This is a genomic window from Bacillus sp. SD088 (assembly GCF_017355205.1).
GTDB lineage: Bacteria > Bacillota > Bacilli > Bacillales > Bacillaceae_C > Lederbergia.
In genome coordinates this window covers 1-57294 of sequence record NZ_JADIJK010000031.1, presented here as the reverse complement: position 1 = coordinate 57294, position 57294 = coordinate 1, and the positions used below count along the sequence as shown (strand labels likewise).

The 57294-nt window shown below is 39.5% G+C and carries 51 protein-coding genes, 1 tRNA gene, 1 other RNA gene and 1 other annotated feature; of the genes, 50 read left to right on the top strand and 3 right to left on the bottom strand.

Annotation, left to right across the window (positions count from 1 at the left end):
* Positions 1 to 45: 45 nt before the first annotated feature.
* On the bottom strand, positions 46 to 1011 hold the full coding sequence (locus IPU53_RS21295; protein WP_207453014.1) for a YaaC family protein: 966 nt from the start codon (positions 1009 to 1011) through the stop codon (positions 46 to 48).
* A gap of 110 nt (positions 1012 to 1121) precedes the next feature.
* Between IPU53_RS21295 and guaB the strand changes: the two genes are divergently transcribed.
* The 6 genes from guaB (at position 1122) to IPU53_RS21265 (ending at position 7689) form a co-directional block, all read left to right on the top strand.
* On the top strand, positions 1122 to 2588 hold the full coding sequence (gene guaB / locus IPU53_RS21290; RefSeq protein ID WP_207453013.1) for an IMP dehydrogenase: 1467 nt from the start codon (positions 1122 to 1124) through the stop codon (positions 2586 to 2588).
* 410 nt (positions 2589 to 2998) lie between these two features.
* Positions 2999 to 4288, top strand: coding sequence for a serine hydrolase (locus IPU53_RS21285; protein WP_242698483.1), 1290 nt, complete (start codon positions 2999 to 3001; stop codon positions 4286 to 4288).
* 110 nt (positions 4289 to 4398) lie between these two features.
* Positions 4399 to 5280, top strand: coding sequence for a pyridoxal 5'-phosphate synthase lyase subunit PdxS (gene pdxS, locus IPU53_RS21280; protein ID WP_207453011.1), 882 nt, complete (start codon positions 4399 to 4401; stop codon positions 5278 to 5280).
* 1 nt (position 5281) lies between these two features.
* Positions 5282 to 5884, top strand: a complete 603-nt coding sequence (gene pdxT, locus IPU53_RS21275) for a pyridoxal 5'-phosphate synthase glutaminase subunit PdxT (protein ID WP_207453010.1) — start codon at positions 5282 to 5284, stop codon at positions 5882 to 5884.
* 36 nt (positions 5885 to 5920) lie between these two features.
* Positions 5921 to 6136 (top strand) — a binding site (T-box leader).
* A 44-nt stretch (positions 6137 to 6180) separates the two neighbouring features.
* Positions 6181 to 7455 carry a serine--tRNA ligase gene (serS, locus tag IPU53_RS21270; RefSeq protein WP_207453009.1) on the top strand — a complete coding sequence of 425 codons (1275 nt, stop codon included), beginning with the start codon at positions 6181 to 6183 and terminating at the stop codon, positions 7453 to 7455.
* Between the two features lie 141 nt (positions 7456 to 7596).
* Positions 7597 to 7689, top strand: a tRNA-Ser gene (locus tag IPU53_RS21265).
* Between the two features lie 79 nt (positions 7690 to 7768).
* On the opposite strand, the gene IPU53_RS21260 is transcribed toward IPU53_RS21265, so the two are convergent.
* Entirely contained in the window at positions 7769 to 9052 is a 1284-nt protein-coding gene (locus tag IPU53_RS21260; protein WP_207453008.1) for a glycoside hydrolase family 18 protein, read from the bottom strand.
* A 192-nt stretch (positions 9053 to 9244) separates the two neighbouring features.
* Here IPU53_RS21260 and tadA point away from each other — a divergent pair, with 192 nt between their 5' ends.
* The 18 genes from tadA to rsmI all read left to right on the top strand — a co-directional run bounded on the left by tadA (position 9245) and on the right by rsmI (position 24582).
* Positions 9245 to 9778 carry a tRNA adenosine(34) deaminase TadA gene (tadA, locus tag IPU53_RS21255; protein ID WP_207453007.1) on the top strand — a complete coding sequence of 178 codons (534 nt, stop codon included), beginning with the start codon at positions 9245 to 9247 and terminating at the stop codon, positions 9776 to 9778.
* Between the two features lie 75 nt (positions 9779 to 9853).
* An RNA gene (gene ffs / locus IPU53_RS21250) (signal recognition particle sRNA large type) lies at positions 9854 to 10120 on the top strand.
* A gap of 139 nt (positions 10121 to 10259) precedes the next feature.
* Entirely contained in the window at positions 10260 to 11942 is a 1683-nt protein-coding gene (locus tag IPU53_RS21245) for a DUF2207 domain-containing protein (protein WP_207453006.1), read from the top strand.
* A 280-nt stretch (positions 11943 to 12222) separates the two neighbouring features.
* Positions 12223 to 13905 carry a DNA polymerase III subunit gamma/tau gene (gene dnaX / locus IPU53_RS21240; protein WP_207453005.1) on the top strand — a complete coding sequence of 561 codons (1683 nt, stop codon included), beginning with the start codon at positions 12223 to 12225 and terminating at the stop codon, positions 13903 to 13905.
* A 20-nt stretch (positions 13906 to 13925) separates the two neighbouring features.
* On the top strand, positions 13926 to 14243 hold the full coding sequence (locus IPU53_RS21235) for a YbaB/EbfC family nucleoid-associated protein (protein WP_207453004.1): 318 nt from the start codon (positions 13926 to 13928) through the stop codon (positions 14241 to 14243).
* A gap of 14 nt (positions 14244 to 14257) precedes the next feature.
* On the top strand, positions 14258 to 14854 hold the full coding sequence (gene recR / locus IPU53_RS21230; RefSeq protein ID WP_207453003.1) for a recombination mediator RecR: 597 nt from the start codon (positions 14258 to 14260) through the stop codon (positions 14852 to 14854).
* Between the two features lie 418 nt (positions 14855 to 15272).
* Positions 15273 to 15482, top strand: coding sequence for a YaaL family protein (locus IPU53_RS21225; protein WP_207453002.1), 210 nt, complete (start codon positions 15273 to 15275; stop codon positions 15480 to 15482).
* Between the two features lie 131 nt (positions 15483 to 15613).
* The gene (locus tag IPU53_RS21220; protein ID WP_207453001.1) at positions 15614 to 15877 is read left to right on the top strand and encodes a pro-sigmaK processing inhibitor BofA family protein; all 264 of its coding nucleotides are present in this window, start codon (positions 15614 to 15616) and stop codon (positions 15875 to 15877) included.
* A 261-nt stretch (positions 15878 to 16138) separates the two neighbouring features.
* The gene (locus tag IPU53_RS21215) at positions 16139 to 16312 is read left to right on the top strand and encodes a sigma factor G inhibitor Gin (protein WP_158323735.1); all 174 of its coding nucleotides are present in this window, start codon (positions 16139 to 16141) and stop codon (positions 16310 to 16312) included.
* Positions 16313 to 16390: 78 nt separating this feature from the next.
* Entirely contained in the window at positions 16391 to 17809 is a 1419-nt protein-coding gene (locus tag IPU53_RS21210) for an aminotransferase class I/II-fold pyridoxal phosphate-dependent enzyme (RefSeq protein WP_207453000.1), read from the top strand.
* A 96-nt stretch (positions 17810 to 17905) separates the two neighbouring features.
* Positions 17906 to 18541 (top strand): dTMP kinase, encoded by a 636-nt coding sequence (tmk, locus tag IPU53_RS21205; protein ID WP_207452999.1) that lies wholly within the window; start codon positions 17906 to 17908, stop codon positions 18539 to 18541.
* A 351-nt stretch (positions 18542 to 18892) separates the two neighbouring features.
* Positions 18893 to 19222 (top strand): cyclic-di-AMP receptor, encoded by a 330-nt coding sequence (locus tag IPU53_RS21200; protein WP_057987735.1) that lies wholly within the window; start codon positions 18893 to 18895, stop codon positions 19220 to 19222.
* Positions 19223 to 20114: 892 nt separating this feature from the next.
* A complete protein-coding gene (gene holB, locus IPU53_RS21195) occupies positions 20115 to 21116 on the top strand; it encodes a DNA polymerase III subunit delta' (protein WP_207452998.1) in 1002 nt (333 codons plus the stop codon).
* Positions 21109 to 21933 carry a PSP1 domain-containing protein gene (locus IPU53_RS21190; RefSeq protein ID WP_207452997.1) on the top strand — a complete coding sequence of 275 codons (825 nt, stop codon included), beginning with the start codon at positions 21109 to 21111 and terminating at the stop codon, positions 21931 to 21933. Before holB ends, IPU53_RS21190 begins: the two co-directional genes overlap by 8 nt.
* A 15-nt stretch (positions 21934 to 21948) precedes the next feature.
* Positions 21949 to 22314: a DNA replication initiation control protein YabA gene (gene yabA, locus IPU53_RS21185; protein ID WP_207452996.1), complete on the top strand. Its 366-nt coding sequence runs from the start codon at positions 21949 to 21951 to the stop codon at positions 22312 to 22314.
* Positions 22315 to 22708: 394 nt separating this feature from the next.
* Positions 22709 to 23452 (top strand): tRNA1(Val) (adenine(37)-N6)-methyltransferase, encoded by a 744-nt coding sequence (locus IPU53_RS21180; protein WP_207452995.1) that lies wholly within the window; start codon positions 22709 to 22711, stop codon positions 23450 to 23452.
* Positions 23439 to 23741: a GIY-YIG nuclease family protein gene (locus tag IPU53_RS21175; RefSeq protein ID WP_207452994.1), complete on the top strand. Its 303-nt coding sequence runs from the start codon at positions 23439 to 23441 to the stop codon at positions 23739 to 23741. The genes IPU53_RS21180 and IPU53_RS21175 overlap by 14 nt, the downstream gene beginning before the upstream one ends.
* Complete coding sequence (gene rsmI / locus IPU53_RS21170; protein ID WP_396019970.1) at positions 23695 to 24582, top strand: 16S rRNA (cytidine(1402)-2'-O)-methyltransferase; 888 nt, start codon at positions 23695 to 23697, stop codon at positions 24580 to 24582. Before IPU53_RS21175 ends, rsmI begins: the two co-directional genes overlap by 47 nt.
* A 78-nt stretch (positions 24583 to 24660) precedes the next feature.
* Here rsmI and IPU53_RS21165 read toward each other — a convergent pair whose 3' ends face one another.
* Positions 24661 to 24939: an AbrB/MazE/SpoVT family DNA-binding domain-containing protein gene (locus IPU53_RS21165; RefSeq protein WP_278253320.1), complete on the bottom strand. Its 279-nt coding sequence runs from the start codon at positions 24937 to 24939 to the stop codon at positions 24661 to 24663.
* A gap of 331 nt (positions 24940 to 25270) precedes the next feature.
* On the opposite strand from IPU53_RS21165, the gene metG reads away from it, so the two are divergent.
* The 26 genes from metG to IPU53_RS21035 all read left to right on the top strand — a co-directional run bounded on the left by metG (position 25271) and on the right by IPU53_RS21035 (position 56884).
* Positions 25271 to 27298, top strand: a complete 2028-nt coding sequence (metG, locus tag IPU53_RS21160) for a methionine--tRNA ligase (RefSeq protein WP_207453017.1) — start codon at positions 25271 to 25273, stop codon at positions 27296 to 27298.
* Positions 27299 to 27473: 175 nt separating this feature from the next.
* Positions 27474 to 28241: a TatD family hydrolase gene (locus IPU53_RS21155; RefSeq protein WP_207452991.1), complete on the top strand. Its 768-nt coding sequence runs from the start codon at positions 27474 to 27476 to the stop codon at positions 28239 to 28241.
* 344 nt (positions 28242 to 28585) lie between these two features.
* Positions 28586 to 29881, top strand: coding sequence for a G5 and 3D domain-containing protein (locus IPU53_RS21150; protein WP_207452990.1), 1296 nt, complete (start codon positions 28586 to 28588; stop codon positions 29879 to 29881).
* Positions 29882 to 30123: 242 nt separating this feature from the next.
* Positions 30124 to 30681 (top strand): ribonuclease M5, encoded by a 558-nt coding sequence (rnmV, locus tag IPU53_RS21145; RefSeq protein WP_207452989.1) that lies wholly within the window; start codon positions 30124 to 30126, stop codon positions 30679 to 30681.
* On the top strand, positions 30681 to 31562 hold the full coding sequence (gene rsmA, locus IPU53_RS21140; protein WP_207452988.1) for a 16S rRNA (adenine(1518)-N(6)/adenine(1519)-N(6))-dimethyltransferase RsmA: 882 nt from the start codon (positions 30681 to 30683) through the stop codon (positions 31560 to 31562). Before rnmV ends, rsmA begins: the two co-directional genes overlap by 1 nt.
* 92 nt (positions 31563 to 31654) lie before the next feature.
* Complete coding sequence (gene yabG / locus IPU53_RS21135; RefSeq protein WP_207453016.1) at positions 31655 to 32515, top strand: sporulation peptidase YabG; 861 nt, start codon at positions 31655 to 31657, stop codon at positions 32513 to 32515.
* Positions 32516 to 32929: 414 nt separating this feature from the next.
* Positions 32930 to 33199, top strand: coding sequence for a biofilm formation stimulator Veg (veg, locus tag IPU53_RS21130; protein WP_207452987.1), 270 nt, complete (start codon positions 32930 to 32932; stop codon positions 33197 to 33199).
* Positions 33200 to 33453: 254 nt separating this feature from the next.
* Complete coding sequence (locus IPU53_RS21125) at positions 33454 to 33639, top strand: small, acid-soluble spore protein, alpha/beta type (protein WP_207452986.1); 186 nt, start codon at positions 33454 to 33456, stop codon at positions 33637 to 33639.
* A gap of 335 nt (positions 33640 to 33974) precedes the next feature.
* Positions 33975 to 34826 (top strand): 4-(cytidine 5'-diphospho)-2-C-methyl-D-erythritol kinase, encoded by an 852-nt coding sequence (gene ispE / locus IPU53_RS21120; RefSeq protein WP_207452985.1) that lies wholly within the window; start codon positions 33975 to 33977, stop codon positions 34824 to 34826.
* Between the two features lie 322 nt (positions 34827 to 35148).
* Positions 35149 to 35982 carry a pur operon repressor gene (gene purR / locus IPU53_RS21115; protein WP_207452984.1) on the top strand — a complete coding sequence of 278 codons (834 nt, stop codon included), beginning with the start codon at positions 35149 to 35151 and terminating at the stop codon, positions 35980 to 35982.
* 48 nt (positions 35983 to 36030) lie between these two features.
* Positions 36031 to 36405, top strand: coding sequence for a RidA family protein (locus IPU53_RS21110; RefSeq protein ID WP_207452983.1), 375 nt, complete (start codon positions 36031 to 36033; stop codon positions 36403 to 36405).
* Positions 36406 to 36545: 140 nt separating this feature from the next.
* Positions 36546 to 36839, top strand: coding sequence for a septation regulator SpoVG (spoVG, locus tag IPU53_RS21105; protein WP_207453015.1), 294 nt, complete (start codon positions 36546 to 36548; stop codon positions 36837 to 36839).
* A gap of 407 nt (positions 36840 to 37246) precedes the next feature.
* Positions 37247 to 38620, top strand: coding sequence for a bifunctional UDP-N-acetylglucosamine diphosphorylase/glucosamine-1-phosphate N-acetyltransferase GlmU (gene glmU / locus IPU53_RS21100; protein WP_207452982.1), 1374 nt, complete (start codon positions 37247 to 37249; stop codon positions 38618 to 38620).
* 13 nt (positions 38621 to 38633) lie between these two features.
* Positions 38634 to 39593 (top strand): ribose-phosphate diphosphokinase, encoded by a 960-nt coding sequence (locus IPU53_RS21095; protein WP_207452981.1) that lies wholly within the window; start codon positions 38634 to 38636, stop codon positions 39591 to 39593.
* 632 nt (positions 39594 to 40225) lie between these two features.
* On the top strand, positions 40226 to 40765 hold the full coding sequence (locus tag IPU53_RS21090; RefSeq protein WP_207452980.1) for a glycerol-3-phosphate responsive antiterminator: 540 nt from the start codon (positions 40226 to 40228) through the stop codon (positions 40763 to 40765).
* Between the two features lie 228 nt (positions 40766 to 40993).
* A complete protein-coding gene (locus tag IPU53_RS21085) occupies positions 40994 to 42328 on the top strand; it encodes an ABC transporter substrate-binding protein (protein ID WP_207452979.1) in 1335 nt (444 codons plus the stop codon).
* 251 nt (positions 42329 to 42579) lie between these two features.
* The gene (locus IPU53_RS21080; protein WP_207452978.1) at positions 42580 to 43896 is read left to right on the top strand and encodes an ABC transporter substrate-binding protein; all 1317 of its coding nucleotides are present in this window, start codon (positions 42580 to 42582) and stop codon (positions 43894 to 43896) included.
* Between the two features lie 188 nt (positions 43897 to 44084).
* Positions 44085 to 44711, top strand: coding sequence for a 50S ribosomal protein L25/general stress protein Ctc (locus tag IPU53_RS21075; RefSeq protein WP_207452977.1), 627 nt, complete (start codon positions 44085 to 44087; stop codon positions 44709 to 44711).
* 628 nt (positions 44712 to 45339) lie between these two features.
* Entirely contained in the window at positions 45340 to 45900 is a 561-nt protein-coding gene (gene pth, locus IPU53_RS21070) for an aminoacyl-tRNA hydrolase (protein WP_207452976.1), read from the top strand.
* Between the two features lie 70 nt (positions 45901 to 45970).
* The gene (locus tag IPU53_RS21065; RefSeq protein WP_207452975.1) at positions 45971 to 46201 is read left to right on the top strand and encodes an anti-sigma-F factor Fin family protein; all 231 of its coding nucleotides are present in this window, start codon (positions 45971 to 45973) and stop codon (positions 46199 to 46201) included.
* Between the two features lie 239 nt (positions 46202 to 46440).
* Positions 46441 to 49956: a transcription-repair coupling factor gene (gene mfd, locus IPU53_RS21060; RefSeq protein WP_207452974.1), complete on the top strand. Its 3516-nt coding sequence runs from the start codon at positions 46441 to 46443 to the stop codon at positions 49954 to 49956.
* A 210-nt stretch (positions 49957 to 50166) separates the two neighbouring features.
* Positions 50167 to 50703, top strand: coding sequence for a stage V sporulation protein T (gene spoVT / locus IPU53_RS21055; protein ID WP_207452973.1), 537 nt, complete (start codon positions 50167 to 50169; stop codon positions 50701 to 50703).
* Between the two features lie 120 nt (positions 50704 to 50823).
* Positions 50824 to 51654, top strand: a complete 831-nt coding sequence (locus IPU53_RS21050) for an AraC family transcriptional regulator (protein WP_207452972.1) — start codon at positions 50824 to 50826, stop codon at positions 51652 to 51654.
* Positions 51655 to 51765: 111 nt separating this feature from the next.
* Positions 51766 to 53172, top strand: a complete 1407-nt coding sequence (locus IPU53_RS21045) for a sucrose-specific PTS transporter subunit IIBC (RefSeq protein ID WP_207452971.1) — start codon at positions 51766 to 51768, stop codon at positions 53170 to 53172.
* Positions 53173 to 53191: 19 nt separating this feature from the next.
* Entirely contained in the window at positions 53192 to 55429 is a 2238-nt protein-coding gene (gene bglX / locus IPU53_RS21040; RefSeq protein ID WP_207452970.1) for a beta-glucosidase BglX, read from the top strand.
* A 3-nt stretch (positions 55430 to 55432) separates the two neighbouring features.
* Complete coding sequence (locus tag IPU53_RS21035) at positions 55433 to 56884, top strand: glycoside hydrolase family 32 protein (RefSeq protein ID WP_207452969.1); 1452 nt, start codon at positions 55433 to 55435, stop codon at positions 56882 to 56884.
* The last annotated feature ends 410 nt before the right edge of the window (positions 56885 to 57294 follow it).

The following is a 57294-nucleotide window of genomic DNA, read 5'->3' as shown; positions in this document are numbered from 1 at the left end:
GACACCCTCGTGAAGAGGGTGTCTTTTTTGATTTAGGCTTAGTCATTAACCCATTATTGAATCGCTGCCTTCCCTAAGGTAACGTTCAATCAGAAAAGGTCCTTTTGTTTCCGTTATATCTAAGAAATCCCTAATAAAGGGGAAATCATCATTTGGAGTCGTCTTAATCAGTTCCATCCACCATTCTGTTTCATAACGAGAGATCATACTTAAATTATATAAAATTAAGTAGTGAATAAGCAGATCAGGCAAAAAGGTAAGTTCATGAATCGTGCTAGGCAACCAAAGTGATTCTTTCTCAATATGGTAGCGGAAAGGTGGGGTATTACCTATGCATTGATTAAATGTCATATGTCCTTCCGCATCATTTCCCCACTGTATATGTTTCTTACATTTATAAGTTAAGTACTCCTTCATACGCTGTCCATCCATATGATAAGAGTTCAATAACTCGGTTGGTAAAAGATAGGAATGATTATTTTCTTTAGGTAATTCAAACATATTAGCCTCTCCTTTGAAGAAGGAAAAACTCTCTTCCAATTCCACTATAAGCTTTAGCAGCTCTCCCATTTTAAATTTATCCCCTTCAAGGTGTTTCACGTGAAACATCCGTTCTGAAAAATAGGTGCATAAACCATTTTTTTGAACTTTCACTTCATCATCAAAAAACTTGTAATCCTTCTTTTTCCTCTTTCTGGTAGAAACTCCATGTGCAAGAACTGCCGTTGTATGGGGATAATAAGGATCAATGCTCAACAAACAAGCTTTTATTAAATGGATAAGACCATAATAAAGGAGAATCGGCCGGATTGATAATGTTGTTATTGATGCTTGCTCGTAAAAGGCTTCCCCTTGTTCAAGATAATAAATGAACGAGTAACAATTATCATATGCTTTTGCGGAGGCTTCCTCTATCTTTAGCATTTTGTATCGTTCGGATAAATAACTTCTTGCCTGAGTAGCAGAATGAAATTGTTGAATACGTTTCCATGTTAACTGTTTGCTATTCAAAGTATCATCTCCAAATAATTTGAAAAATGGAACATCTGGTGTATTTCTTGACAGTCATATAAGCAATTGATAACCTACTAATAATATTTTGGGGCAGGAGGCAGGAAAATATGTGGGAATCTAAATTTTCTAAACAAGGTTTAACTTTTGATGATGTCCTATTAGTACCAGCAAAATCTGAGGTTTTACCGAAAGAGGTCAATTTATCGGTTGAATTAACGAGTACTTTAAAATTAAATATTCCTGTAATTAGTGCAGGAATGGATACGGTCACTGAATCGAAAATGGCAATTTCAATGGCACGTCAAGGCGGATTAGGCATCATTCATAAAAATATGAGCATTGAGGCCCAAGCCGAGAGGGTTGATAAGGTAAAGCGTTCTGAGAGTGGTGTTATTAAAGATCCCTTTTTTTTAACGCCGGATCACCAAGTCTTTGATGCTGAGCATTTAATGGCAAAATATCGTATTTCAGGTGTTCCAATCGTAAATGACGAAAAGGAAAGAGTGTTGGTAGGAATCATTACCAATCGTGATATGCGCTTTATTCAAGACTTCTCTGTTCCAATTATCGATGTGATGACGAAAGATAACCTTGTAACTGCTCCAGTTGGGACATCACTTGAAGAAGCAGAAAATATATTACAGCAACATCGAATTGAAAAATTACCATTAGTAGATGATAAAGGTGTTTTGCAAGGGCTAATTACGATAAAAGATATCGAAAAAGTCATTGAATTCCCTAACTCAGCAAAAGATAGTCAAGGTCGTTTATTAGTTGGTGCAGCCGTTGGGGTTACGACCGATACAATAAAACGAGTTGAGATGCTTGTCCAGTCTCAAGTCGATGTAATTGTTATTGATACGGCACATGGTCATTCAGAGGGTGTTTTAAGAACGATTAAAGAGATTAGAGAGGAATACCCTGACTTAAACATCATCGCAGGTAATGTGGCCACAGCTGAAGCCACAGCGGCCTTATTTGATGCAGGTGCAGATGTCGTCAAGGTTGGAATTGGGCCAGGTTCAATTTGTACAACTAGAGTTGTTGCTGGTGTCGGAGTTCCACAAATTACGGCTGTTTATGATTGTGCTACAGAAGCAAGAAAAAGAGGAAAGGCCATTATCGCGGATGGTGGTATTAAATATTCAGGAGATATTGCAAAAGCTCTAGCTGCAGGAGGACATGCAGTTATGTTAGGAAGTATGCTGGCTGGAACTTCTGAAAGCCCTGGAGAGACTGAAATTTTCCAAGGGCGTCGCTTTAAAGTATATCGTGGCATGGGATCTGAAGGAGCAATGGAAAAAGGATCAAGTGATCGCTATTTCCAAGAAGATGCGAAGAAATTTGTACCTGAAGGAATTGAAGGCCGCGTTCCTTATAAAGGACCACTTGCAGATACAATTTATCAACTAGTAGGTGGTTTACGTTCTGGAATGGGATATTGTGGTGCACCAGACCTTCAACATTTCAGGGAAAATGCTCAATTTATTCGAATGACAGGTGCTGGTTTACGTGAAAGCCATCCACATGATGTTCAAATAACGAAAGAGTCATCTAATTATTCTCTTTCTTAATAATAAAAGGGCAGGACATTCCATTTTTATAGGAGTCCTGTCTTTTTTATTATTAAGGAACTATAAAATTCTTGGCATATGGATAACTAGCTTATCTTGCAGTTGGTGTCTAGCTCCAGCGCCCAGCGACTAGCAAACTTTCAGCTTCTGTTTGCGTAAGTCAACATCGGCTCATGCTTCGCCGTGTATCCTTTATCTCGTCAGAAGCTTAAAAAGTTTGTACGTCGCTAAACGGGCGCTTGCGCTTTTGTTCTTTGCTAAAATATCACAGTTTTGTAGGCGTCATAATTTTCCTACTAAATTATGTTCAAATATGATAAAATGACAAAGGTGTACATAAAAGGTTGGAGGGCTTACATGTGAAAAGAAAACGGACCAAAAGAACGATTATTTTTTCTTTGATTCTTGCTATGATGTTTAGTTTATTACAATTACCAGGTCAGGCATATGCAAAAGATGAATTAGATATCCATGCAGATGCGGCCATTATTATAGAACCAACCACTGGAAAAATACTATATGCAAAAAATGAAGATGAGTCGCTAGGAATTGCCTCTATGACAAAAATGATGAGTGAATACCTTTTGTTTGAAGCTATTCAGGAGAAGAAGATTACTTGGGATCAAGAACAAATCATTAGTGCTTATGCCCATGAAGTCTCCATTGATGCTCAATTGTCCAATGTTGGCTTGAACGAAGGAAAACCATACACCATTCAAGAATTGTATGAGGCTATGGCCATTTACTCTGCAAATGGAGCAACAATTGCGATTGCCGAAGCCATTGCTGGCTCGGAAGAAAAATTCGTCGATATGATGAATGAAAAGGCAGAGGAATTAGGATTAGAAGATTATTACTTTGTAAATTCAACAGGTCTTAATAATAAAGATTTAAAAGGCAAACATCCTCAGGGAGAAGCTGATGATGAAAATTTAATGTCAGCAAGATCGACAGCAGCACTAGCTGCTAAGTTAATGAAAGATTTTCCAGAAGTACTTGATACAACTAGTGTTGCAAAGAAGGAATTTAGAGATTTACCCGGAGAAATGAAAAACTGGAATAAAATGCTTCCAGGTTTAGAATTTGAATATGAAGGTGTCGATGGACTTAAAACAGGGACAACAGATTTAGCTGGACGCTGTTTTACTGGTACAGCTACTCGTGGGGATTTTCGCGTTGTTACTGTTGTAATGAATGCAAAGGATGATAATGGAGTAAGCAGTGACTATGGTAGATTTGGACAAACACAGAAAATGATGGAGTACGCTTTTGCTAATTTCTCTATGAAGGAGATTTTCCCGAAAGGCTATGAAATTAAAGGCCATAAATCTCTAGGGGTTGAAAAAGGGAAGGAAAAGAGTGTAAAGATCCAAACAGAAGAACCATTGAGTACGGTTGTGAAAAAGGGAGAAGAAGATGCGTATAATCCCGTCTTTAAGCTAGATAAGGATAAGGTAAATAAAGATGAGGAATTAACGGCTCCTATTAAGAAAAATGAACAAGTTGGTACATTAGCAGCTGAACCCAAAAGTGAATCGGATTATGGATATTTGACGAAAGGGTTTGAACCCACTGTAAAAGTTATCACCACGAACGAAGTTGAGAAAGCTAATTGGTTTGTACTAATGATGCGTAGTGTAGGTGTTTTCTTCTCAGGCTTATGGACAAGCGTATCAGATACGGTTAAAGGATGGTTTTAATAAGTATAGAAATAGCTTCCCTGTATTGACAGGGAAGTGTCTTTATAGTTAACTAAATAGTAGAATTAATCCGATAGATATGATCAGATAAAAGCGAAGGGGATATATAAATGAGAACAGGAACCGATCGAGTAAAACGTGGTATGGCAGAAATGCAAAAGGGCGGCGTCATTATGGATGTTGTCAACGCAGAACAGGCAAAATTAGCTGAGGAGGCAGGAGCAGTCGCAGTTATGGCTCTTGAACGTGTTCCTTCTGATATTCGTGCAGCGGGCGGTGTTGCACGGATGGCGGATCCAACGATTGTGGAAGAAGTGATGAACGCTGTATCAATCCCAGTGATGGCAAAGGCTAGAATTGGCCATATTGTCGAGGCTAGAGTATTGGAAGCGATGGGTGTTGATTATATAGATGAAAGTGAAGTTTTGACGCCAGCTGACGAAGAGTTCCATTTAAACAAGAAGGAATATACTGTTCCTTTTGTATGTGGTTGTCGTGATCTAGGTGAAGCAACTAGACGCATTGGGGAAGGTGCTTCAATGCTTCGTACAAAAGGAGAGCCGGGAACTGGGAATATTGTCGAGGCGGTTCGTCATATTCGTAAAGTGAACGCCCAAGTACGTAGAGTAGTGGCAATGAATGAAGATGAACTTATGACAGAGGCAAAATTACTAGGTGCACCATATGAGCTTTTATTGGAAATTAAGCAAAATGGTCGTCTTCCGGTTGTAAACTTTGCAGCAGGCGGTGTTGCAACACCTGCTGATGCAGCATTAATGATGGAACTTGGAGCGGATGGAGTGTTCGTTGGCTCTGGTATTTTTAAATCAGAAAATCCTGCTAAATTCGCCCGTGCAATCGTAGAAGCAACAACCCATTATAAAGATTATGGAAAAATTGCTGAACTATCAAAAGATCTTGGTATTGCGATGAAAGGGATTGAAATCTCAACCTTAACACCTGAAAATCGTATGCAAGAGCGCGGGTGGTAAAATGTTAAAAGTAGGAATCCTTGGATTACAAGGAGCTGTTCGCGAACATGCTCAGGCTGTAAAGAACTGTGGCGCAGAAGCAATTGAAGTAAAATCAACGGAGCAGTTAGAACAGCTGGATGGTCTTATTCTTCCCGGGGGGGAAAGTACTACGATGCGTCGCCTGCTTGATAAGTATGGATTTATGGAACCATTAAGGGCATTTGCGCGTGCAGGAAAGCCCATTTTTGGAACATGTGCCGGTTTGATTTTATTAGCGAAACGTCTTTCTGATAAAGAAGACGCTCATTTACAACTAATGGATATAACGGTCGAAAGAAATTCCTTTGGCCGGCAAAAGGACAGTTTTGAAGCGGAAATAGCAATTGCTGGTGTAGCGGAGAATACAATGACAGCTGTTTTTATCCGTGCTCCTCATATAACAGAAGCTGGAGAAAATGTAGAGGTCTTGGCAAAATATGAGGAAAGAATTGTAGCGGTTAGGGAAGGTCCTTTTCTAGGCTGCTCTTTTCATCCTGAACTTACAGAGGACAACCGCTTAACCGCATATTTTTTGCAAATGGTCGAAGAATATAAAAATAATGAAAGCAAAATTTGCAATTAATCCTTGCTTATAGTATAGTATGAGCAAATTTATATGGTCATGGCGTTGAAAGGAAATAGTAGTAAAGATTATGTATCTTTAGAGAATCGATGGTTGGTGAGAATCGATGGTACGACTTTATGAATCCATCCTTGAGCAAAATGCTGAACATTGAAGTGAGTAGGCATTTTCGGTTTGAACCGTTATCGATGAAGTGGAAAGTTATATATACTTTCAATTTGGGTGGCAACGCGGGTAACTCTCGTCCCTTTCAGGGGATGAGGGTTTTTTTAATGTTGAAAAGGAGGAATGACGAAATGTTAGATATGAAATACTTACGCGAGCATTTTCCTGAAATTAAAGCGAAATTGAAGCACAGAGGAGAAGATTTAACAGATTTAGATCAGTTTGAGGCACTGGACCAAAAAAGAAGAGAGACTATTATACGAGTAGAACAGCTGAAAAGTAAGCGAAATGAAGTATCCCAGCAAATTGCAAAAATGAAAAGGGAAAAACAGAATGCTGATGAGGTTATTTTAGAAATGCGTCAAGTTGGTGATGAAATCAAAGGGCTTGATCAGACTTTACGAGAAGTAGAGGAAAAGTTAGGGGATTTGCTGTTATCTATTCCAAACATTCCACATGAAAGTGTACCAGTGGGAGAAACAGAGGATGATAATGTGGATATTCGCCAATGGGGAGATATCCGTTCTTTCGACTTTGAACCACAACCCCATTGGGATATCGCCGATCAGCTTGGTATTCTGGATTTTGAAAGAGCCGCTAAAGTGACGGGCAGCCGATTTGTCTATTATAAAGGAATGGGTGCAAAGTTAGAACGCGCCTTGATTAGCTTTATGATGGATCTACACTCGGAAGAGCATGGCTATGAAGAGATGCTACCTCCTTATATGGTGAATCGTACGAGTATGACAGGAACAGGACAATTACCGAAGTTTGAAGAGGATGCCTTTTTAATTGAAAGCGAAGATTACTTCCTTATCCCGACTGCCGAAGTTCCTGTAACTAACTATCATCGCGATGAAATTTTGGATGGAAGTCAGCTCCCTTTAAATTATGTGGCTTATAGTGCTTGTTTTCGCTCTGAAGCTGGATCTGCCGGTCGGGATACGAGGGGATTAATACGTCAACATCAATTTAATAAAGTGGAATTAGTTAAATTTGTGAAACCTGAGGATTCTTATCAAGAATTAGAAATTCTCACAGGTCATGCAGAAAAGGTACTGCAGTTGCTTAAACTTCCTTATCGTGTCTTAAGCATGTGTACGGCTGATTTAGGATTTACAGCAGCGAAAAAATATGATTTAGAAGTTTGGTTACCAAGCTATAACACATATCGAGAGATCTCTTCTTGTTCTAACTTTGAAGCCTTCCAAGCAAGAAGGGCAAATATCCGCTTTAGACCGGAATCAGGTGCGAAGCCGCAACACGTGCATACTCTAAATGGTTCAGGACTTGCGATTGGGCGTACTGTTGCAGCTATTTTGGAGAATTATCAACAGGAAGATGGTACTGTTATTATTCCAGAAGTATTACGACCTTATATGAGAAATAGAGAAGTGATTAAATAACATTTAAACAGTCGTATATAAAACATTCCCGCTAGGTAGATACAAGCCTATCTAGCAGGAATGTCTTCTCATGACTTTACAGTACTAAATATAATGGTTGACTTTAACTTGCGAACTTGATAAAATATTTCTTGTCGTAACGGAGGAATACCCAAGTCCGGCTGAAGGGATCGGTCTTGAAAACCGACAGGCGGGTTAAACCGCGCGGGGGTTCGAATCCCTCTTCCTCCGCCATACATGCATAAATTGGAGATCAGAAGCCTATTCTTATTGGAGCAGGTTTCTTTTTTTATCATAGAATTGAGTTGCATCACTATTTTTTCACAACATGGAAGTTATCTGTAATTAGTAACCAGTTTTGTGGGAAAGAAAGGCCAAGTTTCCAATAGCTTACTCCCCTTAGACCTAATTCCTTTACTAAGTTAAATTTAGCTTGAATGGAGCGGGCATCTTCAAACCAAACTTCATGTCTTTTTCCCTCTTGATCGACATAATGAAAAAAGGGTGCTTGTGCTGTTTCATTGTATTGAATAGCCACTCCCTGTTCCGCTGCGATCTGAATAGCCTGCTGAGGGCTAATAGCCTTTGCTGTGGTCCCTTGAACAAATGGAAGCGTCCAATCGTACCCATATAGATTTTGTCCCATGAATATTTTTTCAGCGGGTATTTCCGATATCGCATAGTTTAATACAGTGCGCACAGAATTAATGGGGGAGACGGCCATAGCTGGACCACCGCTATATCCCCATTCGTAGGTCATAATCACAACATAATCAACAATTTCACCATGGGCCTTATAATCATGAGCTTCATACCATTCCCCTTGTTGAGTGGCACTTGTCTTCGGGGCAAGAGCTGTAGAAATCATAATTCCTTCTTGATGGAGCCGATCTCTAGCGATCCTCAAAAATTCGTTATAGGCTTCCCGATCTCGAGGATAAAGGCGTTCTAAATCAAAATGTACATCACCAAAGCCAATTCGCTTTGCTTCCTGGATAATATTATTCAGAAAGGTTTCTCGGACAGATGAATTCGTTAAAAGGGTGTGACCGAGTTCTGAGCTAAATTGTCCTTCTGCTTGATTCGCAATCACCATGACAAGCGTGTTTTGATTGGCCTCAGCGATCGCAGGAAATTGATTTAGCAGTGGAGCAGTTAAGGATCCATCTGCATTCGCTAAATAAGCAAAGGGTGATAGATAGGTTAGGTAGGGGGCCGCTTGTCGTGCACTATTTTCTAGTGCTTCTGATACTGTGTTGCCGGATGGTTCTACATAAGCATTGAATTCGCGATTTGTTTTTGGTCCTTGTGGGATATACAAGCGCATCCCAATTTGTAGTACTTGGTTAACTGGAATTCCATTAATTCTTGCGAGCTCTTGAAAGGAAAGCCCAAATTTTTGGCTAATAGAATAAAGACTGTCTCCTTGCTGGACCCAATAAAATTGTCCGTAAATTGGGATAACCAAGGCTTGGCCGATGACTAAATTATTTGGATTAGGCAGTTCATTTGCTTCAGCAATGATATTCGGATTAAGATCATAGCGAGAAGCAATCAAGCTTAACGTTTGATTGGCCTCTACAACATGAATTTGCATGATATGTCCTCCTACTATATTAAGGATCAAAGGCTAGACTGCAACATGCCACTTTGGTAGGTCGGACAGACCTCACCTGTACGAAAATATCCTGTTTGTCGCATGCCTTTGTGACCTGCATTTTGCAGGCATAATGTTGTACTATTCTATGTGGCGATATTGGCTAATAGACATAAAAGAAGGAGTAATTTTATGGATAAGCAAAGTGAAACATATATGTGGCAAGCAATCCAAGAGGCGAAAAAGGCTAGAGATATGAATGAAGTCCCCATTGGAGCTGTAATTGTATTAGATCAAAAGGTCATTGCAACCGCACATAATGTAAGAGAGTCATCGCAAAATGCTGTCGCCCATGCAGAACTACTCGCCATTGAAAAGGCATGTGAAAAATTAGGGACATGGCGATTAGAAGAAGCGGAGCTATATGTTACACTGGAGCCTTGTCCTATGTGTAGCGGTGCCATTTTATTGTCTCGGATTAGGAAGGTGATCTACGGTGCGCCTGATCCCAAGGCCGGCTGTGCAGGAACGCTTATGAATTTACTTGAGGATGAACGATTTAATCACCAATGTGAAGTAGTTTCAGGAGTATTAGCAGAGCCTTGTGGCCAACTATTAACAGATTTTTTTCGAGAGATTCGGGAGCGGAGAAAGATTGAAAAGCGGAGTGGAATAGAAAAGAAGCAGAACGTTGAAACGCCGCGGGAAATAGAGACTACTGATTAAACAAACAAATAAAATTATTGAAATGGAAAACCTCGCCATTGATTTCTATTTTGAAAGATTGTATACTTAATCATATCGTACTAGACGGGGAAGTAGCGGAGCCTTGTAACCCGCAATCCGCTCCAGCGGGGTTGAATTCCTTCTAGAGGCTGCTTGTACTGTAGGGCCTGCCTTAAGTAAGTGGTGTGGACACTTGGGTCCCGCGCAATGAGAATCCATGAACCATGTCAGGTCCGGAAGGAAGCAGCATTAAGTGGAAGCTCTCATGTGCCGCGGGGTTGCCTGGGTCGAGCTAACTGCTTGAGTAACGCCTATGGTACACAGTCGAAGGAAGGTGTACGACTTCATTTCGATCATAACAACATCCATTCACTTTTTAACAGTGAGTGGATTTTTTGTTTTCAAAACATGAAACCATTCTTCGATTTAATCGTATGTAATAGAAGAGAACTATGAAGAAAATCGTGTTAGGAATGATAATATGAATCGAAAAATCCTTTCCAGTTTAATCGTTTTTCTTATCTTGTTATTTCCGATTAAAGTGGGAGCCGTCGACTTCTCTGTTCCCAATGTCATGATTGATGCCCATTTACAGAAAAATGGAGATGTACATGTACAAGAAAAACATACTTATCAATTTAAAGGTAAATTTAACGGCATTACCCGGGAAATATATCCAAAAAAGGGTGCGGAAATAACGGATTTTATAGCGAAAGAAGACGAAAAAACGCTAAAAGTGGAAAAAGACCATGAGTTATATAAGATTCATCGAAAGGGTAATAAGGAATCAGTTGAGATCACCTTAGATTATGTGATTAACAATAGTGTAGACAAATATGAAGATGTAGCAGAATTTTATTGGCCATTTTTCGACCAACGAAATGAAACAGATTATGGAAATATGCAAATCACTATTCATCCACCCAGTGCGACAGAGGATGTTATTGCCTTTGGTTATGACCAGGCCTTTAACAAACAAAGTATCCAAACGAATGGAATTGTCGAATATTCTTTGGGGGATGTTCCATCAGGGGAAAATGGCGATATAAGAGTCGCATACTCATCCAATTTATTTGCAGAAATGGCGATGACCTCATCAAAGGAAATGAAGGAATCTCTAATACAGGAAAAGGAAAATTTAGAACATAAAGCAGAGATATTTGCAGAGAATAAGGAAAGATTCGCCTCTGCTTCCAAATTAATGCTCCCGTTTTTCCTTCTTTTATTTGTTGTTTTATTCGGATGGGAGTATATTAGCAAGAAAAGGAAAAGCAGCTTAGTTAGGGAAGCATTAAAAAGAAATCAACCCATTATTCCTGATGAGAAGATGAGTATGCCCGCCACAATATACTATACACTTGATATGGCAGCCGTTCATGTTCCAGCTGCCTTGCTTGATTTGGTGCGAAAAGGGTTTGTCGAACAGCGGTCAGAGAGCGAATTTAGAAGAATTCATGCTGATGCTGAGTATGAACATGAAAGAATTTTACTGACATGGCTGTTTGATGAACTAGGTGAAAATAATGATTTTAATATAGAAAATCTTGAAGACTTCATTAAAGAAGAAAAAAATCTTCCAGCTTATCATAAACGTCTTACGGAGTGGAGAGCAGCCATAAAAAAAGAAGTAAAAGAGGCAGGGGTGCGTGAAAAGAAACCTATTTATCGGTCAATCTTTGGAGTCCTTTCTGTCGTGTTATTAGGCGTATGGATTGCAGCTGTCTACTATGAGGGGATCCCGATGTTTCTAACAGCCTTTATATTATTTTTGGTTGCCGGTTTTACAGCGATTTTTTATCGCCCTCTTTCAAGCAAAGGACTTTATATTAAAGAGGAATGGACACGATTGTTAAATAGGCTAAACAAAATAAAAAGTGCTGATTGGCAAAAAACGTCAGATGATGATCGGATGAGGGTGATGGTTTTTGGAGCCAATGGAAAGTATGCAAAGGCAGGAAAAATGCAACAATGGCAAGAAGAATTACAAAATGTTGATTCCTCTTCCATGAGTTATTCTTACTTTACTGTCCCAATGCTATATGGTGCCTTTTTCCAAGCTGATCAAAAGTATACCGACTATAGCCAAAGTTCTTCAGGAGGCTCTGTCGGTGGCGGAACTGGCGGTGGTGTTGGCGGCGGAGGCGGTGGTTCAGGCGCCTTTTAATAGAAGTGGAGCAACGATTAGGAAGTGGTCCCATCCATAAGGTTGGTCACCACAACTTAGCCGTTGCTTGCTCTGTTTATGTTCGAAAAGGCTGGTGAAAAAGGTACTGTGAACTCCTCGGTTCCTTTTATCGCCCTTTTTGGACATTCACTTAAAACATTTCCCTTCTCTTTTTGTCAAACCTATCCAAAATAAGGTATAATAGAAAGATGAATAAGGGTTATTTTATATATACGAATGAGCCGTCGAAATAAAACAGGGAAAGAAGGAGAGAGCATAAATGTATCAAGCGTTATACCGTGTTTGGCGACCACAAACGTTTGAAGATGTGGTGGGGCAAGAACATGTGACGAAAACTTTACAAAACGCTCTACTCCAACAGAAAACGAGTCATGCATATTTATTTTCTGGTCCAAGGGGAACAGGGAAAACAAGTGCGGCAAAAATATTAGCTAAAGCCGTCAATTGCCAAAAAATGCCGGTTGCAGAACCTTGTAATGAATGTCCCGCTTGTTTAGGGATTGCCGATGGATCAATACAAGATGTGATCGAGATTGATGCTGCTTCGAATAATGGTGTGGAAGAGATTCGCGATATTCGAGATAAAGTGAAATATGCACCTACATCTGTATCCTACAAAGTCTATATCATTGATGAGGTACATATGCTTTCTATGGGTGCTTTCAATGCCCTATTAAAGACTTTAGAAGAGCCGCCAAAGCATGTCATCTTTGTTCTGGCGACAACTGAACCCCATAGGATTCCTTTGACCATTATTTCCCGTTGTCAGCGTTTTGATTTTAAACGAATAACGGCGCAAGATATAGTTCAGAGAATGATCCATATTGCTACAGAATCAGGGTTACAGTTTGAAGAAAAGGCACTACATGTCATTGCTCAAGCCGCGAGCGGCGGGATGCGCGATGCCTTAAGCTTACTGGATCAGGCTATTTCTTTTAGCACCGATCGAGTGACAGTGGAGGATGCCTTAACGGTTACAGGATCTGTTTCCCAAAATTATTTGAATAAGCTTGTTCAGGCAATTCATGAAAAAGACGTTTCTGAATCCTTGACGATCCTTGAGAAATTGGTGTTGGAAGGGAAGGATCCCAGTCGCTTTATCGAAAACTTAATTTTATATTTCCGTGATCTTTTACTATATCAGACAGCCCCTACTCTTGAGGAATCATTGGAAAGGGCTACGTTGGATGATGACTTTATTGAGCTAGCCAAGACTATACAGTCAGACAAGATTTATGAATATATGGATGTGTTAAATAAGACACAACAAGATATGAAGTTTTCAGATCATGCTAAGACCTATTTGGAGGTTTGCATGGTGAAATTGTGTCAAACAAAGACACAAACTAATCTTGAACATCTAGATGGGGTGCAGGAATTACTTGCAAAAATTGATAAGCTTGAGAAGCAAGTGGAGGATTTAAAAGTAAATCGACCAGCTCAGGAAGAGCAGTCCCAAGCCCAACCAGCAAAAAAGCCGATGCGCACCAATAAAGGCTTTCAGGCAAATACAAGGAAAATTCGTGAAATATTGGGTGAAGCGACACGGGAAGATTTGAATACTATTAAGAGCCAATGGGGAAATCTCCTTGAGCAGCTTAATAATCGACAAATGCGATCACAGGCAGCTCTATTAATGGATGCAGAACCTGCTGCAGCCTCACCGACTGCCTTTGTTATAAAATTTAAATATGATATACATTGCAAAATGGCCATGGAAAACACGAAGTTTTTAGAAGTGACAGCAAGTCTTATAGAAGAAGTCATCGGAAAAAATCTCCAATTTGTAGGTGTACCTGAACCACAATGGCTAGAGATTCGTGAGGATTTTCTACAACATCAGGGTCATGAGCAAGACGAAGAAGGAGAAGAGACTCCAGATCCGCTTATTCAGGAAGCTGTAAAGCTAGTTGGAGAAGACTTAATTGAGGTTAAAAATTAATTTGAAGGGAATGGAAGCATATGCGTGGAATGGGAAATATGCAAGGTATGATGAAGCAAATGCAAAAGATGCAAAAGAAAATGGCTCAGGCTCAAGAGGAGCTAGGTGAAGAACAGATTGAAGGAACAGCTGGTGGTGGAATGGTCACTGTGGTTGTATCTGGTCATAAAGAAGTGCTGGAAGTTAATATTAAGGAAGAAGTCGTTGATCCAGAGGATATAGAAATGCTTCAAGATCTTGTTTTAGCTGCAGTAAATGAGGCAATGAAACAAGCGGATGAATTAACAAATCAGACGATGGGGCAATTTACTAAAGGAATCAACCTTCCTGGATTCTAGGAGGTTAACTGATTATGCATTATCCTGAACCAATATCCAAGCTGATTGACAGCTTTATGAAACTGCCGGGAATTGGGCCCAAAACAGCAGCCCGCCTGGCATTTTTCGTTTTAGATATGAAGGAAGATACGGTCCTGGACTTTGCCAAGGCACTTGTCAATGCAAAACGAGATCTAGGTTTCTGTTCTGTTTGTGGGCATATTACCGATCAGGATCCTTGTTATATTTGTCAAGATTCAAAGCGGGAACGAAGTGTTATCTGTGTTGTACAGGAATCAAGAGATGTGATTGCCATGGAAAAGATGAAGGAATATCATGGTTTATACCATGTTCTTCATGGCTCCATCTCGCCAATGGAGGGAATTGGGCCTGAAGATATTAATATTCCTGATTTATTAAAAAGACTTCAAGATGAAACAGTTCAAGAAGTGATCTTAGCAACGAATCCTAATATTGAGGGAGAGGCAACGGCTATGTATATTTCTCGTTTACTCAAGCCCTCGGGCATCACAGTCACACGAATTGCTCATGGACTTCCAGTTGGCGGCGATTTAGAATATGCAGATGAAGTAACGTTATCCAAAGCATTGGAGGGACGTAGAGAAGTGTAAGTTTTCTTTACGGATGCTCGCAGGATAGGAAGTGCTCGTGTAAACAAAACGACAGTACATCACGAACTTAGCCGGTGTTCTGGTTAATAACCCTGAACCTATACAGGGAAAATGCACCCTTTCTAGGTTCAGGAACATTTGTTTGTCGGGGCTGACCAAGGCGCTTGCGCTTTTGTTCCTGTTAAGGAAATTATAAAATTGTCGCTTGTGGATAACTGTTTGCGTTGCGGTTTGACATCCAGCTCCAGCGCTCAGCGACTAGCAAACTTTCGGTTTCTTCCTACGATAAGTCAACATCCATTCGCTTTCCAAGCTCATGGTGTTTCCTTTATCTCGTCAGAACCCTAAAAAGTTTGTACGTCGCTAAACGGGCGCTTGCGCTTTTGTTCTAAAGGACTCATTTTTAGAGGTGGCGTACATGTTTCAAAAGGAAAAGCTTCGGAAGGAATATGACCAAAAACTGATTGAGCTAATGGAAAGCTCAAAGCAGGATTGGATGTACTTTTCTCAATTAGAAGAGATGAGCTATGGGTATGATGAAGAACTACATCGGCTAGCTCTTCTCGCAAAATCAAAGTATTTTTTTCTATTCCAAGAAGCTAAAATAAGAAAAATCTCCATAAGATAATGGTTTTACAATAGGGATACACTTGTTTATAGGGGATGCTCATTTTACAGTTTTTTGAATAGCTTTTCATCGTTCTTTTTGGACAAACCTTACATATAATAATGGAAAGGATTGATTCCAGGGGGGAAAAGATGAGTCCAATCATAGTCATATCCATTGTTGCTGGAGTGATACTTCTGCTTGTAGTAGTGGGGTTGCCAACAAAGGTCTTTCGCTGGATGGGCCTATCGTTGATGAAACTTCTGATCGGCGCGTTATTTTTATTTTTTCTTAACGCCATCGGCAACCAATTTGGTTTAGCAGTCCCCATTAATTTCATTACATCTGCTATATCCGGCTTTCTAGGTTTGCCGGGAGTTGCCGCCCTAGCCATTATTCAGCTATGGATTTTTTGAAAAGTCCGTTCAAGGGGAACGGACTTTTTGTTGTTAAAAAGTGTTAAAATAAAGGATTGCTACTGCTTATCCTATGATTGGGAACCTATCTCAAACCCTATGCTTATCCGCTTCTGTACAGAATATTCCTATTTTATTTGTGGATGTACAGACACACGAAATGTTTTTGCCGCATATTAATAATTGTAATTGGATTAATGTTAGAAATTGTGTATACAAATAAGAAAAAGTGGCAAAACTAAATGCTACGGAGGTGGAGAAGTGGAAAAGTGTATTGTTTGTGAAAAACCTCAGAAGCATGGGATTCATTTATATACATCGTTTATTTGTACAGATTGCGAGAAAGCTATGGTACAAACGAGTACCCAAGATCCAACGTATCAATTTTATATTAAACAATTAAAAGTGATTAAAGAAAATAAGATTTATTCTTAAACCAGGGACAGGGGAGTGCCTGGTTTTTGTGTGCTTATGCATAGTATAATGAGGGAAAATAGAAGTGAGGTATAATCGGTGAATCAAGATCAGCTGCCACTGTATGAACGATTGCTACAATACAAACAAAATAGGCCCATTTCCTTTCATGTCCCAGGACATAAAAATGGTATTTTGTATGAAGGGGTCGATTCAGCCTTTGCCCAGATTGCCCAACTAGATGCAACTGAATTAACAGATTTAGATGATTTGCATGCTCCTGAAGGAGTGATTGCAAAGGCTCAAAGGTTATTAACAGATTTGTATCAATCTTGCCAAAGTTATTTTCTAGTAAATGGGACGACAGTTGGCAACTTAGCTATGATTCTAGCTTGCTGCCAAGCGGGAGATTATGTGTTAGTACAGCGTCATTGTCATCAATCGATTTTACATGGTTTACAACTAGCTAAGCTCAATCCAATTTTTATTGCTTCAAAAGTAAGGGAGGATGGAGAAATACAGCTCATGGTGGACACAGTGCAAAGGGCCTTTCAACAGTATCCATCCATTCGGGCTTGTATTTTTACTTATCCCGATTATTATGGACAGACATTTAATCTTCAAGCAATGATCGAAATTGCTCATCAAAATAATGCGCTTGTTTTAGTCGATGAAGCTCATGGGGCTCATTTTTGTTTAGAAGAACCTTTTCCTTCATCATCCCTTCGACTAGGGGCCGATCTTGTTGTTCATTCAGCCCATAAAACCTTACCGGCTTTTACAATGGGTTCATATTTACATATTAATAGCGATCATGTGCCGGTCAAAAAGGTAGAAAGATATTTAAAGATGCTTCAATCTAGTAGTCCGTCCTATTTAGTTATGGCCTCTTTAGATCTAGCTCGTCATTATGTATCCCATTTTTCAAAAGAAGATGTATATTATACCCAACAAAAGAATCAAGATTTTATAAAAAAATTAAAGCAGCTTTCAGGTATTCAAGTAATCGAAAGCGATGATCCTCTCAAAGTGATGGTTCGTCACACTGCTTTTTCTGGATATGAATTACAAACTAAATTTGAACAAGTCGGAGTATACCCTGAACTAGCAGATCCACAACAGATTCTACTTATTCTTCCTTTATTAAAAACTGGGACGGTGTATCCCTACGACCAAGCGCTACAACAATTACAAAGCTTATCCTGGACAAGTGGACAAGCACAAAACCAGCCCAAGCAAAATATACTGTGGCAAGAAAGCATAATGATCACAACGTTAGCCCTTTCTTATGAAGTAATGGAAAATTTGGAGGAAGAATGGGTAGAAATAGATGTGTCTGTTGGGAGAGTGGCATCACAGATGATTACGCCTTACCCTCCGGGAATCCCCCTTATTATGTTAGGAGAAAAAATAACGCAGACTCATGTTAAGCAACTAAAGAAGCTGATGAAATTTGGAGCAAGATTTCAAGGAGAGATGGATGCTCTGCGGAATGGGAAGTTAGCTGTTTTTCATTAATTGGGGTATCAGTATCAGAGGAGTCTAGAGACATTGATTTTAAAACGGTTGCTGACAATGCTATAATAGTAGAAGAGAAAGCTTTTGGAGGTCATTATGCACGGGACATTTATTACAACTGAGGGTCCAGAAGGGGCAGGAAAAACAACTATCATCCAAAAGATAGCCCAGGAATTAGAAGCAAGAGGATTGGATGTTATTTTAACAAGGGAGCCCGGAGGAATTCCCATAGCAGAGCGAATTCGCGAGATTATATTGGATCCAGAGAATCTTACAATGGATCCTAGAACAGAAGCCTTATTGTATGCTGCAGCAAGAAGACAGCATTTAGTAGAAAAAGTAATACCAGCTCTTCAAAGTGGGGCAATAGTGCTGTGTGATCGCTTTATAGACAGTTCACTTGCTTATCAGGGATATGCAAGAGGGATAGGAATGGACGAAATTTTATCGATTAATCAGTTTGCCATTCAAGAGCTGATGCCAGATCAAACCATTTATTTTGATATAGAGCCTGAGATTGGTTTAAAAAGGATTGAAACCAACAAGGGACGAGAAATAAATCGGCTTGATCTAGAAAAATTAGATTTTCATCGAATGGTGAGGCAAGGCTATAAACAACTATTACAGCGATTCCCCGAAAGAATCAAGGAAATAGACGCTTCTCAATCGAAAGAACAGGTATTTCTTCAAACTATGGAATTGGTGGAGAAGCTCATTAAAGCGAATGGCTAGTTGTTTTCAAATTATTCTTTAAAATGTTTTTATAAGCTAAGAGGATCGTGATATACTAGAGATAGTATTAATGCGTGTTCAAAAAGGAGGATAAAAAGGACCAAGTCGGCTAAAGGCGCTGACGTCCTGTCAGCAACACCGACGCTAGTACATCCTGTACGTCGAAAGTTCGAGGCGGCGCAGTCTTCGAGCAGCGGAGAAGCAAGCCAACGAGCTTCCACAGGATGTGGTGACTTCGACGTTCGACACAGGACGTGTCGGTAACTAGTCGAAGTTCCTTTATCTCGAAGTGTCATTTTTACCGGACTTTTTGAACATCCTCTATAATAATGAATGAAGGGGTGCATGCCGATGAAATTAATTATGGCTGTTGTACAAGACCAGGATAGCAATCGATTAATGAGTGCTTTAGTAGATAATAATTTTAGATCCACAAAATTGGCAACAACAGGCGGCTTTTTAAAATCGGGGAACACTACATTCATGATTGGTGTAGAAGATGTAAGAGTTAATAAATGTTTACAAATTATTCGGGATAACTGTAAATCTCGGGATCAATTAATGGCCCCGATCTCCCCAATGGGAGGAAATGCAGATTCCTATATCCCTTACCCAGTAGAAGTCTCTGTAGGCGGAGCGACCGTATTCGTCCTACCAATCGACCAATTCCATCAGTTCTAAAGAAAAGCGAAGGCGACTGTTTAGCTGCGTACAAACTTTTTAGGGGCCTGACGAGATAAAGGAAACACGGCGAAGAATGAGCCGATGTTGACTTATCGTAGGAGGGCACCGAAAGTTTGCTAGCAGCTAGGAGCCGGAGCTAGACAAAGAAAAGCGGAAGCACCCGTTTAGCGACGTACAAACTTTTATAATAAGGATGAACGACTAAAATCGCGCCGTCCTGGCGCAACGTCGTTCTGACCAACGTCCTGTTGGCCTGAGATAAAGGAAACACGGCGAAGAATGTGCCGATGTTGACTTATCGTAGGAAGAAGGCGTAAATTTGCTAGTCGCTAGGCGCCGCAGCTAGACAAAGAAAAGAGCAGGGCGGTTGATTAGGGGCGACAAGCAAATGTTCTGTAACCGAAGAAGGGTGATTTTTCCCTTCATCGGTTACAGGTTATTTGACCTCGAGCCCCTACCGCCCGCAGCTAGACGAAGAAAAGCGCAAGCACCCGTTTAGCGACGTACAAACTTTTATAATAAGGATGAACGACTAAAATCGCGCCGTCCTGGCGCAACGTCGTTCTGACCAACGTCCTGTTGGCCTGAGATAAAGGAAACACGGGAAGAATGAGCCGATGTTGACTTATCGTAGGAAGAAGGCGTAAATTTGCTAGTCGCTAGGCGCCGCAGCTAGACAAAGAAAAGCGGAGGGCGGTTGGTTAGGGGCGACAAGCAAATGTTCTGTAACCGAAGAAGGGTGATTTTTCCCTTCATCGGTTACAGGTTATTTGACCTCGAGTTCCTACCGCCTGTAACTGGACAAGGCGCCCGAAATAAAAAAGAACGGCTGAGGGCGCGACAATAATCACCACGCCGTTCTGACCTGAAGTACAAGTGAGTGGATAAAATGAATTGGCAAGATTTTGAACAAGAACAGCCCGTAGCGGCAAAGGTTTTAAAAAGTGGGATTGAGAAAAATCGTGTTGCCCATGCTTATTTATTCGAAGGTGAGCACGGGACAGGCAAGCGGGCAGCAAGTATGCTGGTCGCTCAAAGCCTTTTTTGTACAGAACTTGAGAATGGCCTTAATCCATGTGAACAATGTGTAAATTGCAAAAGAATTTTGAATGGGAATCATCCTGATGTTCATATCGTTGAACCGGATGGTTTGTCCATTAAAATAGATCAAATTCGTTCGTTACGAGCGGAATTTAATAAAACAGGATTAGAATCGAAAAAGAAATTTTATATCATTATAGATGCAGAGAAAATGACAAATTCGGCGGCTAATAGTTTATTAAAATTTTTAGAAGAACCTCATGTGCAAACAACGGCTATTCTTTTAACAGAACAGCCTCAGCAAATGTTGCCGACAATTATTTCTCGTTGCCAAACGATCACCTTCCAATCACTTCCTGCCAATGTGGTGGTGGAAAAGTTGATATCTTTAGGGGTTCATCCTACGAAAGCCCCTCTATTATCAGCAATGACAAATCAGGTACAAGAAGCTCTTGACCTTGATCATGATGATTGGTTTGCACAAGCACGAAATAAAGTGTTAAAATTATATGAAGTCCTGAAGCAGAATCCGTTATATGCGATGACGTCCTTACAAAATGAATGGAACGGTCATTTTAAGGAGCGGGCACAAATGGATATGGGACTGGATCTATTATTATTTATCTACAAGGATATACTGTATATACAATTGGGGAAAGAAGAGCAATTGATCTATCCTGATCAACAGAAAAAGTTGGCGGGAGATGCTTTACAAACTTCTGCGGGGAGACTGTCTGAACAAATGATGGCAATATTGGAAGCGAAACAAATGCTACAGGCAAATATGAATCCTCAGCTGTTAATGGAACAGTTGGTGTTAAAATTGCAGGGGGGACCTTCTTTTGTATAATGTGATTGGTGTCCGGTTTAAAAAGGCCGGTAAAATATATTATTTCGACCCAGGGGATTTCTCGATTACGAAAGACAATTATGTGATCGTTGAGACAACTCGAGGAGTTGAATTTGGCAAGGCTGTCACCGAACCGAAGCAGGTAAGTGAACATGACGTTGTATTGCCTTTAAAAAAGGTGATCCGGCTTGCAGACCAAAAAGATCAAATGAGTGTGGAAGAAAATAGGCTGGAAGCAGAAGAGGCCCATCAAATTTGTTCCGACAAAATCGTGGAGCATCGCTTAGCGATGAAGCTAGTGGATGTTGAATTCACATTTGATCGTAATAAGGTGATTTTTTACTTTACAGCCGATGGCAGAATCGATTTTCGTGACCTCGTAAAGGATTTAGCAGCTATTTTTAAAACAAGAATAGAGCTAAGACAAATTGGTGTCCGTGATGAGGCGAAAATGTTAGGGGGCATTGGGCCATGTGGTCGAATGCTATGTTGTTCAACCTTTTTGGGAGATTTTGAACCCGTTTCTATAAAAATGGCCAAGGACCAAAACCTCTCTTTAAATCCATCAAAAATATCTGGACTTTGTGGTAGATTGATGTGCTGTTTGAAATATGAAAACGATGAATATGAAGCAGCTAAAGCTGAATTGCCCGATATTGGTGAAACCATTAAAACTCCGGATGGACCTGGCAAAGTCATAGGATTAAATATGTTAGAACGTTTAATTCAGATTGATTTGTTTGGACAGGAAAGACAATTGGAGTATACATTGGAAGAAGTTAAGAAGGGCTCATCATCTATCCCGGCCACGGAATAATTGGGGTGAGAATGTATGGATAAAAAGGAGTTATTTGACTCAGTCAGTAGCATGGAAATGCAGATTGGGGAGTTATACCAGCAATTAGGAGAACTCAAACAATATTTAGCTCATTTAATTGAAGAAAACCATGCCTTAAAAATAGAGAATGACCATTTGCGAAAGCATATGGAGGGGGAAACCCAAAAAGTCTCCAACCCCGAAGAATCTGAAGAAAAGCCGGGAAAAACGGTATATGATAAAATATCCGAGATCGGCGAGGGGTATGATAACCTCGCTAGAATCTATCAAGAAGGCTTCCATATTTGCAACATTCACTTTGGTAGTCCCCGCCGGGATGAAGATTGTTTATTCTGCTTATCTTTCTTAAATAAAAAATAATAGGCCATCTATATGTCCGAGCCCTCCTCCTTTGTGGGGAGGGCTCTTTTAAAAAGGAGCATCTCAAAAAACAAGAACATTGCCTTTTTGGGACAGCCTCGTGAACATTTGCTTGTCGCCGATAGGCGGGCACCTTGTGCCTTTTAAATGCTAGGTAAGAAAGTATAAAAATTGGCTAGTGTTTGGATCTAGCTCCAGCGCCTAGCCCCGAGAAACTCACAGGATGTGAGTTCATCGGCATTGCGCCAGGACGGCGCGTTCTTAGCCGATGTACTGCCTATAACCTGAGCCAATAAAAGTCAAAACCGGACTTTTATTGGCTCAGAACATTTGCTTGTCGGGGCTGACCAAGGCGCTTGCGCTTTTCTTACTATTATGGAGGAAAAGAACGATCATGGTTGAATTATTCGAGGATGAACGATTAGATTATTTGTTAGCAGAAGAATTGCAGATTATCCAGAGTCCTTCTGTTTTTGCCTTTTCGCTTGATGCTGTTTTGCTTGCTAACTTTACCTATTTGCCAATTCAAAAAGGGAAAATTATCGACTTATGTAGTGGGAATGGGGTGATCCCTCTCTTACTAATTAATCGGACCAAGGCGGAAATAATGGGTGTTGAGATTCAAGAACGCTTATATAATATGGCAAAGAGAAGTATGATATTGAATCAATTGGATAGTAAAATTAAAATGATTCATGGAGATTTGAAGGACATGCCTTCTCGATTAGGTGCTAATCAGTTTGAGCTTGTTACTTGTAATCCTCCCTATTTTTCATCGAAATCCCCCGAGATACAGAATCAAAATGAACATTTAGCGATTGCTAGACATGAACTTTATTGTACTTTAGAGGATGTTGTTAAAAGTAGCAGCCAACTCCTTAAACAAGGAGGCAAAGTTTCTTTTGTTCACCGACCTGAAAGATTAATGGATTTATTCATGCATATGCGAAACTATCGTCTTGAGCCGAAAAGGCTTCGATTTGTTTACCCTAAAGAAGGTAAAGAAGCGAACACGATTTTAGTTGAAGGGATCAAAGATGGACGTCCCGGCCTTAAAGTTCTCTCCCCTCTATTTGTGTATAATCAACAAAATGAATATAACGAAGAAGTGAGAGCCATGTTATATGGAAATAAATAACCATTATTTTTACGTATTAGAATGCCGAGATGGTTCTTATTATGGTGGATATACGATTAATCCTGAACGAAGAGTAGAACAACATAATAGTGGCAAGGGAGCTAAATATACGCGAGCGAGAAGACCTGTAAAAATGATCTACTCAGCGGAATATGAGCAAAAAAGTGCAGCACTGCGTGCAGAGTATGCTTTTAAGCAGTTAACACGTAAACAGAAGGAAAAGTTTTTAATGGAAATGAGTGATGAGGGGTTTGCAGATACAGAAGAGTTTTTCAAAAGGAATGAATAATGGAATTTTATATTTAATCCCTACCCCAATTGGTAATCTGGAAGATATGACCTTTCGTGCAATTCGTATTTTAAAGGAAGTAGATTTAATTGCAGCCGAGGATACTCGGAATACGAAAAAGTTATGCCATTATTATGAGATTTCTACGGGATTAGTCAGTTATCATGAACATAATAAGGAAGCTAGTGGGAGAGAATTAATAAAAAAATTGGAGGCTGGTCATACTCTCGCTTTGGTGAGTGATGCTGGCACACCTTGCATCTCTGATCCTGGTTATGAACTTGTGAAACAAGCAATTCAAGCCAAAATACCAGTGGTCCCTTTGCCTGGTGCCAACGCTGCAGTTACGGCTTTGATTGCTTCTGGAATCACACCTCAGCCATTTTACTTCTATGGCTTTTTGCCAAGGGGGAAAAAGGAAAAAAAAGCCGAACTGGAGATTTTGCGTAATCAAGAAGCTGCCGTTATTTTCTACGAGGCCCCCCATCGTTTAAAAGAAACATTGAAACAAATGAAAGAGGTCTTTGGAACTCGTCATATTGTTCTGTGCCGGGAGCTGACGAAAAAGTTTGAGGAATTTCTAAGAGGTTCCATAGAGGAAGCCATTGAATGGACAGAGAAACAAGAAGTTCGTGGTGAATTTTGCCTAATTATTGAGCCAGGAGAGGCAAAGAAGCAAGAAATAGAAGAACGATGGTGGAGCGCAATGGATATGCAAAATCATGTACAATACTATATAGATGAGAAAGGTCTTTCTTCAAAGGAGGCAATCAAACTGACCGCAAAGGACAGACAAATGCCGAAACGCGAAGTCTATCAAGCCTATCATGTTGAGAGGTAAGGAGCATTCCGTAGAAGAGTCCAAGAAAAAAGACACCCCTGAAATAAAACAAGTGGTGTCTTCCTCAGTTTCCTTCTTTTATTTGCAGAAGGTATTTTGGATATCCTTAACTAATTGCTCTGCTCCTTCAGGACTCAGAACAAGTTTCCCATTAGCAAAGCTTTTGTTTTCATCTGAAACGGTACCTGTGATTTCACAGGCCATACTAGGTTTGTATTTTTTTAAAATAATACGATCAGTATCTACATAGATTTCGAGCGAATCTCTAATATCAATGTCTAAATTACGGCGGAGTTCAATTGGAATCACGACACGCCCAAGCTCATCGACCTTTCGAACAATACCTGTAGATTTCATGCTCATTCCCCCTGAAAGGCATAGATCAATTATAAAATTCGGGACTTTTATACTTTTTAATAGGTAAAAATGTTACTTTTATCATACCAACTATCCTTTGTATAGTCAATAAGCTAGGAGAATAGGATGAGGAATTTTCGAAAGTTGCGAAAAAGGTCTTTTTCACGTATATTTTGGAGATAGAAAAGGTTATGATGCAAAAAAGGTGGTTTAAGTATAACGAGCGTAAATCAAGATTTAGAGGGCGTTTTCATCCACGTTGCAGCAAACTGATCAATGCGGAAGTGGATAAGAATCGACCAAAGAACATAGGAAATCGTGACATAAGTCGATTTTCCTATTTTTAGACACATGTACCTTTTTTAAAAAAACGTTGGAGGCGACTAAAGTGGGAGAAAAGGCAAATACATTTTATATTACCACCCCTATTTATTATCCAAGCGGGAATTTACATATAGGCCATGCATATACAACAGTGGCTGGGGATGCCATGGCTCGCTATAAAAGATTGCGTGGCTATGATGTTATGTATTTGACGGGAACGGATGAACATGGGCAAAAGATTCAACGTAAGGCAAAGGAATTAGGTCTTACACCACAGGAATATGTAGATGGCATTGTGAAAGGAATCAAAGAATTGTGGGAGAAGCTGGATATTTCCTATGATGACTTTATTCGTACAACTGAAACACGCCATAAAGAAGTAGTGGAAAAGATATTTCAAAAATTGCTTGATCAGGATGATATTTATCTTGATGTATATGAGGGCTGGTATTGTACCCCATGTGAATCCTTTTTTACGGAGCGCCAATTGGATCATGGAAATTGCCCAGATTGTGGACGACCAGTTGAAAAGGTGAAAGAAGAATCGTATTTCTTTAAAATGAGTAAATATGTCGATCGACTTTTAGCATTTTATGAAGAAAACCCTGATTTTATCCAACCTGATTCTCGTAAAAATGAAATGATTAATAATTTTATTAAACCAGGGCTAGAAGATTTGGCTGTTTCCCGTACAACATTTGACTGGGGAGTGAAAGTACCTGGAAATCCGAAACATGTCATCTATGTTTGGATTGATGCATTAACGAATTATATTACCGCTCTAGGCTATGGCACGGAAGAAGATACGAAATATCAAAAATACTGGCCGGCAGATGTTCATCTTGTCGGAAAAGAGATTGTTCGTTTTCATACAATTTATTGGCCAATTATGCTAATGGCTCTAGATTTGCCACTACCTAAGAAAGTTTTTGCTCATGGTTGGCTATTAATGAAAGATGGAAAAATGTCTAAATCGAAAGGGAATGTAGTTGATCCCGTTACATTAATTGATCGCTACGGGTTAGATGCTTTACGTTACTATTTATTAAGAGAAGTGCCATTTGGAGCAGACGGGGTGTTCACACCTGAAGGGTTCGTAGAACGAATTAATTTTGACTTGGCCAATGATCTTGGGAATTTATTAAACCGTACGATCGCGATGATCAATAAATATTTTGATGGAGTGATTCCAACTTATCAAGGTTCGGTCACACCATTTGATGACAGCCTACGAGTGGCAAATGAAACAACGGTGCAAAAATATGATGAAGCAATGGAAAAAATGGAGTTTTCAATTGCGTTATCTTCCGTTTGGCAGTTGATTAGCCGTACTAATAAATATATTGATGAAACAGAGCCATGGAAACTGGCTAAGGCAGAAGAGAAGAGAGATGAATTAGCGAGTGTAATGGTCCATTTGGCCGATACATTAAGAAGAGTAGCGATATTGCTAAAACCATTCTTAACAAAAACGCCTGAAAAGATTTTAAGCCAGTTAAATGTAATGACCGACGATCTAACGTCGTGGGAGAGCTTAGTGAACTTTGGTCAAATACCAGAAGGCGTAACGGTTGTGAAAAAGGGCGAACCGATCTTCCCTCGTTTAGATATGGAAGAGGAAATTAGCTTTATTAAAGTGAAGATGCAAGGGGGGGATACCGCGCCAACCGAGCAAAAGGAAGAAGAGAATGAGGAAGAAGTACAACATTTACCAGAAATCACGATAGATGATTTTAAAAAGGTTGAATTGCGGGTTGCAGAAGTAACAGCATGTGAGCCTGTTAAAAAAGCAAATAAATTATTAAAGCTACAACTTGATCTGGGTTACGAAACTCGCCAAGTTGTATCAGGAATTGCGGAACATTACAAACCTGAGGAATTAGTAGGTAGAAAGGTAATCGTTGTGGCAAACCTGAAACCAGTGAAATTACGAGGTGAATTATCACAGGGGATGATTTTGGCAGGAGAGAAAAATGGAAAATTGGCGCTTGCTTCAGTGGCTGATTCACTTGAAAAAGGCGCAATTGTAAACTAATTGTAATATTATGTTCATAGAGAAAAAGCTTTGAGATACAATAACATAGAGAGCAATGGGCAAAAACCGTATTTTTCTCCATAACTCTCTATGTTCTTTTTTGTAATGTAAATGTTAATCAATTGATATAAAAGTTATAAGATTTTGGAGTATACTCTATAAAGGAGTTTTAGTCATGTTATTTGATACACATTGTCATGTAAATGATGAACAGTTTGCGGGAGACTTTGAAGCAACCATGGAAAGAGCGAATGCTGCAGGTGTTCAATATATGGTTGTAGTCGGGTTTGATCGCCCAACCATTGAGAAAGCACTTGATATTGTTGATCGATATGATCATGTTTATGCAAGTGTTGGCTGGCATCCGGTTGATGCTATAGATATGCAAGAAGAAGATCTTATCTGGCTCGAAGAGGTTGCAGCACATCCAAAGGTTGTTGCACTTGGAGAAATGGGCTTGGACTACCACTGGGATAAGTCCCCAAAGGAAGTTCAGAAGGAAGTATTTCGTAAGCAAATTACATTGGCAAAGAAATTACATTTGCCGATCATTATTCATAACCGAGAAGCCACAGAAGATATTATTACCATTTTAAGAGAAGAAGAAGCAGAACAAGTGGGCGGAATTATGCATTGTTTTAGTGGAAGCCCAGAGACTGCCGGAGAATGTTTGGCGATGAACTTTTACATTTCTCTTGGTGGGCCCGTTACGTTTAAAAACGCAAAGAAGCCTAAAGATGTAGCAGTACAAGTGCCAATGGATCGTTTATTGGTGGAAACGGATTGTCCATACTTGGCGCCTCACCCTTATAGAGGGAAGAGAAATGAGCCTGCCTATGTAAAGTTAGTAGCAGAGCAAATTGCGGAATTAAAAGGTTTGAGTTTACAAGAGGTTGCGCAACAAACAACAAACAATGCAAAAAAAATATTCGGCATTGACTGATAAAAAATGATAAAAAGAAATAATAGAGACCAACAAGCTATTGGCTAGGACGGCGTGAACTTTAGTGGATGTTCTACTTAATAAGTTGAACCAAAGAAGGGTAAAAGGGCGCCTTTCTTTGTCTCAAAACATTTGCTTGTCGCCGATAGGGACACCTTGTGCATTTTGGAAATACCCGTTTATTCTACAAACTTTGCCCCTTTATATAAAGGAATTGTCGAGAACTTTCTCTTTCTTTTTCAAATCTATCTGTGCATAATAGGTTTTACCTTATGAAAGAGAGAGGGGGTTGACAATTACACACCTTTGTGTGAAACTCTCGAAGAAGAAGGAGGAGTGCTTTGATGAATGCAACACCTAAAAAAATTTTTACTTTTTCATCAATGACACGTAAGAAATTAGGCATGTTAATTGCTAGTTTCATTGTTTTTTCGGCTACTTTGAGCATACTTACGTATGAGGGGACAAAGAAAACTGTGGCCCTTACAATAGACGGGGAGGAAATGACAGTTAAAACCCATGCTAGTACCGTGGGAGATATTCTAGATGAGCTTGAAGTTCCAGTAAAAGATACGGATTACTTATCTCATTCGAAGGATACAGCTGTAAAAGACCATCTTAAGGTGGTATGGGAAAAAACAAAGCGAGTCGCTGTGAAGATTGATGATGAAGAGACTGTATACTGGACAACAGCTGAAACAGTAGATGATTTCTTGGATGAAGAGAAAATTGAAGTCAATGAACACGATGAAATTAACTTTTCTATGCAGGATGCTATACAAGATCAGTTGGAGCTAAATATAGATCGCGCCTTTCTTTTAACTCTTCAAAATGGGAAGAAGAAGGAAGACGTTTGGACTACTTCGACTACGGTCGCTGACCTTTTAAAGCAACAAGACATTGAGCTTGGTGATTTGGACCGTGTAGAACCGAATTTAAAAGAAGACGTGGAACCTGAATCAGTTGTTAAAATTACCCGCGTTGAAAAGGTCACCGATGTGGTGGAAGAGTCTATTGATTATGCGCTTGTAACCAAAAAGGATTCGGATCTGGAGCAAGGGACTGAAAAGGTTGTTCAAGATGGAAAAGAAGGTCTCTTGAAAAAGGAATATGAAGTAATAAAAGAAAATGGCAAAGAAGTAAAACGTAAGCTCGTGACAGAGGAAACTGTGAGTGATAGTCAAGACAAGATTGTGGCTGTGGGAACGAAAGTGTTAGTTGCGCAGGTGTCACGCGGCAAAGAAAGTAATGTTACTTCTACAACAAGCAACAGCGCTTCCAACAGCACTCCAGAAAAAAGTGCTACGAAAAAAGAAGCTACAAATGAAGAAGCTGCTGCCCCACAAGAGGGAAATGAGATTACGATGAGCGCAACAGCATATACAGCTGGCTGCAATGGTTGTTCTGGTGTCACGGCTACAGGAATCGATTTGAAATCAAATCCCAATGCAAAAGTCGTTGCTGTTGATCCGAGTGTCATTCCCCTGGGCTCTAAAGTATGGGTAGAGGGTTATGGGCATGCAATTGCAGGTGACACGGGTGGTGCAATCAAAGGAAATCGTATTGATTTATTTGTCCCAGATAAAGATCAAGCCTATCGCTTTGGACGGAAAAACGTGAAAGTACGGGTATTGAATTAAATAGATCTAATGAGCAGAGAATTGATTTCTCTGCTTTTTCATGTTAAGAAATTATTTTCTTAACATTTTTGTCCTTTTTGGAAAGGAAAGTTATAATTTAAAAAGCAATTCTTTTAAATAAGACGATTATCTTTTGTTCCACTGGCATGATCCAAAAGATAATCGTCAGGAAGATAGGGGAAAACTATCTTACTATATAAGACGTATTAGAATCAAAAACGTTTCACTTTTTTGGAGGAAAAATGAAAATAAAAGAAATAATTGTTGTAGAAGGTAAAGATGATACCCGAGCTATCCATAAATCAGTTGATGCAGATACGATTGAAACGAATGGTTCTGCTGTAACTCGAGAAACGATTGAGAAGATTAGACATGCACAAGAGGTAAGGGGTGTAATTGTTTTAACTGATCCCGATTTTCCAGGTGAAAAGATACGAAAAATCATTTCTGAACAAGTGCCAGGTTGTAAACATGCTTTTATTGAGAAGCAAAAGGCCATCGCTCATAATGGAAAAGGCCTCGGCGTGGAGCATGCTTCCGTAGAAGTGATCCAGGAGGCATTAAGAGAGGCGCAGTCAATGTTAGAGGAGCAACCAGAGGTCATTACCAAAGGGGATCTCCTAGCAGCGGGCTTGATCGGGGAGCCAAGATCAAAAGAACGAAGAGATAAATTGGGCCGATTATTAAAAATTGGTTATACAAACGGAAAACAGCTTCACAAACGTTTAAGAATGTTTCAAATTACAAAAGGTGATTTTGAACAGACACTGGAGCGGATTTTTCAAGAGGAGCGGACATAATGCAAAAGGATATTGCTACTCCGATACGGACGAAGGAAATTTTAAATAAATATGGTTTTTCATTTAAAAAGAGTTTGGGACAGAATTTCTTAATTGACCCAAATATTTTAAGAAACATTACCGAGGTAGCTGGTTTAACAAAGCATTCAGGTGCTATAGAAATTGGCCCAGGGATTGGCGCTTTAACTGAGCATTTAGCGAGAACGAGCAAAAAAGTCCTGGCATTTGAAATTGATGGGCGTCTGCTGCCGATTCTGGAAGATACGTTATCTCCTTATGCAAATGTTGAAATTCTCCATCAAGACGTGCTAAAGTCCAATCTGAAGGCTGTCATTGCGGAGAAATTTGCAGAGATACAAGATCTCATGGTTGTAGCGAATCTGCCTTATTATGTAACGACACCAATTATTATGAAGATATTGGAAGAGCAGCTTCCTTTACGGGGGATCGTTGCTATGTTGCAAAAGGAAGTGGCTGACCGAATTGCGGCAAAGCCAGGGACAAAAGAATATGGTTCTTTATCGATTGCCATCCAATATTACACAATACCTGAAACGGTGATGATTGTTCCTAAAACGGTTTTTATGCCGCAACCGAATGTGGATTCCGCTGTGATCCGCTTGATCAAAAGAACACAGCCAGTTGTTCAAGTATTGAACGAAGAATTCTTTTTTGATGTCATACGTAAATCTTTTGCACAAAGGCGTAAAACAATTTTAAATAACTTATCAAGTGGATTTGGAAAAGATAAAAAGGAATGTATTCTAACTGCTTTGCATAAAACAGATATTGACCCTAAAAGACGTGGTGAAACACTCACAATCGAGGAGTTTGGGAAATTAAGTGATTCCTTATGGGCGTTTGTTAACCCAAATAGTTGATTCGTTACATGCACGTGGCAAGCAAACCGTGCATAGCCTAATAGATAACGAATGCTTATTTTTTGGAGTTGACGACTGTGGTAGAAGTCAATATGATTGTGGGTCGCGCGTCTTATAAATGTGACATTATTTTTAGAGTAACAGATATCATTGAGGTAGACGGGAAAAAGGTTGCTATTTTATATGGAGAAGATTATCGGCTAATCGCAGATGCACCGCTTACCGATCTTCTTCCAATGGATGAGTCGGACCGATTGAAAAGATCGACAACTGTTCGCTCGCTTGAAGATCAATCCTTGGAGTTATTTCGGCAAGATCTAGACTTATTAATGCATGAGCAGGAGTTTAGAGCGACACAAGGATATCGCCAGGATTTTCAGTATTTCCAATTGCCAGGACGTATTCTCCATCTCGATGGAGATCGTTCCTATTTAGAAAAATGTCTGCATTTATATGAGGAAATAGGGGTCACCGTATATGGTGTTCACTGTAATGAAAAGGAAATGCATCATCAGATAGGAGATTTATTGGATTACTATCGCCCGGATGTTCTAGTCATTACTGGACATGATGCTTATTCTAAAGCTAAAGGAAAAAAAGTTGATTTAAATGCTTATCGGCATTCAAAATTTTTTGTTGAAACAGTGAAAGAGGCTAGAAAAAAGGTACCAAGTCTTGATCAATTAGTTATCTTTGCAGGGGCTTGCCAATCTCATTTTGAATCGCTTATACATGCTGGAGCTAATTTTGCTAGTTCACCACAACGGGTCAATATACATGCATTAGACCCTGTCTATATTGTAGCTAAAATTTGTTATACCCCTTTTATGGAAAGGATCAATGTCTGGGATGTTTTACGCAATACTTTAACAGGTGAAAAGGGAATTGGTGGAATTGAAACAAAAGGTGTGTTGCGAACTGGAATGCCTTATAAGCCTGTTGTAGATGAATAACTTTTTTAGCAGGGATGTTTCAGATGGATGAACAAGGGATAGGTAGACCCACGCTGTGTGGGCCTCCGTCCACATATCTCTGCCGTTTTGACCAACAGCGTGTAGCCTCCACTTAGCAAATTGCCTGAAGTGGGGGACTTTTAAACATTTCCTTAATGCCATCCACCCGTTTTTCACAATATCGAGGAATTTTCCTCTTCAAACGCCATTTTACCCCCTTTTAATCGGTATACTTACCCAGAATAAAGTTTTTACATAACTTTTGAAATTAGGTCCATACTAAAAATGTAGGAAAATGGGCGATATTGTAGATAAAAAAGTGTTGACAACTCAATGTAAAGACTGTTAAAATTAATGATTTATTTGACCATTTTTTCATCTTGTGTTATAATGAACATTAGTGAGGTGGAATCAATGCCAAAAACATTAGCAAGCATTAAACGATCTCTTGATTCAAATTTAGGAAGAAGATTAATGTTAAAAGCCAATGGCGGCCGCAGAAAGACAATTGAACGTTCTGGGGTTTTGGCAGAAACTTATCCATCGGTTTTTGTCATCGAATTAGATCAAGAGGAAAATTCATTTGAACGTGTTTCCTATAGCTATGCAGATGTACTTACTGAAACAGTTGAACTAACATTTTTTGAGGATACAGTGGGAAATTTAGCACTAGGACAGCAGTAAACAATATTGTTTACTGTTGTTTTTTTATTGTTAAGGAAACTATAAAATTGTCGCTTGTGGATAAGTTGTAATTTTGAGTTTCGTTGTCTAGCTCCAGGCGCCATCGGCTCGAGGTCAAATAACCTGAGCCAATGAAAGGCAAAGAACGCCTTTCTTTGTCTCAGAACATTTGCTTGCTGAGATACCACTACTATCCAGGATAAAATTCTTTCTCGATGTTCACAATATAAAGGCGGGTAAAGGAGGAGTTTGTTTTGGGTCGTAGAAAAGGGATCATGTCTGATCAGATGAAAGAAGAGTTGGCAAAAGAACTGGGATTTTATGATGTTGTCCAGAAAGAAGGATGGGGCGGAATAAAGGCCAGGGATGCAGGGAATATGGTGAAAAGAGCCATTGAAATTGCTGAACAACAAGTTTCTAATAAACCTGATAATTTGTGATCTGAGCAACCTTGAAACAAAATACAAATTCCCGCAGCCGGAGCCATGTGCTTCGGCTTTCTTTATCATTTAGAGAATGAATGACCCGTCAACAGAAAGAGAAGTTCAAAAGTCCCTTCTTAATTTATGTTATGTTAAAATAAAGTATCTAGCGTCCTACGCCACAATTTGGTATGATTTATTTTATGCAAATGAACGTAGAAGTGATAGCGTGATTCTTCCCTATGAGGTAAGAAGGTATTTAAGTTTGGTGAATGCTGGATCTAACTCCAGCGTTATACTAAGGTGCCTTGCGCTTTTCAATAAACAGACGGGAAAATAAGCAGGTGAATTTCATGTTGATAAAAGCACCAGCAAAAATTAATTTATCCCTTGATATACTAGGTAAACGATCAGATGGATATCATGAGATCGAAATGGTCATGACGACCATTGATTTAGCTGACCGCTTAGAGTTGGTTTTATTAGAAGAAGATCGAATTGAAGTGGCGTCACAAAGTCGCTATGTTCCAGATGATCAACGAAATTTAGCTTATCAAGCGGCTAATTTGCTGAAAAAGAGATTTCAAATTCAACAGGGTGTAAAAATTTCAATTGATAAGGCAATACCTGTAGCTGCTGGACTAGCTGGTGGAAGCAGTGATGCAGCGGCTACTCTTAAAGGGCTTAATCAAATTTGGGGTCTTCATCTTTCGACCGATGAATTGGCTAAGATCGGTTCCGAAATTGGTTCGGATGTTTCCTTCTGTGTACATGGAGGGACGGCATTAGCGCAAGGCAGAGGAGAGAAAATCTCACCTCTCCCACCCCCCCCTAATTGTTGGGTTATTTTAGCTAAACCAGAAATAGGTGTTTCCACAGCAGAAATATATAAGAACGTGAACATGAAAAATGTTGTTCATCCAAATACGAAAGGCATGATAGCGGCTTTGAATGAGCAATCCTATGAGGGGATTTGTAACCAATTAGGAAACGCACTCGAAGACGTTACATTGAAAATGTATCCAGAAGTGGCTTTGATTAAAGAGCAAATGGAGAAATTCGGAGCAGATGCCGTATTGATGAGTGGGAGCGGTCCTACCGTCTTTGGCCTTGTCCAGCATGATTCAAGGCTTCATAGAGTGTATAATGGTTTGCGCGGATTTTGTAGTCAAGTTTTTGCCGTACGATTATTAGGGCATAAGTAAAAAATATCGAAAATTAGATTACCTAAAACAAGTTAAATCTTGTTTGTATCCGTACGATCATGTATATTTGTTATATGATTATTCGTATTTTTAAAAAAGATGGAAAAGTAACACCAGACTAACTAGTATTTAATTAGCTCAATGCTTAGTAAGCCTTGGGTTCCATCCTATGGACAAGTCAACATTTTATTTTGCTGCTGGCGTTTGCTCCAGAGACGTGCTGCTGTGTATTTCGTAGCTATAGTGTTTTCCTGACATAGAACCCAAAAGTTTTCACTTCTAAGTAGGTATCTGCTTTTCCAATTGTGCAGGAGGGTAAAGAATGAAATTTCGTCGCAGTGAGCGATTGGTAGATATGACTTACTATTTAATGAATCATCCACGGGAGCTTGTGTCATTGACCCACTTTTCAGGTTTATATCAGGCTGCAAAGTCTTCTATCAGTGAGGATTTGGTGATTATAAAAGAGACCTTTGAAAATAGAGGAATTGGTACTCTCCAAACTGTGTCTGGAGCTGCTGGTGGGGTTAAGTTTATTCCGAAAATCAAACAAGAGGAAGCGGAGAAATTTATTCAACATTTATGTGAGTCCATTGCAGACCCCGATCGCTTGCTTCCTGGTGGTTATCTATATATGACCGACTTATTAGGGGATTCGCAAATTTTAAATGAAGTAGGAAAGTTGATGGCATCAGCTGTATCGGATTTAAATATTGATGTGGTGATGACAGTAGCGACAAAGGGTATTCCGATTGCTCAGGCCGTTGCCCATCATTTAAACGTCCCTTTTATTATGGTTAGAAGAGACAATAAGGTAACAGAAGGTTCAACTGTGAGTATTAACTATGTTTCCGGATCATCCAAACGTATTCAAATGATGTCACTTTCAAAGCGTAGCCTAAAGGAAGGGTCGCGTGTTTTAATCGTTGATGATTTCATGAAAGCAGGAGGAACGATTAATGGAATGGTTGATCTTCTCAAAGAGTTCAATGCAACGGTCGCTGGAATTGGCGTGCTAGTGGAATCAGAGTATCAAGAGGAACGATTGGTTAACAAGTATATATCTCTTGCTAAGTTGGCAAATGTCGATGTGAAGGAAAAGAAAATCACTGTCACAAAGGGGAATTACTTCTCTGGACAAGTGGATTTTTTATAAAAATAATAAAGAGTTCCATTTTATATAGGGAAAGGGAGAGGATTCATTATGAAAATTGTATCGACTAATCAGGCACCTGTAGCAATTGGTCCTTATTCACAAGGGATCGTTGCGAATCAACTGTTTTATAGTTCAGGTCAAATCCCTTTGACTCCGGAGGGGGAAATTGTTGCTGGTGGAGTTGTGGAACAGACTCATCAGGTCTTCCGGAATCTTCAAGCCGTATTAGAAGAAGCAGGCGCATCGTTGGAGACAGTTATAAAAGCGACTGTTTTTATTCAAAACATGGATCACTTTACGACGATTAATGAGGTGTATGGGGATTATTTTTCATCTCATAAGCCAGCCCGTTCTTGTGTAGAAGTCGCAAGACTCCCGAAGGATGTATTGCTAGAAATTGAAGTGATTGCTCAAGTAAAATAGGGTTCGCCCCTTCTTCTTCCGTCTTCTTTAATAAATAAGTTTACAAATTTTAAAAAAATTTGGGCTATAAAGAAGGAGATTCAAAATTTATGTTGAATACATACGTATGTCGATCTTGGGAGAAGAAGGTGGTGAGCACAATGGAAGTAACCGACGTGAGACTACGACGTGTAAACACGGAAGGTAGAATGAGAGCGATTGCATCGATCACTCTAGATGAAGAATTCGTCGTACACGACATACGTGTTATTGACGGTAATAACGGATTATTTGTGGCAATGCCAAGCAAGCGCACTCCAGATGGAGAATTTCGGGATATTGCTCATCCGATCAATTCGAGTACTCGCAGCAAAATCCAGGATGCCGTATTGGCTGAATACCATCGTTTAGGAGAAGTTGGAGAACCAGAATTGGAAGAAGCTGGAGCCTCTTAAACAGATAAATTTTGATTGGTGAACCCTGCCTTTGTGCAGGGTTTTTGTTTCGTTGATAAGGACTATGGTCACCAGTTTCGTGCTAAATCCCCTTCCAAATTTCCCCTATTTCTGCTAATCTCTTTCTTATTTCCCCAATCATGATTATACTAAACATATTGTGTTATTTTTTAGAGGAAGTTCAAAAAGTCCGGTAAAAATGACACTTCGACGTTCGACACGCGCAAGTTTAGTTGACTTGTTTCTCCGTTCCTTGGAAAAGAAAACTGCTTTTCCTTCGTGCGAATTGGTCCTTTTTATCCTCTTTTTTGAACGCGTACTTTTAATAGAAAGTATTGGATTTCTTGAAAAATACTAGTAGATAAGATATATTCAATAATGGAAAAAAGGTTATTGGAGGTCCGTTTATGGCGAATAGATTTGCTGTAATTCTTGCAGCAGGACTCGGGACCCGAATGAAGTCGAAATTTTATAAAGTACTTCATCCGGTTTGTGGAAAACCGATGGTAGAACATATTGTAGATAATATTGCGAAGCTTCAAGTAAGGAAAACGGTGACCGTTGTTGGACATGGGGCAGAGCTTGTACAGACACAGTTAAAAGATCGAAGTGAATTTGTGATTCAGGAACAACAGCTTGGCACAGCTCATGCTGTGATGCAGGCCAAAGAGTTATTGAAGGATAAAGAAGGGACCACGCTCGTCATTTGCGGCGATACCCCTCTTATTAGTACAGATACTTTAGAATCATTATTCGCAGCACATGATCAGCAACAAGCAAAGGCAACGATTTTAACTGCCTATGCAGAGGATCCAACAGGATACGGCAGAGTCATCCGCAATCATACAGGCCAAGTTGAAAAGATTGTAGAACATAAAGATGCCAATGAAGAAGAAAGAAATGTAAAAGAAATTAACACGGGAATGTTTTGCTTTGATAATCATGCTTTATTTGCAGCGCTTGAAGAGGTTTCGAATGATAATTCCCAAGGCGAGTATTACTTAACAGATGTCATTGAAATATTGAAGGCTAAGAATGAAGTTGTTTCAGCTTTCCAAACAAATGATTTCAATGAAACAATGGGTATTAATGATCGTTTGGCCCTTTCACGGGCAGAGAAGATTATGAGAACAAGAATTAATGAAAAACATATGGCAAATGGTGTGACAATCGTGGATCCTGCTAATACGTATATTGATACGGATGTGGAAATTGGGATGGATACCATTGTTCATCCTGGAACGGTGATAAAAGGACAGACTGTGATTGGGGATGATTGTCAAATTGGGCCAAATAGTGAGTTAGAAAATGCTATCGTTGGTTCTAATACGAACATTCGTCAATCGGTTGTTCATGATAGCTCGATTGGCTCTCATGTTAATATTGGTCCTTACGCACATATCCGACCACAATCAACCATTCATGATGAAGTGAAGATCGGAAATTTTGTTGAGCTTAAAAAGGTTGACTTTGGTAAGGGAAGCAAGGCTTCACACTTAAGCTATATTGGTGATGCTGAAGTGGGTTCTAATGTGAATCTAGGTTGTGGGTCTATCACAGTAAATTATGATGGTAAGAACAAATTTTTAACAAAAATTGAAGACGATGTTTTTGTTGGGTGTAACTCGAATCTTGTCGCTCCTGTCACGATTAAGAAGAATTCCTATATCGCCGCAGGTTCTACTATTACAGATGATGTACCTGAAAAGGCCTTATCGATTGCACGTGCTAGACAGGTTAATAAAGAAGACTATGTCAAGAAACTAAATTTGGATAAATAATTGGAGGCTCAAAATGTCAAATCAATATCTTGACCCAAGCTTGAAAATTTTTTCATTAAGTTCGAACCGTGCATTAGCGCAAGAAATTGCTGATGTTGTAGGATTGGAACTGGGGAAATGTACGGTCCATAACTTTAGTGACGGTGAAATTCAGATTAATATTGAGGAAAGCATACGTGGCTGTGATGTCTATGTTGTACAGTCAACATGTTCCCCAGTTAATCATAATTTAATGGAACTTTTAATTATGATTGATGCTTTAAAAAGAGCTTCCGCAAAGACAATTAACATTGTTTTACCTTATTATGGTTATGCACGTCAAGATCGTAAGGCTAGAGCAAGAGAACCAATTACAGCGAAACTTGTTGCCAATCTAATTGAAACAGCAGGGGCCACTCGCCTTATTACATTAGACTTACATGCACCACAAATTCAAGGCTTCTTTGATGTTCCGATTGACCACTTAATGGGTGTGCCGATCTTAGGGGACTATTTTAAAGCAAAGAATTATTCAAAGGATGAAATCGTCATTGTTTCTCCTGACCATGGTGGTGTTACGCGGGCTAGAAAGCTTGCGGATCGTCTGAAGGCGCCAATTGCGATTATTGATAAGCGACGCCCACGTCCAAATGTGGCGGAAATTATGAATATCGTTGGGAATGTAGATGGTAAAGTTGCTATTTTAATTGATGATATTATTGATACAGCGGGAACCATCACCCTTGCTGCAAAGGCACTTGCAGATAATGGAGCAAAAGAAGTGTATGCATGCTGTACACACCCCGTTTTATCAGGACCGGCTATTGATCGGATTGAGAGCTCTAATATTAAAGAATTAGTGATTACAAATTCTATTGCTCTTCCAGAGGAAAAGAAAATTGATAAGATTAAAGAGCTTTCTGTTGCTTCTCTATTAAGTGAAGCCATTATCCGTGTTCATGAAAATCTCTCAGTTAGTACGTTATTTGATTAATTGTTTGAATTTTAATTGAAAGAAAGGATCAAAATCTTGTTTTTAGGTTTTAGATCCTTTCTTCCTCTATCTTTATTTGTAACACTTAAAAGCCCAATTGACAGTGAAAATGGATATAGAAAAATGCGAATAAGAGCATCTATAAAAGTGGCTGACATATGGACATTTGGGTGGAGACTATGAGAAAACCCTAATTGAACAAAGGATATGCTTGCATTTTGTGTTGATCCTTTCTTCAATTAGGGTTTTTTTGTTTTTCAAAACAATAAAATCCTAGTTTGTGGGTAAACTTGTATGATATCGTGTTCGATGTCTAGCTCTAAGCGCCATCGGTGTGAGGCGAGTCCATCGGCGTTACGACGCACAGGTGTACTAGTGCAGATGAAGGCAGGATGTCAGTTGAGTCTGCTGCCAGGCGCATGCTTTTAGCTGATGTTCTACTTTAACCTGGGCCAAAGATAGGCAAAGAATGCCTATCTTTGGCCCAGAACATTTAAGGAGATGTTAGGGGAGGGGATAGCAGATGTGACATCCTCAATACTAGTTTTAATCTTGCTGAAAGAGATATAGCCATGCGGGAGCAATAACTAACAGAATGTTAGGATATTATTTTGAGATAAAGGAGCAATTATATGTTTAAACAGCCTTATATCTATACAATAACAAATTGGGACCAGGCCGACGAATGCCTGAAATCATCTTATCAGACCATCTTTTTATTAACTGGGAAAATGATGGAATTACCAGAGTATGTTTATCATTTGCAAAATGCAGGCAAGACCGTGTTTGTCCATGTTGACTTTATTACTGGGATTGAGAGCCATACACAGGATGGTATGAGTTATGTTGCTGAAGTGATTGCGCCAGATGGTATTATTAGCACACGGAGTCAATCAATTATTCAAGGTAAGAAAAATGGATTAAAAACGGTTCAGCGTATTTTCCTTATTGACACACATGCAATGGAAAAGGCAATTGAGACAGCAATCAAAATCCAGCCAGATGCTATAGAGGCGATGCCAGGCTTGATGCCGCGTGTGATTAAGGAGCTAGTCAACAGTGTCCCTTTTCCTGTGGTGGCAGGTGGTTTATTCAAAACAAAGGAAGAAATGAATGCAGCTTTGCAGGCAGGAGCAGCAGCTGTTTCAGCTAGCCATATCAGCGATGACTAAAGAAATATAAAAAAGGGACTTGAAATTGTAAACGATTTCAACGATAATGAGTAATAAGATTTCCAGCGCAGGAATCTAGCGCTTATTATCGCAGTTTAATAGAATAATAAAAATCCGGGTGGAGACGAACTGAGACAACCCTAATGCGAATTGATATTTGTCAATTCGTATTAGGGTTGTTTTCTGTTTTCCGGATAAAACACAAAACGATGAGGGGATTGAGGGGTAATGAAGAAGTCACTAGTTGTGTATCTTGGTTTCATAGTTATGTTATTAGTTGGCTGTCAGAATGGTGCTCAAGACACAAGTGGGGATGAAAATGATGCAAATGAAGCAGAAGTAGTGGATGAATCTGTATTCGATGAACCTGTTACATTAACGCTTTGGAATAAGGCGATGGGGATTATTGATCAGGAGATGGCCGATGAGTTATTTGCTCCAGCCCTTGAAAAGTATCGGAATCTCTCGATCGAGATGTTGAAAGACGTCAATATCGAAGAAATGATTGCATCTGGTAAGGTGCCTGATTTGATTGCAACCAGTAATTATAGCTTATTAGAGCAGATTGACATGGAGCTCGTAGGGGACATGTCTGAGTTTTTTGAGACAAGTGGCCTCTCTCTCGATCAGTTTAACCCGGCTATTGTAGAAAACCTGAATAGTTTTGCGGAGCTGACAGGGAAACCAGGAGCTATTTATGGAATGCCTGTTTCTATGAACCAAGGAGTCCTTGCTTATAATAAAGATATTTTTGATCAATTTGGTGTTTCTTATCCAGAGTCAGGGATGACATGGGATGAGGTGATCGAGCTGTCTAAACAGGTGACAGGAAATGTCGGTGGAACAGATTATATTGGATTCTCTCCAGGAGGGCCGCAAATCATGTCTCGCCCAAGATCCCTGCCAGTTGTCGATGAAAATGGCAAGGCAACCATTAATACACCTGAATATCAAGAGATTTTTAGACAGCTTGAACAGTTATACCAGATGCCCGGGGTTGTAAACGAGGAACAGTATAATTATAATTTCAATTATTTTATGGAAGAGCGGCGCTTGGCGATGGTGCCATATTGGTTTGCTGCCTTTACAAGTCGGATTCCTATCATGGAGGAAACTGGAGTAAACTGGGGCCTTACAAGCTTTCCAACAACATCTGAGAATCCAGACCTTGGAAGAGAAATTGACTATCATTTATTTTTAGTACCTGAAACAGCTGAAAATCGCGAAGCGGCAATGCTCGCAGTGGCAGAGCTTGTGACAGAGGAGGCGCAAACATATCTTGGGAAAGAGGTGCTTCGTTTGAGTGTACTTGATAATGAAGAAATTCGCGGGGCTTATGCAGAAGGAGCAGGTTTATATGAACAAGAGGTACTCGATGATATATTTTCTGTTGAGCCAGCCCCAACTCCAACACCGACACTGTATGACGCTGATATTTACTCTATTTTAGGAGAGGCCCAGCGCAAGCTTGCGATTGACAAAGTAGATATTAATACGGTTCTCCGCGAAGCGGAAGAAGAAGCAGATAAAAAAGTCCAAGAGTTACAAGAGAAAGAAAATTAACCTGATGAGATAATTGTTTAAGGGCCATGTTCCTTTTAAGCTGAGTATATTGCAATAATCTTCAATTCAAATAACAGCAGAAAGGGTGCACCACTCTTCGGTATATAGGGTGGAGGTTCTGTCTGGAATATATTTTGATGGGAAAGCGCTAGCGAAGAGTGCTTACTTTTAATGGAGAGAGGGAAGAAGATGCCTACATCTTTAAGCCAATAAAGTTACTTGTTCTTTTAGGATTGATAGGAATGGTGTTAATGGCTTGTTCAAACAATAATGGCAGCAGCGGTGCATCAGAAATTATCGCCCCTGATTTACAAGAGGATTCTGCAGAATCATCGCAAGAAGAAGCGACAAATGAAGAAGAGCCCGTTGTGATCACGATGGTGGATCGCTGGGATGAGGAGCGAATGCAGGATCGAATGGGGTTAGTGAACCATAAGATGGGTCATGTGTCACTTCAACATATTCAAAGTGATGTAACGTCTGAGAACCTGCAAGAGGTTATGGCTAGTGGTGTAACACCGGATATTATTACAGGCGGAGGGGTGCATATATTAGAAGATTTAGATATGCTACTTCCTTTAGATGATCTAGTTGAACAGTTTGGTTTTGATTTAGACAGCCTTGATCCTGGGCTTGTGGCACATATCAGAGCGCTCGATCCAGCTGGAGAAGGGCGATTAATCGGTATGCCGGATGGAACGGGTTATGCCACACTATATTACAACAAAGAAATCTTTGATCTGTTCGGGGTGCCTTATCCTGATCCAGAAGAGAGTATGACTTGGGACGAATTACTTGATTTAGCGCGAGAGATGACAGGAGAACGAAATGGAATCAATTATATTGGTTTGCAGTTAAGCGGAAGCGACTCTGTTCGCGGCTCTTCCATTTCTTTGCCACTGCGTCAACTAGCCATTAATGCGACTGATTCTGAGACTGGAGAGTCTCTTGTGACAGAAGACCCGCGTTTTAAGCAATACTTTGAATTGCTTTATAAATATTATCGAATTCCTAGTATCTACGAGTGGCAAAAGGATCATGATGGCAATATGTTCCAGGATAATATGGCAGCTATGGCGATTGATTGGCAATCTTTCTTAACTGGGGAATATGGAGAAATGGAGTATACAAGAGAAAATATTGAAATTGCTCCACAGCCAGTTTGGAAAGAGCAGCCAGATACGGGGCATTATCTCGGAACGACACCAATGATGATTAATAAGCATAGTGACAATATTGAGCTTGCTTTTGAAGTGTTGATGGAATACGTCTCGAAAGAAAACCAAACAAGAAGGGCACGTACGGCAGCTGGTGGGCCTGCTTATATTGATGCAGAGCTGGAAGCACAATATGGACAGGACGATCCGGGCTATGAAGGCAAGAATGTCCTAGCATTTTATCAGCGGACACCAGCCGAATATGAACAAGTTAGCCGTTGGGATTCATTCGTTAATTATGATGAAACAATCTTGAAATTAGCAGAAACAGACATTGATGTGAATACAGCATTAAGAGAACTGGAAGAAGAGATCAATGTTGCTGTTGAAGATGCGAAAGCCCAGCAATAAAATGTTTGAAAACGAAATCTAATTGTGTTCAAACTGCTTTTTCTAGAAAGCTAAGACTTACTTTTTAATTCCGCATATTCAGAGTATTTCCGAATTTGAAACCTTTTCATTAGAAGTTTATTTTCTAATGTGGTAGGGTATAGATAGAAGTATAGTATTTTGAATAATTGCGAGAGGTCGTGTCATTAATGGAATCAGTTTTAGCTGCAAATCGTCGTGAACACGGACGTCGTTCACAATTAACAGAAATTCGCGAGCGTGGAGATATCCCCGCCGTTGTATACGGTTACCGAGTTGAAAATACACCTATTTTCATCAATAGCATTGAATTTATTAAAACGATGCGTGAGGTCGGAAGAAATGGTGTTATTGCTTTAGATCTGGATGGAAAGAAAACCAATGTTATTCTACATGAATATCAACAAGATCCAATTAAAAATGAAGTAACACATGCCGATTTTCTAGCGGTTGATATGAAACAAGAAATGGATGCTCTTGTGCGTGTTGAACTAGTTGGGGAAGCGGAAGGTGCTAAGCAAGGTGGCGTCACCCAGCAAGTCCTATACGAACTAAGTGTGACAGCAACACCAAGCAATATCCCAGAAGTCTTCGAAGTGGATGTTACAGATCAACAAATCGGTGACACCATAACAGTGGGAGATATTAAAGATAAATATAATATCACGATTAATCATGAAGAAGTAGAAACAATTGTCACTGTACAGCCACCGAGGGAAGAAGTGGAAGAATCTACTGATTCAGATACTCAAGCTGAACCGGAAGTCATTGGTGAAGACAAGTCTTCTGAAGAATAATTATAAACAAGGTTTTGATTATATAAAAGTGAGACTGCGCAGCCGAAGCAAGGCTGCGCTTTATCGCTGTGCTCTTTTACAAGATTAAAAAAGATAAAAAATTTGGCTAATGGCGGATCTACCTAAAACCAAGGCGCTTGCGCTTTTGTTCTTGTTAAGGAAACTATAAAATTGTCGCTTGTGGATAAGTTGTAATTTTGAGTTTCGTTGTCTAGCTCCAGGCGCCATCGGCTCGAGGTCAAATAACCTGAGCCAATGAAGGGCAAAGAACGCCTTTCTTTGTCTCAGAACATTTGCTTGTCGCCGATAGGCGGGCGCCTTGCGCTTTTCTTGTTGTTAAGGAAACTATAAAATTCTTGGCCTGTGGATAACTGTTTACGTTGCGGCTTGACATCCAGCTCCAGCGCCCAGCGACTAGCAAACTTTCGGTTTCTTCCTACGATAAGTCAACATCCATTCGCTTTCCAAGCTCATGGTGTTTCCTTTATCTCGTCAGAACCCTAAAAAGTTTGTACGTCGCTAAACGGGCGCTTGCGCTTTTGTTCTTAAAAAGGCAGTTCTCTTAGGATCGACTTTCCTGTATAATAAAGGGAATGGTCATTGTGTGATATATTGGAGTGTATAAAAGATGAAATTAATTGCTGGATTAGGAAATCCGGGTCGATCATATAATCGAACAAGGCATAATATTGGCTTCGAAGTGGTAGACCAATTGGCTGATCGATATGGTATCCCGTTAACAAAGGCAAAATTTAATGGGGTGTATTCTTTGCTTCACCATAATGGAGAAAAGATTCTTCTTGTAAAACCTCTCACCTTTATGAACTTATCGGGAGACTGTATTCGCCCTATGATGGACTATTTTGATATAAAGCAAGAAGATTTATTAGTGATTTATGATGATTTAGATTTACCGGTAGGGAAGATTCGTTTGCGACAAAAAGGAAGTGCTGGTGGCCATAATGGCATAAAATCAATGATTGCCCATTTGGGTACACAAGAATTTAATCGAATTCGCGTGGGGATTAATCGTCCGCCTACGGGCATGACTGTACCGGATTATGTATTAGGGGAATTCCATAAAGAAGAATGGCAACACATGCAGCCTGTGATTGATAAGTGTGCGGATGCTTGTGAGGCTTGGTTTGAAAAGCCATTTCTTGAAGTGATGAATCAGTTTAATATCTAATGATGAATAACTCTTTACAAACCTGTTCATACTATATGAACCGATTGTTTTTGTAAGGAGGCGCGTTTTTATGAAGGTTCAGTATTTTTGCCGTCATTGTGCTACAGAAGTTGGAAAAATTGATGGTGAACTACTTACAGAGGAAGAATTAGGTATTCATCAATTAAATGAGATTGAAAGACAAGAAATGATCACTTATAGTGGAAATGGAGATATCCAAATTCAAACTATTTGTGAGAATTGCCAAAAGGCTTTTGAGAAAAACCCTGATTTGCATCAGTATGACTTTTTTATTCATTAAACGCTTTGGACTGTTATCCAAAGCATTTTTCTGTTAACAAAATCAGTCTTTTTATTATTGGGTATTTTATCCCGCATTAACGGACCAATAATCCCCCCACTGATTGAAGTTTCACTTTATACATTTAAATGTGGGTCTGATTCAATAAAAGTCAAAACCGGACTTTCTTGTTTCAGGACATTTGAGCTAACAAGGGCGCTAGCGCTTTTGTCAAAGCTTTTTAGAAAAAGGAGTAAGGTATGGAAGCATTAACAAATTTAATTTCACAACAAACAGAAATACAATCAATTTTATCAGGAATAGATGAGAATTTAGAAGAGCAGCTTGTTTCGGGATTAACCGGTTCTGCAAGATCCGCCGTTATTGCATCTGTTGCGAATAATACAGAGAAGTCAATCATTGTCGTGACACATAATCTTTTACAAGCACAGAAGATATATGAGGATTTGCAGCAATTAATGAGTGAGGAACGCTTATTTCTTTATCCGGCTAATGAATTGATTGCCGCAGAAATTGGTATCGCAAGTCCTGAGCTACGTGCGCAACGAATTGAGACGCTGAATTATATGGCATCTGGTCGGCCCGGTGTTTTTGTTGTGCCTGTTGCAGGTCTGAGGAGAATTTTGCCTACTCCAACTGAATGGCAGAAACATTTACTGGCTATTGAGGTTGGCGGAGAATTAAATGTAGAGAAAGAGATACTACGATTTGTAGAAATGGGATATCAACGGACAGATATGGTCAGTGCTCCAGGTGAATTTAGTATGCGTGGGGGAATTATTGATATTTACCCATTAACTGAAACAGACCCGATTCGAATTGAATTGTTTGATACAGAAGTAGATTCTATTCGAACCTTTTCTTTGGAAGATCAACGGTCAAAGGAAAAGAGAGAAAGGATATTGATCGGCCCTGCTACTGAATCACCTGTTGGCAGCGCACAGCTAAAGGCGATTGCCACAAAATTGGAAGAGTCCCTTGCCAAGTCTTTAAAAAAATTGAGAAGTCAAGATGCAAAGGAAAGAATGGCAGAGAAGATTGGGTATGACTTAGAACAATTGCGGAATGGGCAGAAGCCAGAGCAATTTTTCAAGTACTTGTCTTTTGATTATGATCCGGCAGCAAGTTTACTAGATTATCTTTCTACCAACGGTTTACTTATCTTCGATGAGATGAGTCGTATTCAAGAAATGAATGAAAGATTGGAAAAGGAAGAAGCAGAGTGGTATACATCCTTATTGGAACAAGGAGAAATGGTGCATGATGTTCCTGTATCACTTCAGTTTTCGGAATTGCTGACCACCCATCGATCACAGCCTAAAATTTATCTTTCAATGTTTTTGCGCCATATAGCGAATACCAATCCACAAAATATCTCCAATATTTCTTGTAAGCCAATGCAAAACTTCCATGGTCAAATGCATGTGTTAAAGGGAGAAGTAGATCGCTGGCATCATAACCAATATTCCGTTATTTTTTTAGCTCCTAACCAAGAAAGAGCTGAAAAGTTACATTCGGTTTTAGAGGATTACGAAATAGAAGCAGCCGTTGTAAAGGAACCCTCAATAAGGGACTCCGGGATTCAAATTATGATCGGTTCACTGACGACAGGTTTTGAATTACAAGGATCCAGAATGGCTGTTATTACGGAAGAAGAAATTTTTAATAAAACAACAAGAAAAGTAAAAAGAAAGCAAAAGTTATCAAATGCTGAACGAATTAAAAGTTATTCTGAATTACAAGTAGGCGATTATGTTGTTCATGTCAATCATGGAATTGGAAAATACCTTGGTATTGAAACACTTGTCATTAATGGGGTGCATAAAGATTATTTGCATTTAAGGTATCAAGGCAGTGACAAGCTATATGTACCCGTAGAACAAATTGACTTAGTGCAAAAATATGTCGCCTCTGAGGGAAAAGACCCTAAAATCTATAAATTAGGCGGCAGTGACTGGAAACGTGTTAAAAAGAAAGTGGAAACATCTGTTAAAGATATTGCAGATGATCTGATTAAGCTATATGCAGAAAGAGAAGCGGCTAAAGGCTATGCTTTTTCGCCAGATGGTGATATGCAAAGAGAGCTAGAAACCTCTTTCCCTTATCAGGAGACAGAGGATCAGCTGCGTTCTATTGTGGAAATTAAGCGAGATATGGAAAAGGAAAGACCGATGGATCGACTTTTATGCGGAGATGTAGGTTACGGAAAAACTGAAGTCGCCATTCGAGCAGCTTTTAAAGCGATTATGGAAGGAAAACAGGTCGCGTTTCTTGTGCCAACGACAATATTAGCCCAGCAACATTTTGAAACAGTGAAAGAGAGATTTCAAGACTATCCTATCAATATTAGTTCCCTTAGCCGATTCCGAACGAGAAAGCAACAAACGGAAACAACAAAGGGCTTAAAAAATGGAACGATCGATATTGTAGTTGGAACACATCGGCTTTTATCTAAGGATGTTCAGTTTGCAGACTTAGGGTTATTAATTGTGGATGAAGAACAACGTTTTGGTGTAACCCATAAGGAAAAATTGAAACAGTTAAAGGCTAATATTGATGTATTAACCCTTACAGCAACGCCAATCCCAAGAACTTTGCATATGTCAATGCTAGGAGTACGAGATTTATCTGTCATCGAAACACCACCGGAAAATCGCTTTCCAATCCAAACATACGTGATGGAGTATAATGGCTCCCTTGTCAAGGAATCAATTGAACGGGAACTTGCCAGAGGAGGCCAAGTCTATTTCTTATATAATCGTGTCGAGGATATCGAGAGAAAAGCAGAAGAAGTCTCTTTACTTGTACCTGATGCGAGAGTGGCCTATGCCCATGGGCAAATGACAGAGACAGAATTAGAATCAGTGATTCTTAGCTTTCTTGATGGGGAATTCGATGTATTAGTAACAACAACGATTATTGAAACAGGTGTCGATATCCCAAATGTGAATACACTAATTGTTCATGATGCTGATCGGATGGGACTTTCCCAACTCTATCAATTAAGAGGACGAGTCGGGCGTTCCAATCGCGTTGCTTATGCGTATTTTACGTACAGAAGAAATAAAGTGCTGACAGAGGTCGCAGAAAAAAGATTACAATCAATTAAGGAATTTACCGAATTGGGTTCAGGCTTTAAAATTGCTATGCGAGATTTGTCAATTCGAGGCGCCGGAAATCTGTTAGGATCTCAGCAACATGGATTTATTGATTCAGTAGGTTTTGATTTATACTCACAAATGCTGAAAGAAGCGATTGATGAGCGCAGGGGCGAGATTACTCAACAACAGCCGCCGGCATTTGAAGTGGAATTAGAACTGGATGCCTATATTCCGGATACTTATATTAAGGACGGACGCCAAAAAATTGAGATGTACAAACGTTTTAGAAATATTGATACATTAGGTGAACTTGGAGAACTACAAGAAGAAATGATTGATCGCTTTGGCGATTACCCAGAGCAGGTCGAACTATTATTTACTGTGGCTGAAATGAAAGTATATGCAAAAGAAGCCAAACTGGAATCGATCAAACAATCCAAATCCGAAATTGCTATTCACATGTCAGAGCTAGGCACAGGTGAAACCGACGGCTCGAAGGTATTTAAGATTTGTAGCCAATTTGGCAGAAAAGTGGGTCTTGGTATGGATGGCTCTCAATTAAAAATTACCATCCAAATCGGGAAAATGAACCAACAAGAATGGCTGGAAATGGTTAAGAAAATAATGAAAGAACTAAAAACAGCTAGTCGCTGATATTACAAAATAAAACATTTTTGCATACCCCGACCAAAAAAATAAGTGAATTTATGAATAGAACTCTTCATCTGAAAGATACTAAATTTAACAACCGTTGGAAATGAAAGCAAAATAGCAGAGACACTTCCTTAATTGGTAAAGATTTGCCAATCATGACTATCGGATTGTGTTTCTGAAAATCATCAGATGAAAGTGAGGCAACATAAGATGAAAGCAACTGGTATCGTTCGTCGAATCGATGATTTGGGAAGAGTGGTTATCCCAAAAGAAATCCGCAGGACCTTAAGAATTCGAGAGGGGGATCCACTTGAGATCTTTGTGGATCGAGACGGCGAGGTTATTTTAAAAAAATATTCACCTATTAGTGAATTGGGGGATTTTGCTAAGGAATATGCAGAAGCCTTATTTGAAAGTTTAGGCAGTTCTATTTTAATTTGTGACCGAGACAGCGCCATTGCTGTTGCTGGAATTTCTAAAAAGGACTATTTGAATAAACATAATGGTGAAGTGATTGAGAGATCGATGGCGGATCGTACTTCCCGGATTGAAAAAAATGCCGGAAATACGATATTAGTGGAAGGGAATCAAGAAGAACTAACCTCATATGCTGTTTCACCGATTATTGCGAGCGGTGATCCGATTGGAGCAGTCGTTATCTTCTCTAAAGATCGCACAATTGGCGAAATTGAACAAAAATCCGCCGAAACAGCCGCCAGCTTTTTAGCAAGGCAAATGGAATCTTAATAAGAAAAGCGTAGCCGACTGTTTCAGCTGCGTACAAACTTCGGGTCCTCCTTAGTCGATTGTTCGACGAAAAGAGGACCCTTATTATTTCAGTTATGTCCGAAGGGGAGACATTTGATTTTGAATAATTTATACGAATACATTGAAATCAATCAAAAAAAGTCCATTAAATTCTTTTCATTTAAAGCAAAAGATACAGAAAGAATTATTCCTATGCATTGGCATCATAGCCCTGAATTTATTTTTTGCAGAGAAGGTAGCTTAAAAGTTTGGTATGAAGGAAGAAAGATTATAATGAATAGTGGTGATCTGCTATTTATTAATTCGGATACACCACATTCTACCCAGAGCATTACCCATAATCATGTATCTATTATACAGTTTCCGGAAAATTTCCTTAAGGAAGAAAAGGTCTCAATCCGATTAAGTACTTGTGAAAGCCATGAGCAATCTAAAATATTAGATGAAATTAGACAGCTCATAATCGACATTAAAGCGTATCATTTATCGCAGAATGAGTATGACTACTTAATGGAACGAAGTAAAGTACTGAACTTAAAATATTTGCTGGTTACCCATTTTGCTTCTAACAATAACGAAAAAGATAAACATCAGGAACGAAAGCAATTAAAGCAGCTTGAAATTGTTGTAGAGTATCTAAAAAAACACTATAAAGAAAATCCTAGTCTAAAAGAAACTGCTTCTGCTTGTGGTTATTCAGAAGCCTATCTCTCTCGTTTATTTCATTCAATCACTGGACAGACATTCTTAGATTTCAAAAGAAACCTTTGTTTAGAAAAGGCCATTGTGCTTATGGATACGACTGATAAGACACTTACACAAATTGCATATGAATCAGGTTTCTCAAATGTAAAGTCATTTAGGAACTATTTCCAATTAACTATGAACATCAATCCTAAATACTATAAAAGGTCAAAAAATGACCCTTAAATAGTAAAAAAGTGCAACGCCCTATTTACGTATTCCTATTATCATTGTTGATATAGGTCATTTAAATAGCATGAATTGACATAAATACTATTACAGAAATGGGGTAAAAAAATGAGTAATACTGATTATAAAAAAATTGCTCAAGATGTCATTGAAGGCGTCGGCGGGAAAGACAATATTATATCGATGGCCCATTGTGCGACCCGGCTAAGGCTAATTGTCAAAGACCGGGATGTGATTGATGACGAAGTGATTGAGGAGATCGATATGGCTAAGGGCGTCTTCTTTACTTCCGGGCAATACCAAATTATTTTTGGAACCGGTACCGTGAATCGGGTCTATGAAGCAATGCTTCAAGTAGGAATTTCTGGTACGACAAAATCAGAATTAAAAGAGATTGCTTCAGACAAAAAAGATGACAATATCTTCTTGAAAATAATTCGTCTTTTTGGAGATGTATTTGTACCAATTATTCCAGCGTTGGTCGCTACCGGATTATTTATGGGGGTAAGGGGGTTAATTTTACAGCCTTCGATCCTAGCGTTTTTCGGTTTAACGCCAGACAGTATTTCAGATAATTTCATTACATTTACTGAAATCTTAACGGATACTGCGTTTGCTTTCTTACCAGTACTCGTTTGTTGGTCAGCGTTCAAAGTGTTTGGAGGCTCTCAATTATTAGGAATATTATTAGGATTAATGCTTGTCAACCCTAGCCTGCCAACTTCATGGGATGTTGCACAAAATGTAGAAGAACCAATAAAATTCTTCGGATTTATAAAAGTTGCTGGTTATCAAGGCTCAGTCTTGCCCGCATTTATCGCAGGAGCATTGGGTGCGAAGGTCGAAACATTTATCCGTAAAAAGGTACCGAATGCACTCGACCTAATCCTTACACCCTTTTTAACATTACTTATCATGATCGTTCTAGCCTTTTTCCTAATTGGACCTGTCTTTCATGAAGCAGAGTTATTATTATTAACTGCTGTTACGTATATTTTAGAATTACCATTTGGAATTGGTGGTCTAGTTTATGGTGGTATCAATCAACTTATTGTTGTAACAGGACTACATCATCCATTGAATTTAATTGAGATCCAAATGCTTGCAGATACAGGCAAAAACTTAGTTAACCCAATTAGCTCGGCCTCTATTGCTGCGCAAGCTGGGGCTGCATTTGCAGTTGCAGTAAAATCAAGGAATATAAAGACAAAGGCGATTGCTTTTCCATCAACCTTTTCTGCTTTATTAGGAATTACAGAACCAGCAATCTTTGGTGTGACACTACGTTATGGAAAACCGTTTATTATGGGATTAATTGGTGGAGCAGCAGGTGGGTTTGTTGCCGGTTTACTTCAATTATCAGCAACAGGGATGTCGATCACAGTGATTCCTGGACTTTTGCTTTACTTAAATAACCAAATTTTTGGCTATGTTTTAGTTTGTGTTATCGGATTCGCTGTAGCCTTTATCCTAACGTATCTTTTTGGTTTTAAAGATAAACAAAAAACGAACTAATTAGGAAGGATTTTTACTGATGGAAAAAAATGGACTTCTAGCTCTGATTGATTCTCTTTCTGTTGAGGAAAAAATTGGTCAACTTGTACAACTAACTGGAGATTTCTTTGCGAATGGGACTGAGACCACTGTTACGGGTCCGATCAAAAAATTAGGACTGCACGAAGAGTATAATATTTATCATACGGGTTCCATCCTAAATATTACGAGCGCCGATGAAATAATAAAGATTCAAGATAAGTATCTTAAAAACTCAAGCCATAAAATCCCTTTGCTTTTTATGGCTGATATCATTTATGGATTTAGAACGATCTTTCCTATTCCATTGGCACAGGCTTGTAGCTGGAACTTCCCTTTAATTGAAGAAGCAGCTTCTGTAAGTGCCAAGGAGTGCTATGAGGAAGGGGTACATGTTACGTTTGCCCCTATGGTCGATATTGTAAGAGATCCTCGGTGGGGACGTGTCATGGAGTCTCCAGGAGAGGATCTCCTAATAGCCGAATTATACGCCCAGAGTGTCGTAGAAGGGCTTCAGGGAAGTTCGGAACAGACCACGATACCGGAAGATAAAATTGCAGGTTGTGTAAAGCATTTTGCTGCCTATGGAGCTCCTGTAGCAGGACGTGAGTATAACGCAGTTGATATGTCTGAACACATGTTGCGAGAAGTATATCTACCAAGTTACTTAGCAGCTGTGAAAGCAAAAGTAAAGCTTGTGATGACCGCTTTTAATACACTAAATGGGATTCCTTCAACCGGAAATGAATGGTTAAATAAGAAAATATTACGAGATGAATTTGGATTTGCAGGTGTTCTGATTTCCGATTATGCGGCTGTTGAAGAATTAATCACTCATGGATATGCAAATGGTGCGCAAGAAGCCGCTCAACTTGCTTTAAAAGCTACGGTTGATATTGATATGAAAACTTCTGTTTTTGCAAATGAATTAACAGCCGCCGTTCAATCCAATGAACACATGATGACATTGTTAAACGAAGCGGTATATAGAATTGTCAACTTGAAAAATGAACTCGGTCTATTTGAAGATCCTTATAGGGGATTAAAAAATAAGTCAGCGGGAAGCAGTAGTATCTTAAGTAAGGAACATAAGGAAACAGCCTTAAGACTTACTGAAGAATCAATTGTTTTATTAAAAAATGATGGCATCCTCCCACTTGAAAAAGATAAAAAGGTAGCCATTATCGGACCTTATCATGATGAAACATCTACTTTAGGTATGTGGGCAATAAAGGGCGATGTAAAAGATACCATTACTCTAAAAGAGGGGGTCGATAAGATCTCCAAGAATGACCATAATCAATTTTGTAGAGGTTCACACTTATTAGAGAAGGGTTCAACGAAATCGCTTGGAAAATTTGAAGAGCAAATTCCTGATGAATTAATCAGTCAGGATGAATTAATAGCAGAAGCGGAAACAGTAGCTGAGAACGCAGATGTTGTGATCTTGGCATTGGGTGAAAGCATCTATCAAAGTGGTGAAGGTGGATCACGTACAGACCTTACACTCCCTAGACCCCAACAGGAATTATTCGAGACTATCAGTGCATTAGACAAACCACTCATTACCATCATTTATAGTGGCCGCCCATTGATCTTAACGGATGTTGAAAAACACTCAAATGCACTTATTCAGGCATGGTTTCCTGGTACTATGGGTGGGGAAGCCTTAGCGAATATACTTTACGGTGTGACGAATCCATCAGGGAAGCTTTCAATGTCCTTCCCAAGAAGTATGGGACAAATACCAGTCTTTTATAGTGAGTTAGGCACAGGTAGACCAGACTTAGCTGAAAATGGTTATTATCGCTTCGCTTCACGTTATATTGATGAATCCAATAAACCATTGTATCCCTTTGGTTATGGAATCTCGTATACAAACTTTAAATATAAGAATCTTTCTCTCAATAAGAAGCAGATGAACAAACATGATGAATTAGTTGTAACGGTTGAAGTGGAGAACATAGGAAATTATGATGGAGAGGAAATCGTTCAACTCTATTTAAGAGATCACTTTGGTAGCACTGCAAGACCTGTTAAGATTCTGAAGGACTTTAAAAAGGTGTTTATTGAAAAGGGTGAAACGACAACCATTTCGTTTACAATCATCGAAGAGCAACTAAAAATCTATCGTAGTGATTTGAGTTATGCTAGTGAGATTGGTAAATTTGATGTTTTTATTGGCACAAGCAGTGAAGACTTACCGTTAAAAGCAACCTTTGAATTGGTGGGCGAGTAAGAAATGCTAAATGAAGACAAAAGGCTTCGATTGCTGGCAGAGGAAGAAGTGGAGAAAAATAAAGCGTTAGTAGAAAAAGACCCGTACCGCCTCCATTATCATGTGATGCCGCCGGTTGGTTTATTAAATGATCCAAATGGGTTTATTCAGTGGAACGGAATATACCATCTCTTTTATCAGTGGATGCCATTTAAGACAGGTCATGGTGCAAAGTTTTGGGGGCATATTTCATCCAAAGATCTAGTTCATTGGGAAGAGCAACCTATTGCGCTAACACCTTCAGAATGGTTTGAAAAAAACGGCTGTTATTCAGGAAGTGCAATTGAACATAACGGGAAGCTTTATTTGTTTTATACCGGCAATGTGAAAGATGAAGACCGGAATCGACAAACCTATCAATGCTTGGCCATCAGTGAGGATGGTATCGACTTTTCTAAAAAAGGCCCGATTGTACATCTTCCAGATGAATATACAGCCCATTTCCGAGATCCGAAGGTTTGGCAGCAAAATGGAGCGTATTTCATGGTTATCGGTGCTCAAACAACTGAATTAAATGGGGCAGTGGCACTACTACGTTCTGAGAATCTTACTGATTGGACACATATGGGGATATTAGCAGGAGGGGGAAAAGGATCCTTAGGGCAATTCGGCCATATGTTCGAATGTCCGGACCTTTTTAACCTGAATGGAAAAGATATATTAATTTTCTCTCCCCAAGGGCTGTCTGCTCAAGGGTTCAAATATCAAAACGCCTATCAGTCAGGATATGTAGTAGGAACATTCGATCCGGAAACGACAAGCTTTCAGCATGGACCCTTCGATGAATTAGATCGTGGTTTTGATTTCTATGCTCCTCAGACCACCCTAGATCAAAAAGGAAGAAGAATATTATTTGCCTGGATGGCTGTACCAGATCAAAATGAACAAGAGCATCCGACAATTCCCTATAAATGGCTTCATAATATGACCCTTCCACGTGAATTAAAATTAATCGATGGGAAAATATATCAAAAACCGGTAAAAGAGTTAGAACAGTTACGGGGAGGGTTGCCTGACTCCCATCATTTGGAATTAGTACAAGAAACCATTAACTTAACAGGTGTACATGGAAAAAAGCTCGAACTGATGATTGATCAGATCAATGTTGTGAAGGGAAGCTTTTATATTACGATTGGTGGAACAGCAAGATTAATTTATTCAAAAGAGGATAGAATTTTTACCCTAGAACGACAGAGCTATGCCGACGGATTAACGGAGAAGCGCCAATGTTATGTTGAGGCACTAGCTTCACTCCAGATATTTATCGATACGTCTTCAATCGAAGTATTTATAAATGGTGGTGAGGAGACATTCACTGCCCGGTTTTACCCTTCTCTATTAGATGACTCTATTCTTTTTGGGGCATCGAGTAAAAGTCAGGCAACTGTACTAAAGTGGACACTAGCAAACCAATAGATTACAGAGAATGTTCAAAAATTCCGGTAAAAATGACACTGTGATATAAAGGAACTTCGACTAAGTACCGACACGTCCTGTGTCGAACGCCGAAGTCACCACACACGCGCAAGTTCGTTGGCTTGTTTCTACGCTCCTTGGAAAAGAAAACTACTTTCCCTTCGTGCGATGCAGGTTCAGGGTAGCCTTCCTTGTGCTTATGTATTTAAAAGCATACATTCTGCTGCTTGAATACCAAGGGAAAGATCTCCCATTTAAAACCGCCTACGTCCTGTAGGCAACGCCGACTTGGTCCTTTTTACCCCCCTTTTTTGAACACACACTTACATGGAGGTTTGAAAAATGTTACGAAAATTATTTGGGAAAGAAAAACCAACAGAAGAAATAATGAAAGCCCCGGTCAATGGAAA

Bases quoted from the DNA above. Each gene is read 5' to 3' on its own strand.
- guaB (WP_207453013.1), top strand. From the start codon at position 1,122: ATGTGGGAATCTAAATTTTCTAAACAAGGTTTAACTTTTGATGATGTC.
- IPU53_RS21285 (WP_242698483.1), top strand. From the start codon at position 2,999: ATGATGTTTAGTTTATTACAATTACCAGGTCAGGCATATGCAAAAGAT.
- pdxS (WP_207453011.1), top strand. From the start codon at position 4,399: ATGAGAACAGGAACCGATCGAGTAAAACGTGGTATGGCAGAAATGCAA.
- pdxT (WP_207453010.1), top strand. From the start codon at position 5,282: ATGTTAAAAGTAGGAATCCTTGGATTACAAGGAGCTGTTCGCGAACAT.
- serS (WP_207453009.1), top strand. From the start codon at position 6,181: ATGTTAGATATGAAATACTTACGCGAGCATTTTCCTGAAATTAAAGCG.
- IPU53_RS21260 (WP_207453008.1), bottom strand. From the start codon at position 9,052: ATGCAAATTCATGTTGTAGAGGCCAATCAAACGTTAAGCTTGATTGCT.
- tadA (WP_207453007.1), top strand. From the start codon at position 9,245: ATGGATAAGCAAAGTGAAACATATATGTGGCAAGCAATCCAAGAGGCG.
- IPU53_RS21245 (WP_207453006.1), top strand. From the start codon at position 10,260: ATGAATCGAAAAATCCTTTCCAGTTTAATCGTTTTTCTTATCTTGTTA.
- dnaX (WP_207453005.1), top strand. From the start codon at position 12,223: ATGTATCAAGCGTTATACCGTGTTTGGCGACCACAAACGTTTGAAGAT.
- IPU53_RS21235 (WP_207453004.1), top strand. From the start codon at position 13,926: ATGCGTGGAATGGGAAATATGCAAGGTATGATGAAGCAAATGCAAAAG.
- recR (WP_207453003.1), top strand. From the start codon at position 14,258: ATGCATTATCCTGAACCAATATCCAAGCTGATTGACAGCTTTATGAAA.
- IPU53_RS21225 (WP_207453002.1), top strand. From the start codon at position 15,273: ATGTTTCAAAAGGAAAAGCTTCGGAAGGAATATGACCAAAAACTGATT.
- IPU53_RS21220 (WP_207453001.1), top strand. From the start codon at position 15,614: ATGAGTCCAATCATAGTCATATCCATTGTTGCTGGAGTGATACTTCTG.
- tmk (WP_207452999.1), top strand. From the start codon at position 17,906: ATGCACGGGACATTTATTACAACTGAGGGTCCAGAAGGGGCAGGAAAA.
- IPU53_RS21200 (WP_057987735.1), top strand. From the start codon at position 18,893: ATGAAATTAATTATGGCTGTTGTACAAGACCAGGATAGCAATCGATTA.
- holB (WP_207452998.1), top strand. From the start codon at position 20,115: ATGAATTGGCAAGATTTTGAACAAGAACAGCCCGTAGCGGCAAAGGTT.
- yabA (WP_207452996.1), top strand. From the start codon at position 21,949: ATGGATAAAAAGGAGTTATTTGACTCAGTCAGTAGCATGGAAATGCAG.
- IPU53_RS21180 (WP_207452995.1), top strand. From the start codon at position 22,709: ATGGTTGAATTATTCGAGGATGAACGATTAGATTATTTGTTAGCAGAA.
- IPU53_RS21175 (WP_207452994.1), top strand. From the start codon at position 23,439: ATGGAAATAAATAACCATTATTTTTACGTATTAGAATGCCGAGATGGT.
- rsmI (WP_396019970.1), top strand. From the start codon at position 23,695: ATGAGGGGTTTGCAGATACAGAAGAGTTTTTCAAAAGGAATGAATAAT.
- IPU53_RS21165 (WP_278253320.1), bottom strand. From the start codon at position 24,939: ATGAAATCTACAGGTATTGTTCGAAAGGTCGATGAGCTTGGGCGTGTC.
- IPU53_RS21155 (WP_207452991.1), top strand. From the start codon at position 27,474: ATGTTATTTGATACACATTGTCATGTAAATGATGAACAGTTTGCGGGA.
- IPU53_RS21150 (WP_207452990.1), top strand. From the start codon at position 28,586: ATGAATGCAACACCTAAAAAAATTTTTACTTTTTCATCAATGACACGT.
- rnmV (WP_207452989.1), top strand. From the start codon at position 30,124: ATGAAAATAAAAGAAATAATTGTTGTAGAAGGTAAAGATGATACCCGA.
- rsmA (WP_207452988.1), top strand. From the start codon at position 30,681: ATGCAAAAGGATATTGCTACTCCGATACGGACGAAGGAAATTTTAAAT.
- yabG (WP_207453016.1), top strand. From the start codon at position 31,655: ATGATTGTGGGTCGCGCGTCTTATAAATGTGACATTATTTTTAGAGTA.
- veg (WP_207452987.1), top strand. From the start codon at position 32,930: ATGCCAAAAACATTAGCAAGCATTAAACGATCTCTTGATTCAAATTTA.
- ispE (WP_207452985.1), top strand. From the start codon at position 33,975: ATGTTGATAAAAGCACCAGCAAAAATTAATTTATCCCTTGATATACTA.
- purR (WP_207452984.1), top strand. From the start codon at position 35,149: ATGAAATTTCGTCGCAGTGAGCGATTGGTAGATATGACTTACTATTTA.
- IPU53_RS21110 (WP_207452983.1), top strand. From the start codon at position 36,031: ATGAAAATTGTATCGACTAATCAGGCACCTGTAGCAATTGGTCCTTAT.
- spoVG (WP_207453015.1), top strand. From the start codon at position 36,546: ATGGAAGTAACCGACGTGAGACTACGACGTGTAAACACGGAAGGTAGA.
- glmU (WP_207452982.1), top strand. From the start codon at position 37,247: ATGGCGAATAGATTTGCTGTAATTCTTGCAGCAGGACTCGGGACCCGA.
- IPU53_RS21095 (WP_207452981.1), top strand. From the start codon at position 38,634: ATGTCAAATCAATATCTTGACCCAAGCTTGAAAATTTTTTCATTAAGT.
- IPU53_RS21090 (WP_207452980.1), top strand. From the start codon at position 40,226: ATGTTTAAACAGCCTTATATCTATACAATAACAAATTGGGACCAGGCC.
- IPU53_RS21085 (WP_207452979.1), top strand. From the start codon at position 40,994: ATGAAGAAGTCACTAGTTGTGTATCTTGGTTTCATAGTTATGTTATTA.
- IPU53_RS21080 (WP_207452978.1), top strand. From the start codon at position 42,580: ATGGCTTGTTCAAACAATAATGGCAGCAGCGGTGCATCAGAAATTATC.
- IPU53_RS21075 (WP_207452977.1), top strand. From the start codon at position 44,085: ATGGAATCAGTTTTAGCTGCAAATCGTCGTGAACACGGACGTCGTTCA.
- pth (WP_207452976.1), top strand. From the start codon at position 45,340: ATGAAATTAATTGCTGGATTAGGAAATCCGGGTCGATCATATAATCGA.
- IPU53_RS21065 (WP_207452975.1), top strand. From the start codon at position 45,971: ATGAAGGTTCAGTATTTTTGCCGTCATTGTGCTACAGAAGTTGGAAAA.
- mfd (WP_207452974.1), top strand. From the start codon at position 46,441: ATGGAAGCATTAACAAATTTAATTTCACAACAAACAGAAATACAATCA.
- spoVT (WP_207452973.1), top strand. From the start codon at position 50,167: ATGAAAGCAACTGGTATCGTTCGTCGAATCGATGATTTGGGAAGAGTG.
- IPU53_RS21045 (WP_207452971.1), top strand. From the start codon at position 51,766: ATGAGTAATACTGATTATAAAAAAATTGCTCAAGATGTCATTGAAGGC.
- bglX (WP_207452970.1), top strand. From the start codon at position 53,192: ATGGAAAAAAATGGACTTCTAGCTCTGATTGATTCTCTTTCTGTTGAG.
- IPU53_RS21035 (WP_207452969.1), top strand. From the start codon at position 55,433: ATGCTAAATGAAGACAAAAGGCTTCGATTGCTGGCAGAGGAAGAAGTG.